Here is a 57,671-nt window from a genome sequence, read left to right as displayed (position 1 = left end):
GCAGGGCCGAGCCGCTTCTCCCGCAACTCCGTTCCAATCAACTAATAACGACCTAGATAGATCCCGCACGAAGCGTAGTGAAGAAGGAGCCTAGCTGGTACGTCCGTGGAAAGGAGGCGCTTTGTCCGGACCTGATTATGATTACTTTACTGTAAAAGAAAAGAGACCGTAGACAAACTCGAAATTATTCGAGTTTGTCTACGGTCTACAATGCCGCACAAGGCGGCATTTTTTATTTTGGTTGTAATTGCTTTAAATAGGCAATTGCATCATCTACGGTTTTAACAGGTACAATTTTCATTTTCGTACCGATATCTTTAGCTGTCTTCACTGCAGTAGCATAATTAGATTCTAATTCAGGATACTTTGCTTTCATCTTTGCTGGAATTTCATCATCTGGCGCAAAGAATATCTCCATACCGTCACGATCCGCTGCAATGACTTTGTAGTCAATACCACCAATTCTTCCAACTGATCCATCTACCAACATTTCCCCAGTTCCAGCAATCGCATAGCCTTTTGTTATATCTTCATCCAAAAGCTGATTTAAAATTTCAAGGGTGAACATTAAGCCTGCAGAAGGGCCGCCGATATCCTCCGTTTTCATCGTTACTTTTGGGCTTGTTTCAATTGATTTACTCTCTGCATACGTAATACCTAAGCCAGCCCGTCTTTCTTCTGCTCTAGGGATTTCCTTTAAGGTAATCGTTTCTTGTTGTTCTTTTTTATCACGAATAAACTGAATCGTGACTTGCTCACCTAGTTGCTTGTCTTTCAAAAGATCAACAAGCATTTGTTGATTACTAATTTTTTGACCATCTACCTGGATAATTTCATCACCAGCTTTTAATAGACCATCTGAAGCTCCACCATCCAGTACGTTTAATACAAACACACCTTTGAAATGGATTTTTGCCTCTAGCCCAGCTCTTTGGAAGGCTACATATTTTGCATTAAATTGTGAATCTGTCATTAATTTAAGTTGCCGAATATTGTATTCCTCATCATCCTCTAATGGATTTCTTACCTGGTTAATATCCATTATCTTTTGGTATTTTTGAGTTTTGGCCCATAAATACGTAAATGGTGTTGCTTGCTGCATAGCCACTGTCATTAAACTCATTGTTCCTACATCATCCGTATCACCATCTGATACAGTTACAAAGTTACTAATATCGTATGCACTACCAGGCTTCATAATATATGCGTCTAGTCGGTATAACATTAAAAAACAAATCACGACTAAAAACACTGCATAAATACTTATCTTTTTCTTCATTCGGACGAACTCCTCCTAAGACGCACGCAAAACCATCTGTTCATGTTTTTGCCTTTCTGACATATATTGATTTTAGCATTTGCCTATGTGAATGACAAAAAGTTGAAACGAGATGATAATATGTTTGCGACAATTCAAATAGCGCTCTGCATACTTCTTATTCTATTACTCTTGTTATTCCCACAAACTGCTCATACTGGCACTGATTTAGGAGTAAACCTTTTTATGGAGGCGCTATTTCCGTATTTACTACCTTATCTTATTTTAACGCAATGGTTACTCCGTTTAACCGCTCCCATGCGTACGAAAACGAAAAGGGCTTCTTTATACGTACAAGCCTATCTTATTAGCGCACTCGGCGGTTATCCTACAGGTGCAACAACCATTGTTTATTTAAAAAATAGCGGACAACTACACCCTAAAGAAGCAAATTTTTTATTGGCTGTTTGTCATGCACCAAGTCCGCTTTTTGTACTTGGCTTTGTGAGTCTTGATTTATTACACAGTAATACGTTCGGATGGCTGTTTTTATGTTTACTACATAGTTTTAATATTTGTTGCTTAGTAGTCGGTTATTTTTTATTTCGAAAAACCGACCCACCTACCATTTCTTTACACAATTCAACTTTGTATGCAGCCCCATTTTCAGAAAGCATTAAAGAAACAGCACCAACTATTCTTTTAGTTGGAACAACCATTATTTTTTTCACCACTATTCAAACCATCGTGCAACAAGGATTAGACAAAATGCTACCTAATCTCCCTCAGTCAGCAGAATTATCGATAGCCGCAATTCTCGAAGTAACAAATGGACTGAAAATGACGGTTACAGCCTTACCAAGCTTTACATATTTACCATTACTAGTTGTAATATTATTGACGATGCAAAGTATTAGTATCCATTTACAAATTTTCGTTATTGCCAAATCTGCCAAACTTTCCGTTCGTCCATATATTAAATTCCGCCTTCTTAGCATAATCATTGTGCCAACTATTTATGCTGTATTCTTCATGAAATAAACAGTCTATCGGTAATTTTTTCTTGGCAATGACTACTGTTAAAATATTGTTCATGTTGGGTGCATATAAAGAAGAGGATGTCTCCTTATTAAGACATCCTCTTCTCATTAGTTGGCAAAGCCGTATTTTTCTTTTAAAGCCTGTTCTACGCAAACAGGAACAAGTTCACGAACATTGCCGCCATACTTCGCTACCTCTTTTACAATGCTAGAACTTAAAAATGAATATTGGTTTTTTGTCATGATGAAAAATGTTTCAATCGTTTCATCAAGAAAACGGTTCATTGAAGTAATTTGCATTTCGTATTCAAAATCTGAAACTGCCCGTAAGCCTCGGACAATAGCTTTTGCATTCTTTTCTTTTGCATAATTGATAAGAAGACCAGAAGAACATTCAATACGAACATTAGGCAATGTTTTAGTAACCTCAGCCATTAAAGCCATGCGTTCTTCTACTGAAAATAATGGCTGTTTCGATGAATTGTTTAAAACAGCAACATAGACCACATCGAATACATCTGCTGCACGTTTAATAATATCTAAGTGCCCAAATGTCACAGGATCAAAACTTCCAGGAACTACAGCAATTTTCTCTGACAACTTACTCTCCCTCTTCCCCTGCACAACGATAAACTGAAATAATCGTTCCGCCATATGTTTCTTGTCTCTGTAATATAAAAGCTCCAAAGCTATGTGGTAATATTACTTCTTTCGCATGTTCACATAAAATAATGCCATCACGTTGTACTTTATCATTGTCTACAAGCACTTGCACTAAATCGTAGTACTCTTTGTGATGATAGGGCGGATCTAGAAATACTAGCTTAAACGAGATTTCACGTTTTAAGAGCGCTTTCACAGCACGTTTAGCATCGATACGAAAAAGCTCAGAGCACTCCTCATAACGACATTTTTTTATGTTTTCTTGTAAAACTTGAAATGCCTTCGCATCCTTTTCAATAAAAACCGCTTCCTGGGCCCCTCGGCTTAACGACTCAATACCAAGTCCTCCACTCCCAGCAAATAAATCGAGTGCAATACCTCCATCAAAAAAAGGACCAATAATATTAAAGATTGATTCCTTTACTTTGTCTGTTGTTGGTCTCGTCGTATTACCTGTAATCGCCTTTAATGGCATCCCTTTGCGTTCTCCTGCTACTACTCTCATAAGATGCGTGTCACCATACTTTCTTTTACTTATAGAAAGCATTTTTGCAGCGAAAGGACACCTCCGCTGCAAAAAATTATTCTTGTTCTTGTGTTAATACTTGGATACGATCATCACTTTTTTGTAATTCTACAAGGAATAAACGTTGTAACCAAGCTTCTTCTACATAATAACGATTCGCAATTTTAATGATTGGTTCTGAAATTGTGGAATATCTACGTTGATTGAATACGTAGAATCCTGGATCTTTCGGGAATCGGAATGTACGATTGTCATTATTTACGTAATACCCATTTTCCCCCTCACCAGCAGTATAGCCAAGGTGTGGTAGCAGTGTATCAGCTGTATATAAAGTTTGACCCTCATAGAAAATAACCTGAACATCTTGTTTGATTGTGTCATCTACATATACACTACGATCATCTTCAAACAATAACGGATACGTACCATTTTCTTGCGCAGCATTTAACTTAAAATAAGAAGTTTTGGCGTCTAACACGTCCGATAAAAGCTCGTCCATTGTCGTAGGAGAAATTGATTCCTCTCCGAGAGTGTCCAAAGCTTTTTGCCATGCCGACTCTTGGTTAGCTGTCATAAACTCTTTTAAGGTTTTAACTATTTCCTTTGTCTTATCCGAGCCAATAGTTTCTTTCACTAGGTAGGATGCCACAACTTCTTGCAACCATGCTGGTGAATCTTCAAACGTAAATTGTGATTTAATTTGTGAAAGTACAACTTCCTGCTCTACTGCTTGTGCAGTTAGCGTTGGTAAAAATAAAAGTCGATCATCGTGCCCCGCTACTGGACTGGTTTCTTGAATAATGGATATATGTTCATTATTTAAAAATTTCAGTGTTTCCAGAGACTTTAAGAAATCTTTCGAAATCGCCTGCTGTGCATAAATTGATAAAACTGGCGTCTGTTCTTGCACCTTAAGATTTCCAGCCTGCCAATAAATATCACGAACTGTGCCATTACCACTAAACATTGTGTAGTTAACGAGTGATAATTGCTGTTGTCCTACTAATGGTAAACCTGTTATCCATTGACCGACCGTTTTGCTATCTGTTGAAATATGCATAACAGTATAAGATGCGTCACCGTTTGTTAATGTTGCCAAAACGTTTTGTAGTAGCATTTTATCTTTTAAGCCGCCCTCGATAGGAATTATGTACGAAACAGACTGTGATTTAGTATCGCCTTTTGCAAAATAGGATACTTCTTGCGATAAACGATTACAGCTTTTCTCGTTTTCGATAAAACAACTTGGATCTATCGCATTTTTGGGCCACTTTATTTTCACTTTTTGATTTGGCAAGTTTTTAAAATGCTGTCTGATATCTAGACTGTTTTCACGATAGACAATTTCAATTTCCTGTGAGTAATGGAATTCTCCATTTCCCGTTTCTAAATCTGATGAATACGCTTGATACTGGAAAAATATTGTTCCTGTAATAATTAGTGCAAGAATGGAAAAAAAACTCATTGCAAATTTCATGTGCTTGACCTCCCGCAGCATGATACTATGTGTATTGGAAAGGATGTGCAAGTTTAAATGCCACAACAATTTATAGAATTAGGTGAAGGCTATGGTGATGTATATGAGCTACTTGAAATGATTAAAACCAATCAAGAGCGCTTCCATCAAGCCTTTATACTAACATCCACAAAAGAAGAAAAAAAGGTTGCCTCTTTAGCTGTCGCTTTAAAACCAGTAGGTGAAAGTAAATTCATGCCGATTTATATTTGTCGTGAAGGCATTCCTTTTAATGAGGAAAAGCCTTCAAAGCGTCAAATCATGTTCGAAGAATGTATTGAACAACTAGGTCGTAAAGCGGTTGTTGTAGAAATAAAGCACTCATCTATATTTTCGGAGCCAAAACTATTTTATCAATACTTAATTGGAATAATGAGACTACATCACTATATCCCAGCATTAAACTAAGCTTAAAGACCCGCTTTATAGTCATATTCCTTCGCTTTATCTGGTTTAGCATTTTCGAACTCAGTTTTAACGAATGGACGGTAAGATTCCACAACGTCTTTCACAAAAGGAAGGCGTTGTAGTTTTGTTGTCATCATTTCAATGTCCTCTCGATCGCAATAAAGCACTACATATTTTTGCTTACGAGAAATATAATGAACATGACCATATTTTCGAAGTGACTTTGCATGTTTTAATTGATGGACGTAAACGATCAGCCCTTGTCGTTCGTTCATATAGTTTTCCCTCATTTCTTACATAAAAGAATACCATAGACCGGAAAATGATAGCAACAGAGTTTAGCTGACAGAACGCTCGTTTTTCCGTTATAATGGAAAAGCATAGCGCGTTTATCGACAGATTCCATTTACTTATGCTAGATAAAAGTGCTTTAAAAGCACTTAAGTTTAGCCATTTAATTACGTCTCATCATCGTTACATCTCGATTTTAAAATGTTTTAAACAAGCGCGTTGAACAGGTCAGTTAAACCTTATTCTTATGAATGGGTTGTGTTTTAAGCTAACAAAATTTTTATCCTTCATAATTTGAGACAACCGCAGGAGCTTATGACAAACTGGATTTTGCTTCACAGGCGTCCGTTATCGCACAGGTAAATTGTCTTAGTGCGAAGTGCTTTTGTCATGGTTTCGCAGATTCAAACGGTGTTTGTACATCAATTAAATCAAGATAAAAAATAGTGAATTCACCAGTACCTTTTTTATTAATTTGATTGTCAAGGAGGACGAATATGGGTAAAAAAACAAACATAGCACTTGCAATCGCTGCAGCTAGTGCAGCAGCTTGGGCAGGTAGTAAAGCTATATCTAAACCTCAGCAACGTGAAGAAAAACAAGCATTACAATATGATCGTCCGATTATTATTGCGCACCGCGGCGGAGCCCATTTAGCACCTGAGCATACAGTGCTTGCTTTTGAAAAATCCGCACAACTTGGTGTAGACGGCTTTGAAATAGACATTCGTTTAACAAAAGACGAGGAAATTATCGTCTTTCATGATGCTACGGTCGAACGTACGACTGATGGTTACGGTCTAGTGGCAGACATGACATTAGCAGAAATCAACGCATTGAATCACGGCTATCATTTCGAAGATTTACAGGGGGGAAACCCTTACCGAGATGTAAAAACAGATGTTGTCACACTGCGCGAACTACTAGAAAGCTATCCAAATATGTTGGTAAATATTGATATTAAAGATGCTCCTGATACGTATGAGGGTAGTTTAATGCCGTCCAAGCTTTGGCGTTTAATTGAAGAGCTGAGCGCAGAAAATCGTGTGATTGTCACAAGCCTTTACGGGGAACAGATAGACCGTTTTAATTTGTATGCACAAAACCAAGTTGCATTAGGTGCTGGTGAATCAGATGTACGAAAAGCATTCACTGCGTTTTCTAGCCAATTCGGCCATTTATATCATCCAAAAGTAGATGTTTTTCAACTCCCTCCGAAATCAGGAGTTGTCACGCTAGATTCACCGAAATTTATTCAGTTTTTAAACAATTTAAACATTCCTGTACACTATTGGACAATCAATGATGAAACAACTATGAATAAATTAATTCACAACGGTGCAAAAGGTATCATTACTGATCGACCTGATATAGCTGTGGAGCTATTAAAAACACAAGAATAATCGTATGAAGAATTCAAATCTGTTACAAGAGGTAAGGGCTCTTTATAAATGCCCTTACCTCTTGTTTTAGTCTTTAACATAAGACTTAAAATCTCTACCAATATAATTTGCAGGAACAGGAGGTAAAGCTATTTCTCTTGCCCAGACAGAAAGCTGTCCAATATGATGAATTTCATGAACAATAACATGATGTAATATGTCGTTTTTTGTATATTCATTTTCATCCCAAGCGACTGTTACAACCTCATCATTAAATTCCTTATTGGTCTTTAAAAATTCAATTATTTCGTTCCGCAATTTTGTTGAGAGCATTTCAATCTTTTCAAGCGTTCTGTAATCTTTAAAACTAAATATTCTGTCTTCTTTGTGTTGAATACCACGAATCCAGCTATACTCAACATCTATAATATGAAATAACGTATATAAAATACTTCCTGCTCCACCAGTACGGCGCTTTAATAATTCATCGATACACAGCTGATGACACCACTGAAACCATTCATCTCTTACTTGCCAGTTATACACAAAAAAATTTAGCATTAAGTCATCCCCACCCTATACTTTTTTAAGCAACGACTTTATTGTAAATAATGTAATACGGCATCTGTCACATCTTGTAATGTCGCTGTGCCGCCCAAATCAGCAGTTTTTATACCTTGTGATAAGGTGTCTTCAATCGCATTTAGCACTCTTTTACCTAGCTCTTGATAGCCTAAAAAATCAAGCATCATTTTACCTGTCCATATTTGGCCCAGTGGATTAGCGATACCTTGTCCTGCAATATCAGGGGCAGAGCCATGTACGGGCTCAAACATTGATGGATATAGCCGTTCAATATTTAAGTTTGCCGCTGGCGCAATGCCGATACTGCCCATAATAGCGCCACCTAAATCGGTTAAAATATCACCGAATAAATTCGATGCGACGATGACATCAAAGTTTTCTGGCTTCATCACTAGAAATGCAGCTAATGCATCAATATGATTTGATACTTGTCCAATATCCTCATAATCTCTACCCACTTCAGCAAAAACTTCATCCCAAAAAGGCATACTGTATGTTAATCCATTTGATTTTGTAGCACTCGTGACATGCTGACGTCGGGATTTTGCCATATCAAAAGCATATCGTATTGCACGTTCTGTACCCTTTCTTGTGAAAATAGCATTTTGAATCGCCACTTCATCCTGTCCACTATGAATACGCCCACCACTCTCAGCATATTCTCCTTCTGAGTTTTCACGAACAACAACAAAATCAAAACCATTAGGATTGCGCAATGGTGAAGGTAATCCTTGTATTAATTTTGCTGGACGTACATTAATCGATTGCTTCATTTCACGGCGAATCTTAATCAGTAGCCCCCATAGTGAAATGTGATCAGGCACCATCTCAGGCATACCAACAGCACCTAAAAAAATCTGGTCGTAGCCTTTTAATATTTCAATTCCATCATCAGGCATCATTTTCCCTGTCTCTAAATAATAATCGCACCCCCATGTGAAAGTAGTCCATTCAAATCGAAAATCCCCATCTAATTGTGCAGCCTTATCAAGTACTTTCATCGCCGCTGGGACAACCTCTTTTCCAATACCATCTCCAGGTATAACGGCAATTCGATATGTCTTCATCTACAGTACCCCCTATTTCTTACCTTCCTTACACAATTACTATACAATTTTTCGCATAAAAAAAATAGAAGAAGCGTCGTTTGGACACTTCCTCTATTTTAGGCGGAGCAGGAGCAAGAGCCCCCAGAGCCACAGCCACTTCCACATGAAGAATTGGATGCAAAGAAAGGGTTACTTACAGGAACTTTTACCGCTTCTGATACTGTTTTCCCAATTAGCAAGCTAATTTCATCAAGTAAATCTTGAAAATCGTTTTCAGCTATCTTTAATGCTGCAACTTTTTCATTTAAATCAAGTTCGCGCTTTTGCTGACGAATCGATTTCATTATTGTATGATAGTCCGGATGATATTTTCCGAAACGTTGTACATCTTCGTATTGCTCCTTCATGCGGCCAAAAGCGTGAATAGCTCCCACTAAATGAGCATCGCTATATACAGCCTTATACGCCTCCTCCAGCGTATTTGCAGGTTCAGAGGACAGAATCATCTCACAAAGCGCATCAGCCTCATCCAAAATGATTGCCCATTCAGAGGTCATCATCATTTTTAATTCCCCCAATCTCTTACCCATCATAACAGATTTTATGGTAATTTTACATTATTGATATTTCAATTATAAAGGAGTTTTTAAACTTGTTACCTTCATCTAAAGAACAAATAGAAGATTTACTAGCAGATATTTTACAAAATAGTACTATGGAGGATGAGGAAGTTTTACTACATTTGCTAAGCGGACTTCGCCAAAAGCAACAAGGAATCCATCGCCGTTACATTAACGCTACCTTGCACATGGTGGGCAAATTCGAGCCTGAGGTCAGTGAGGTCCGTATTCCAATTACACCGGTTATTCATAATACAATTAAAGTACCACATGGAGGAATCATTGCAACCGTTGCTGACGCAGCAATGGGAGGACTAGCTTCACGTTCTGTAGCAGAGGGTTTTAATGTTGTAACGACTAATATCAACATTTCTTATATTGCAACAACTACAAATAAAGAATTAATTGCACGCGGACGTTTTGTACATAAGGGACGACAAACACTCGTGATGGCATGTGATATCGAGGATGAAACAGGCCGCCAACTCGCTACTGCCACAGCTTCTTTCTTCGTCATTCAACGTCGCCAATCATAAGATTGGTAAAATAATCTTGAATACATTGTTGATCAGAAAAAGGGAACTTAAGATTCTTTATTTGTTGCGTCTGTTCATGCCCTTTTCCAGCAACAAGGACAATATCTCCTTTTTGTGCCTTTGCCAAGGCCTGATGAATTGCAACCCTGCGATCTAAAAAAATTTCATAATACTGTTGTTCAGAAAAACCCGCAATAATACTTTCATTAATTAAGATAGGATCCTCATCGCGGGGATTATCAGTCGTTAAAAAAATTATATCAGCATATTTACTGGCCACCGCGCCCATCGCAAAGCGTTTTGCCTTGTCTCGATTGCCGCCGCAGCTAAAAACAAGGAGTAGCGTCTTCTTGCTATCAAAAGTTTGTAAAACAGCCTGTAGTGCCTCTGCTGTATGGGCATAATCTACGTAGACATCAATACCAAGAGGATTGTCAATTTTTTCGAGTCTCCCTTCAGGTAATTTTAATGCCCACATATGCTCAGCTATCTCTTCAATTGAATAACCAAGACGCCAAACAGCCATTAATGCGGCCACTGAATTTTGCACATGGTACTTACCAACAAAAGGGATAGCTACTATATGCTCGCTCTTTGATGTTTGCAAACAAAGTACTGTTTTTCCCCGTGTCTCACTCACAATTTGAATATGTAAATCATTGTGATTATCAAAGCCAAATGAACACGATTTTTTCTTATCGTATATACCGACTGAGCGGCAAAAATTGTCGTCTCCATTCAACACAAGTTTCTTTGACAAGTCTGCCAATCTTTTTTTCGCTCGTTTATATGCCTCTAATCCCCCATGATCCTCTAGGTGATCCTCTGACAAGTTCAAAAATACACCACAATCAATATCACAATGATCAAGTCTATGTTGTTGTAAACCCATCGAAGAGGCTTCTAAAACAACATGTGTCACTCCTTGACGCACACATTGTTTTAATATTGGCTGTAGCTCTTTTGCCTGTAATGTTGTCAACTGCTCATACGATGTTTGTTGCCTTTGCCCATTAATGAAGAAACCAACTGTTCCAATAACGGCTACATCGTTATGTAACGCTTTTAATAATTGACTAACAAAATGGCTCACTGTCGTTTTACCATTTGTTCCTGTAATCGCAACAACGGTTAAAGCCTCTGCAGGAAAGGCCGCAAGTTTTGCACTAGCAAATGATAAAAACAATGCGGTATTTGGTACCCATACGAAAGGAATATTTTGATCAGTGACGGGTAATGAAATACTTTCCTCAGATACAATGGCAGCAGCACCTCTGGCTAATGCTTCTTTTACAAACCGGCTCCCGGATGTTTTCTTGCCTTTGCGCACAACAAAAATATCCCCAGGTTTCACCGCCTGTGCGTAATCCTCAACACCAGTAATAGTTGTTCGAATCGATCCACCTGTCACACTGCACGGCCAGTCTTTTAACAACTCAGCTAATTGCATTGTCTCATTCCTCCTTTCAGTTCTCTATCATATGACGGTGTTTGTAATGTTGTGACGAAAAAAGTCGATGGCTTAACAGTCACTTACTACACACTATTTGCACCAGTCAGAGCAGCAACGCTAAGTGTTTAAATTTTCCCACATAAGAAGACGACATAAAAAAAGAGGTTATCTTATATGCAAGACAACCTCTTTTTAGAATAAATAGTAAGAAACCGTTGATTTCCGTTCCAGGCGCTCCCTTTCCGCAGGCATGGCTCCAACAAATTTTTGCAGCGGGTTGCCACAAAAATGGATTTTCCGCACGTGCTGTTCCTGTAGTGGTTTCGCACCTTCCACTCCAATCAACTTGTATCGCGTACTGATTCTGTTCTTAAACATGATGACGAAAAATCAATGAGCGTGAAAAGCTGAAATCCTGACAATTGAACAGCTTTTTTTCCACACCTTAAAAGAGATTATGAACCGTGGTGTATTATCAGAAGACCATGTATTCGTTGATTCCGCTCATGTGAAAGCGGGTGCCAATAAATGCAAGTATGACAAGAAGGACAGAAACACCTGCTTACGAGGAAAAGCTTCAAGAAGAGCTGAATTTAGCTCGTGAAGAAATCGGAAATAGAGTCGATTCATACATAAAATTCAGGGGAAATTTGAACTCAACTACCTTCAAAAACGACAAAAGGTATTATGAAGTGCTTCTCTCAATACCTATTTGTCATTGACTATATTTCTAATCAGTAAATGTTGGGTGTCAGCCAACTCGAAATTGTTCGAGTTTATCTACAGTCTGAGAGGCAGTCTTATACGTAAAACAACCAATTTTTCATTATTGAATTGTTTGATCTGAAGTTTCGTCTGCATTATCTTCTGGTTCTTCGCTATCCTCTAGCTCACTGTCCATACTGTGCTCAGTCGGTTCGATAAAAATTTGTGTATAGTAATTTAAAAAAACGCCCGATCCGACAAGCGAATATTTATCGCTTAAGATTACTTTACGATGTTCAGGAGAATTGAGCCAACCATGCATCGCCTCAATGGCGTCGAAATAAGCAGTTGCTAGATTTTCATTCGCTTCATTATAGGCAATTTCATATGCCTCTAACCGCTTCTTCAAATCACCATTTGTTGGTGATTCATGTGAGAGAAAATTTTGCACCTTCATATCTTCACTATGCTTTCTCGCTACTTCATCTAATGCATCATCCATTTCTACTGGTGCTAAATCATGATGAACTCTTGTTACATTTATTAAATCATCTAGCTGGGCTGCACTTGCCAAGTTAATATCTTGCTGTAAAAACGAGGATGGTGGAGTTGGTATGACTAGCTCACCTTGGTAAATCATTTCATACGGTTGATGTAGTACGAGCGTCTCGCTATCTGTAAAGCGTACACCTTGTAATTCACCTGTTTCTCCATCTATATAGAGCTGTGCAAAAAGCCCATCAAACTTCACAAGCAATCGTGTCTGCATATCTTCCTCACTCATCGAGAAAACGAAAATATTTTCACCAACATTGGCAGCCACTTCATAATCAATAATTGTCATTCGATAAATTTCATCACGCTTCTGACCAATTTTAAATGGTGCTGCATCTAGTTTATCACCTGCTATGTATACTTGTGTCACAATATTATTTTGCACACCAACCATAAAAAATGAGGAAACGCTTGTCTTATAAACCCACCATTCATAACCATATGATGATGGCTCTTTTCTTGCTGGTTCACCATGTTGTTCCAATACTACTCGTGTTTCCTGTCCGACAAGTGTTGACATACCACTTTTCGGACGGGCCATTGCCCCCATCTCTGGTTGCTTCAGCTCTGTCTTTGGAATAACATTAGACTTAGCATTTGGGCCTTCTAGTGGTTCATTTTCCCGTGCAGTATTAAAGAACATAAAGCCGATAAACGCAATTGCTGCACATACAATTAAAATGCGAAATAAAGCTTTCATACTTGACCCCTTTCCATCACCATTATTGTAATTTATTATATCAATTGTAATCGTGTTGACACAATGTTGTCATTGCAACAATGTCGAATATGCTCTATTATAAAAATGAGCGTATACTTTGTACGAAAAGCTAAAGGAGGATTATTAGATGTATTTTGAAAATACTAACCTTGAAAATTTAACAGCTGACCAAGAACTAATTGAAAGCGTTATGAATAAGAACGGTCTTGAATGTGACGGTGGCTGGGATTATGAACGTATGACTTTTGATCGTCGTTTCGATACTCGTGAAGGTCGTTACTACCTACGCGTATTCGCATATGCTAAATCTGGTGATGTTGGAGCACACGATGCAGTTCTAACTTTAATGAAGCCAGCACTTGGTAAATATTACTATCCACATGGTGTAGAGTATGGGGAAGATGAAATTTTCCCAGCGCACCTTGTTAAAAAATGTGATGAGATCTTAAAAAAAGTAAGATTAGATCTTGAAGCTTATGAAGTTCGCGTCTAATGTAATAATAGAATATACAAAACATTTAGCACGTATGTCGGCAAATAGTAGCAATCAGCAAACTATGTTTTTAATGACAGCATAGTAGATGGTATACTAACTTTAGGTTGGCCTTGCGTGTAATGCCTATAAGCTTTGAAAAGACTGGTGGTCCAGTCTTTTTTATTTTGAGTAAAATAATTTTTTCTCCTCATACTAACGATATCTTTCAAATGATGTAGGTGAAGTTAATGATACAATTTTTCAAAAGGCCCTTTTTTCGCCATCCAATAATCATCATTGCTATCGGAATTATTATACTGTGGTTCATATCCTTATCTTTACCAGTCCTACTTGCCTACGTTACGGCACTACTGTTAGAACCTGTCATTATCCGTATCAGCAAACGTTTTCGAAAAAAGAGAAAAATTGTCGTTTCCATTTTCTTTTTGTTGTTTTTTTTCTTAACACTTATCTTATGTATTCTTGCTGCATTTATTAGTTGGAAACAATTTTCATCTTTTTTACTCCATATACCAGACTACCTCAACCAATTGTCTGCACTTTGGATTCAAATTCAATCAAAGCTAGCCAATTACACATATCATTTGCCTTTAGAACTTGTTACACAAATTCAACTCTTCATCACACGTTCACTAGCATCCATTGAAAAATTTGCTTTTTCTTTAACAAACTTGAATGTTTGGTCATCGTTAATTACACATCTATCTTCACGTTTGTTTGATATATTCGTTTATTGGATAGTTCTCTATATGCTACTGTTAGAATTACCATCTATTAATCAAAAAATATTAGCCCCCATTCCTTTTCATCATCACCAAAAAATACTATTTATTGGCCAGCGGGTCAAGGTTGCTTTATTTGGATTTGTGAAGGCTCAATTCCTTGTCGGTATTTGTATTTTTACAATAGCTTTAGCAGCCTTTTTTTTATTAAAAACGCCTTTTCCTTTAATTTTAGCACTGTTACTTGTGTTATTAGATGTCATTCCATTTCTAGACTCATTTATATTACTAATACCATGGGCCATTTACAAAGCACTAACAGGACAATATGTATTTGCCTTCTCCTTACTTGTTCTTACAATCGTACTTTTTTTAGTGCGTCGAATGATTGAACCAAAAATTATTGGCGATAAGATTGGGCTATCTTCCCTTTCCACGTTTGTCGCAATGTTTATCGGTTTTAAAGTTTTTGGGTTTCTCGGCATTTTAATCGGACCTTTACTCGTTGTCGTTGTCCTTTCTCTTTTTAACCAAAACGATATAAAAAATCTCCCTCCTTCTCAAGAGTAAGGAGGGAGATTTATATGTTAAAACCCTAAAATTGCTTTAATAACTGACGTTGTTTCACCTGGTTCAAACAGGATATACAATAACATGTACACCATTACACCTGTAATGGCTACGAAGAACCAAATAATACTTGTAATAGGTCCGATTCGACGGTGAAGCTTAATCTTTGTTTTCAAACCTGAAATAATACTTACAATACCGAATACTGCTCCCACTGTCGCAAGAGTAATATGGAATATTAAAAAGAATGTGTAATACGGTTTTAAATCCTCACCGCCACCAAACGCAGTATTTCCAATAAAGATTGTACGTGAAGCATAAATGATAAAGAAAATAAGTGCAGCAGCACCAGCAGCTAACATTACTTTTTTATGTGCCTCTACCTTCCCCTTCATGATTAAGCCCCAACCAATTGCTACTAATACAGCACTAATGACGATAAATGACGTACTAATAGTAGGCAACATTTGTATTTCCATGCACAAAACTCCTTATACAATGTAAATTTCTCTTTTATAGCTGATGTTGATGTTCGCTTTCCCATTTCTGTTGGTGCGCCTTTAAGGCATCTGCAGTAATTTTATCGGGATCTTTTTGTTCTGAGCGATACCATTTTGTAAAAATAGAAGCGATTAAAACACCAAAGATAAGCTCTTGCAGTATTTTCATAAGTACGCCGCCAAGTTGTTGATCCGCAACAGGTTTCATATCTGTAAATAGCTCTGGTCCCGATAAAGACAAGCCCGATAATGTAGAAGCCGGTACACAAAGCTCCATTGCTTTTAACCAAGCATCACCATTTGTATACGTTTCATACATCGCATTGGGAGCAAAAATAATTAAAGCACATGCAGGTGTAATTAATACTGCGTTTGCAATAATGTAAGCTAACTTATACAAAGGCTTCATTTGAGAACTTTCTGGCATTTGTTGAATTATTGGCCAGTACATTAAACCCGAAGAAATAAATAATACAAAAGTGTATGTACTATGTAAAGTCTCATTTAATTTAATGTAGTCTAAGACTGAAGGCAAATGATAAAAAGAAAATAGACCGATAAATACAATTGTCGCAACGACCGGTAAAGTTAAAACTCTAAATAAAGGTTTTACAACTGGTGCCTCAATAACTACCTTCCATACCCACCAAGGAATTCCTTTAATAATGAAGATCGGCACAAGTAATAGTAATATAGCCATTTGCACCATATGCATTGTAAACATAATATGTGCCATTAAATCGATTGGAGATCCTTTAATAATATAGATCGTTACCATTGCCAATAAGAAGTATATTGCCTCTCCTTTTTTCAACGGCTCACTTACTTTAAAATCTTTGCGCCATTTCGTTGTTACTAAGAAATAGATAATAGTTATGAAAACGAGAACCCCTATTAAATACGGGCTCCATAAAGCTTGGAAACCAAATATACTAAGTGGCATACAGTACGCACTCCTTTAAACTTCAGTACTCCTATTATAAAACGCATACAGTTGAACTGCAATGAACGAAAGGTGAACAATTTTCTATTGCGTAGTATTCTCTAGTATCCAACGAAAAAAGCACGTCTCTACTAAAAGTAGAGAACGTGCATTTCTGGTTTACCACCAAATGATTGTTAAGAATGCTAAGAAGAACGTAAATGCGATTAACATCCCCACCCACATGAAGAAGCCAATTACTCCACCGTAGTGAGTTTTTTTGTCTTCTAAGTGCATGAAAGCGTAAAGTTGAAGAACAACTTGAACACCAGCAAGCAATAAAACGAACGGGAATATTAAGTATTTAGAAAAATCAGCTGCAACAACTGCGAATGCGATGAATGTTAAGAAAATCATGATCGCAAAGTTGATTACTTGTTTACGCATATGAACGGCATTATGATGACGATCATATTCGTATTGCGCTTGAGACTTAGCAACTACAGGTGTATCGTGTGATGACATATTATCCGATCACTCCCATCAAGTATACTACTGTAAAGATAAATACCCAAACTACGTCGATAAAGTGCCAGTATAAAGCAGCCACGAAGAATTTAGGCGCATTGTACAGGTTAAGACCACGTTTAGCATTACGAATAAGTAATGTTGTAATCCAAACTAATCCTAACGTTACGTGGAAACCGTGTGTACCTACTAGCGAATAGAACGCAGTGGCGAATGCAGATTGGTTAAAAGTGAAACCAAGATGCACATAGTGATAAAACTCATAAATTTCAAGGGCCAAGAAGCCAAGGCCTAGAAGTAAAGTGATAGCTAACCAAGTTTGCATACCTTTATAGTTAAAGTTACGCATATGGTAAATTGCATAAACAGATGTAAGTGATGATGTTAATAGTAACATCGTCATTGCAAAAGCTAACGGTAATTCAAATAAATCTTGTGTTGTGAACTCCATGCCAGCTGGCCCTTTGTTCTTAAGTGCTAAGTAAGTAGCAAATAAACTTGCGAAAAGTACAACTTCACATGCAAGGAAAATCCAGAAACCAACGACTTTGTTTTTACCTTCTAGCGTTGCTTGTTCAGGATGATCTGGCCAAGTATGAGGAGTAAATTTAGTATTGAAATCCATTATTTATTTCCTCCTTTGCCATAAAGTTGTTCTTCAATTTTGATAATATCTTCTTTGTGTAAGTGGAAGCCGTGATCGTCTTTAACAGAACGGACAATCATTGCACCAAATGTAATTGCAAGACCAATGATTAATACATAGATTGACCATGGCTTATCAGCATCTGGATTATAAAGTGCACCGAATGCTGCGATAAACATACCTAAAGAAATAACGAATGGAATTGCAGAGTTGTTTGGCATATGAATATCGCCAAGTGGCTCAGCATATGTCATACCCTCTTTGTTACCTTCTTGTTTTTCAATCCAATAAGGATCTAATCCACGCACAAGTGGCGTTTGACGGAAGTTATAGAATGGAATTGGCTGTGGAATAGCCCACTCTAATGTACGTCCATCGCCCCATGGATCGCGACCTGCTGGTTTACCTTTGATAGACATTAAGCAGTTGATTACCATTAAGATAACCCCTACACCCATCATCAATGCACCGATTGTAGAAATATAGTTGAACTGATCCCAACCTTGACCTTCCATGTAAGTGAATACGCGACGTGGCATACCCATTAAACCTAAGAAATGTTGAAGGAAGAACGTTAAATGGAAACCGATAAAGAATACCCAGAAAGTAATTTTACCAAGCGTTTCGTTTAACATACGGTTGAAGAAAATTGGCCAGTAGAAGTGCGCTGAACCAAATAAAGCTAATACGATACCACCTACGATTACGTAGTGGAAGTGAGCAACGATAAAGTAAGAATCGTGTAATTGGTAGTCAAGAGGAGCAGCTGCTTGCATTACCCCTGTAACACCACCCGCAACGAATGACGGGATGAAACCAAGTGCATAAAGCATTGGTGTCGTAACTTTAATAGATCCGCCCCAAATAGTTAAGATCCAGTTGAATACTTTCATACCTGTTGGAACGGCAATTGCCATTGTAGCAACAGCGAAGATTGCGTTTGCTGTTGGCCCAAGACCAACTGTAAACATGTGATGGGCCCAAACCATGAAGCCTAAGAAACCAATTAAGATTGTTGCGAATACCATTGAAGAGTATCCGAATAAACGTTTACGAGAAAATGCTGGAATAATCTCAGAGAATAAACCAAATGCTGGTAATACTAAGATATAAACCTCTGGGTGTCCGAAGATCCAGAATAAGTGTTCCCAAATAATTGTGTTACCACCCATTGTATGGTCAAAGAAGTTACCACCGAACATACGGTCAAATAACATCATTAATAAACCAATTGTAAGTGGAGGGAAGGCGAATAGGATTAATGCACTTGAAACTAGTGCTGTCCATGTGAATAAAGGCATACGCATGAACGTCATACCTGGAGCACGCATTGTAATAATCGTAACGATGAAGTTAAGACCAGAAATTAATGTACCTGCCCCTGAAATTTGTAAACCAAGTACATAGAAGTCAATACCATGTCCTGGAGAATATAAAGATAATGATGCATAAGATGTCCAGCCCGCATCAGGAGCGCCACCCATGAAGAATGACAGGTGCAGGAAAATAGCACCTAGGAAGAATAACCAGAACCCTAAAGAGTTAAGGAATGGGAATGCAACGTCACGTGCACCAATTTGTAATGGTACAAGCATGTTCATAAATGCGAATAATAATGGAGTCGCAGCTAGGAATAACATTGTCGTTCCGTGCATTGTTAATAATTCATTGAAAAAACCAGCTGAAACGAAATCGTTATTCGGTTTCATTAATTGAATACGCATTAATAACGCTTCAAAGCCAGCGATAGCGAAGAACAATGTACCTGCTAATAAATACATTACTGCTAACTTTTTATGGTCAACAGTTGTAATGTAGTCCCAGATAGCTGCTCCAAAGCCCTTTTTCTGTGTGTATGAGCTCACAACTCTTACCTCCCTCAAAGTTTGTTACAAAAAACTTAAAATTATTTCTCTACTGATAAGCCCATGATATAAGTTGCAAGAGCTTGAATTTCTTCGTCAGATAAGTCGCCATAGATTGGTGCAGTACCATCAGGTTTCATCATTAAGTTACCTGGTTTGTATTGTTCAGGATCCTTAATCCATGCTTGTAAGTTCTCTTCAGTGTGCTCTAAGAAACCAGCAACACGGTTACGGTCACCAAATGTCGTTAAGTTAGGACCTACTCCACCTGTTCCGCCTACTCCCGATACAGCATGACAAGCTAAACAGCTGTTAGCAAATGTTGCTTCACCAAGATCTGTAGATGCTTTGTCAGCAGTTTGTCCTTCTGTAGCTTTCATTGAAGCCACCCAAGCATCAAACGCTTCTGGGCTTAATGATTTTACTTTAAAGTCCATTAATGCATGTGAAGGACCACATAACTCAGCACATTTACCATAAAATACGCCGTCTTTAAGGTCTTTCGATTCTTTATCGAATACGAGGTAGAATTTATTTAAGTTTTCTACGTTTGTATCCATCTTACCGCCTACAGCAGGAATCCAGAATGAGTGCTTAACATCGGCAGCTTTTAAGTTAAAGTAAACTTTTTGGCCTGTTGGTACAACTAATTCTTGTGCAGTTACGATACCTTGGTTAGGGTATTCGAACTCCCACCAATATAATTTTGCAGTTACATTTACTGTAAGAGCAGTTTTATTACCGTTTTCGTCTACCTCATCCATTGCAGCAACATCTGCAAATTTATAAGTAGCCGTAACAACTGGTACAGCAATAATTAATAATAAGATTATTGGAATAACTGTCCAAATCACTTCAAGAGTGTGACTTCCTTCTACTTGTTTAGGAATTACGTTTTCTCCGACTTTAGCACGACGGAACTTAACGAATGCAAGTAAATAGATAACTGATACTACTACTATTACTAGCGTCATAATCCCCGTAGTTAACAGTAATAAATTCAATTGCTCTTTACCTACTTCACCAGATGGTTTCAGTGCAGAAATATATTCTTCACCACATCCCGAAAGGAAGACCATCATCACTGCTAGAAGTGAAAAAAGACGCCATTTTTTAAGCCCTTTCATCATAGCTTAATTAAACCCCTCTTTCTTTGTTGTATTTTCATGTGTACCTAGGACATTGGTTCTGTCTATATGAATTCTTTAGGGAAAAGAAAGAATTCCTAAAATTAGCTAAATACCGCAAATATTATGATGGATACAAATAGAATGGTCATATGATTCAACGAATAAATAAACATTTTATTTGCCCATTTAATATCATCTTTTGTGGTAAAGCCCTTAAGAGCTAGTATTACCCAACCCAAGTTCAATGCAGTCGCAAGTATTAAGAAGCCATTTCCTAGCTCAGGTAAAAGGAACGGTAACGGAAATAATAAAAGAATCCAGAAAATCATTGAGTACTTTGTTCGTTTAAATCCTTTTACAACTGGTAGCATGGGAATATTAGCCGCACGGTATTCTTCTGTACGTTTCATAGCAAGTGCATAAAAATGCGGTGGTTGCCATGCAAACATGATAAGGAATAAAGCAAGTGCTCCTGAACCAAGTGCTGGTTCAACTGCTGCGAAACCGATTATTGGTGGAATCGCACCAGAAATACTGCCTACAACCGTGTTACTAACATGCTTCCTTTTTGACCACATTGAGTACAGAACGACATAAGCAAATATCCCTAATAGTCCCCACATGCCGGCCGCTAATGATGCCGCAAATAACAAAATTTCACCTACAATTAAAAACGAGAGGGCAATGGTCAATACAAAATTAGGTTTGAATCTACCCGTTACTGTCGGTCTTGCCTTCGTTCGTTTCATGATCGGGTCAATATCTTGATCGATGAAATTATTCATCGCACCAGAACCACCGATAATTAATGCCGCACCCAGCATGGTGTAAAATATGACATCAAGCTCTTGCAAGAAGTGTCTACCAGTAAACTGAAATGCCAGCCACATCCCTGTAAACGTTGTAACAAGATTCGAGTTAACGATTCCAATTTTAATCAGTGCTAAGAAATCTTTTACAACAGATGTTGTTTCTGGTTCAGTATTTCTAGTAGCCGTCAGTGTACGACCGTTTGACATGTTACCTCTCCTTTCATTTTTGTAAGCATATTCCGCTAACACTAACTATAGCGAAATTTGCGATTGATTTCTAGACGTTTAGTGAAATTTAGATGAAGTTGTAAAAATTAGTTTAGTCTAGAAATATAATTAAAAACAACATATCTATAGTAAAACATTTTCTAAATTGAATTGTGAAGGTTAAAGCACGAAATTATGAACAATTTGTGAAATGGAATCGACATCTATTACTCCCGTCTCTTTACAAGTTGTTTTTTAAACGTATTTTAGATATTATCTAGTAGCAGAAACATTACGTTCATGTAATGTTGATAGATAAAGTAGGTGACTCATTTTATGCAACACAACAGGTATATGAAGTGGTTTGCTGTTGCTGCTACTGTGGGGATGCTCCTTATTTTACTTGGAGGCGCACTCGTTACAAAAACAGATAGTGGCTTAGGCTGTGGCCGAAACTGGCCCGATTGCAATGGTTCTCTAATTCCAAAAGAAATAACACCAGAAGTATTAATTGAATTCTCGCATCGTCTTGTTACAGGAGTCGTTTCACTTTCAATTCTTGCCTTAACAATCTGGACGTGGCGTAAACTCGGTCATGTTCGAGAAGTAAAATTTTTAGGTATCCTAGCAATGTTCTTCTTAATCGCACAGGCCCTCATCGGTGCAGCTCAAGTACTTTGGGGACAAGGTGATTTCATCCTTGCTCTGCATTTTGGGATTTCACTTATTTCCTTTGCAGCGGTTCTCCTTCTTTCTATGATTGTATTTGAAGTAGATCGAAAATTTGATGCTGATAACGTATTTATTGGCAAAAAGTTACGTTGGCATACGATTGCTGTCACAATTTATTCTTATTTAGTCGTTTATACGGGGGCACTGGTACGCCATACAGATTCGAGTCTGATATGTCCTGATTGGCCATTTTGTTACAACGAAACACCATTTGCACTGCCAAACAACATGTACGAATGGGTGCAAATGGGACACCGCCTTGCAGTACTCATTATTTTCATTTGGGTTACATACATAACATGGCACGCTATAAAAGAATACAAAAATCAACGCGTTATTTACTATGGTTGGATAATTGCCTTCATTATTGTTATTCTACAAGTTTTAGCTGGTATGTTAGTAGTCCTTACTAGATTAAATCTAACAGTTGCTTTATTGCATTCATTGTTCATTTCATTATTATTCGGTCTGCTTTGCTATATGATTATGCTAGTAGCACGTAGTAATTATAATGAGAAAAAGAAATAATTATAAAAAAAGATTCGACACAAAAGGTATTCGGAATAATCATATTCCGAATACCTTTTGAAATTTTATCAGAAATATTTAAAAGTGGCACTTCGATATGAAAGTCGAATCCTAAAAACCAACGATACGCCATGTTCGCTCGCTTGGATTTCTTTAATCGTCTGACGCATAGAACGAATACTAAATACATATTGAATAAACGGCATTTTAAGAACAATAGGTTCAATACTTGATTGCCTATCATTACGTACATGAGTCGATTGGAGCGCAGGCGGCGACTTCTGCGGGAATAGCATGAGCTAAAGGCCCCGCAGGAGCGTAGCGACGAGGAGACTGAAGCCTTGCCCGCGAAAAGCGACCGCCGTAACGGAAATCAACGGCTTCATGTAGACCCTTCTATTTTTTTAAAAAACTCGACACAAAACGTGTCGAATCTTTTTTCATTATTAAGCTTAGATTTGCCTTTTCATTACTTCCGAGCCAAGTACACCTACAATCAAAATGACAAATGATATAAGTGCAAAATCAGTAAACAATGTAGTAAATGGTATGTCAAAAAATCGACAAATTGCTGTAATAATACGCCCCGCTAATAATATTAAGCCAATAATTAGCATCCAGTTAAATAAACCTTTAAGCATACATCGCTCCCTCTACTTTCATTGCTGTTCTAATAATTTCAATTACTTCTTCACTGTACTGCTTTGCATCTATCGCTAGCGTCCCCCCAATTGACATATACTCACCTATTGCACCTTGAATCATCTTCGCCATCACATCAACAGAACTAATTTTAAAATCTCCTTGTATTTTACCAGCCTCTAACACGCTACACAACGCTGCTAGCAATGGCTCATCTCCATCATCTGGTAGCTTATAATACGGCACGCCATTTTCAGTGCGTGGATTAAATACAATTTCTAGCAAGGCCACATTGTGCTTAGGATGCGTAGCTTGATAAGCAATACTCGCTTCGATAAAACGAGCTAGTTGTGTAATCGGCTCATTAGATTCGAAAGTTTTCGTTAAAATATATGTTGCAGATTGTTCAAGTAGCGCTTGCAAAGTTTCGTCAATCAAGTCTTGTCGATCTGCGAAGTGATAGGAGATAAGGGCTGTACTAATAGATGCGCGCTTTGCAATTTGTGCTAAGCTTGCCTTCACATAACCAATATCATCTAATGTCATAATTGTCGCTTCAATAAGTTGCTGTTTTCTTGCCTCTTGAATAAAAGACTTTTTATCATTTAGCATAAATTCACCTTTTTTTGATTGTCTAATTATTTTTTTGATTACTTAATCAATTTTTATAAAATTCATGAAAAAATAGCAAGAAAAAAGGTTATTAGTACGCATAATTGCCGTCTAATAACCTTTTTCTTTATTAATTATTCAATTTCTATTAATAGATCACCTGTTGAAATAGCGTCACCCGCAGTAGCGTATACCTCTTTGACAATCCCATCCTTCGGTGCTTGCACCGTCGTCTCCATTTTCATGGCTTCGGTAATCAGCAGGTGGTCGCCACGTTTTACTGGGCTGCCTTTTGATACAACCACTTTCAGCACCGTCCCTGGCATCGTCGCCCCTATTTGGTTCGGATTGCTTAGGTCTGCTTTTAACGCGATACTGCCGTCTACTTCAACGGTCATATCTTGAATCACTAGCTCACGCGATTGTCCGTTTAGCTCGAAATACATGACCCGCGTCCCATCATGCTGTGGTTCACCAATCGATACGAGTTTCACAATGAGTGTCTTGCCTTTTTCTATTTCTACTTCAATTTCTTCGCCTAGTTTTAAGCCGTATAAGAACGTCGGCGTGTCTAACACCGAAATATTGCCGAAAGACGCAACGGTTTTTGCATACTCCTCAAATACTTTCGGGTAGAGAGCATAAGCGAGAATATCTTGCTTTGTAACTGGTCGATGTAATTTATCCTCCAGTACTGCACCTAATTGTTCAAAGTTTATAGGCTCTAATAGCTCACCAGGGCGCACTGTAATCGCTTCACGGTCCTTTAAGACAACTTGTTGTAGCACTTGTGGGAAACCGCCATGCGGCTGTCCTAAATAGCCTTGGAAGAATTCTATAACGGAATCTGGGAAATCAATGTGCTGGCCCTTTGTCAGGACATTGTGTTCATCCAAATCATTTTGCACCATGAATAATGCCATATCGCCGACTACTTTGGACGACGGTGTGACCTTCACGATGTCGCCAAATAACAGGTTCACACGTGAATACATGCGCTTTACTTCATCCCAGCGGTCGCCGAGTCCTACTGCTTTCGCCTGTTGCTGTAAGTTACTATACTGACCGCCCGGCATCTCATGCACATAAATTTCAGAATGTGGACTAATCATGCCACTTTCGAAATCTTTATAGTATTTACGCACATCTTCCCAGTAGTACGATAGCTTTTCCAGCGACTCGATATCGGCACGAATCTCACGTTTTCCACCCTTCATAGCATAGTACAACGAGTTGGCACTTGGTTGTGATGTCAAACCAGCCATTGACCCAAGGGCTGTATCGATAATATCCACCCCAGCTTCAATCGCTTTTGCGTATAAATAGATACCATTGCCACTTGTATCATGTGTATGCAGATGTATAGGTAGGCTTGTCGCCTCTTTCAGCTCCGAAATTAAGCGATAGGCAGCTTCTGGCTTCAATAAACCGGCCATATCTTTAATCGCTAAAATATGTGCACCGGCTGCCTCCAGCTCCTTCGCCATGTCTTTGTAGTATTGCACCGAGTATTTCGCACGGGCATCGTCGAAAATATCCCCAGTGTAGCAGATTGAGGCTTCGGCAATTTTGCCTGATGCACGCGCTGCATCAATAGCCACTTCCATGCCTTTTATCCAGTTCAAGCTATCGAAAATACGGAACACATCAATGCCTGAAGCGGCCGATTCTGCAATAAACTCACGGATTAAATTGTCTGGATAGTTCGTGTAGCCAACCGCATTGGCCCCACGCAGTAACATTTGGAATAACACATTTGGTACTTGTGCTCGTAGTTTGGCTAAGCGCTCCCACGGATTTTCTTTTAAGAAACGATATGCCACGTCAAACGTAGCCCCACCCCACATTTCAAGGGAGAAGAAATTATGCATCATGCGCGCTGTTTCATCCGCAATTTGGAACATATCCTGGGAACGCACACGTGTCGCCAGCAAGGATTGATGCGCATCACGGAACGTTGTATCGGTTAACAGCACATCGTCCTGCTCGAGAATCCATTTCACGAGCCCCTCTGCACCTTGCGTCTCTAAAATTTGTTTCGTACCAGACAAAGGCTGTCCATGCAAGTCTACTAATGGTTTAATAGGTTGTGTGAAAATAGGTTTGGCCTTCTTTTCCACCCCTGGGAAACCATTTAATGTAACATTTCCAATATAGCTTAATAATTTCGTCCCGCGGTCTTGACGCACAGGGAAGTTAAATAATTCAGGCGTTGTATCAATAAAACTTGTATCAAACGCACCTGAGATAAATTTTTCATGTGTCACCACATTATTTAAAAACGGAATATTCGTTTTCACACCACGAATACGGAATTCCTTTAAATTGCGGTCCATCTTCGCAGCGGCTTCTTTAAACGTCATGCCGGATGTTGAAATTTTCACAAGTAAGGAATCGTAATACGGAGTGACAACAGCCCCTTGGAAGCCATTGCCGGCATCTAATCGTACGCCAAAGCCACCACTTGAACGATATACCATCAGCTTTCCTGTATCCGGCATAAAGTCATTCGCAGGATCTTCTGTCGTAACACGGGCTTGAATCGCATAACCAAACAACGGTATAGCTGCCTGCTCAGGCATATGAATTTCCTCGCTATGTAAGCCATAGCCCGCTGCTACCTTGATTTGCGCATGCACAATGTCAATGCCTGTAATCATTTCTGTAATGGTATGCTCAACTTGAATACGAGGATTGACCTCGATGAAGTAAAAATCTTCTCCCGCGACTAAAAATTCGACTGTCCCTGCATTTATGTACGAGACATTTTTCATCAGTTTCACAGCCGCATCGCAAATTCGGTTTCTTAAATTTTCTGAAATGGAATGCGATGGAGCGATTTCAACTACTTTTTGATGGCGACGCTGGATGGAACAATCTCGTTCATATAAATGCACGATATTGCCTTCCTTGTCTCCGATTATTTGCACTTCAATATGTTTAGGTTGTAAAATACATTTTTCTACATATACTTCGTCAGAACCAAAGGCTGCTTTAGCTTCTGATTTGGCACGTTCATACGCTGACGTTGCCTCGTCCTTCGTATGGACAACACGCATGCCACGTCCACCGCCACCTAAGGACGCTTTAATCATTAGTGGATACCCATATTGCTCACCAAATGCGAGAACTTCATCGACAGAAGCCACTGGACCATCTGTCCCAGGAATCACAGGAATATCTGCACGCACAGCCTGTTCACGCGCCTTCACTTTATCGCCAAACATATCGAGGTGCTGGGAAGTTGGCCCGATAAAGAGAATACCTTCTTCTTCACAGCGACGTGCAAAGTCTACGTTTTCAGATAAAAAGCCATAACCTGGATGAATCGCATCAACGCCTGCATCTTTGGCAATCGTAATGATGCCTTCGATATCTAAATAAGCATCGATTGGTTTCTTGCCAGCACCGACTAAATATGCCTCGTCCGCTTTATAGCGATGGAATGCCCCGCTATCTTCACGCGAATAAATAGCCACAGTGCTAATATTCAGCTCCGTACAAGCACGGAAAATACGAATTGCAATTTCTCCCCTGTTTGCTACAAGAATTTTCTTGATTGATTCCATTGGTATCCCCCTTATGATTGTGCATTTTTTCTTTCTACCTTTTCAAACATGGAAACATTCACCAATATCCCCATAGCTAAAGATAGCAAAATTATAGATGTCCCGCCATAACTAATAAAAGGTAGCGTTACACCGGTTAACGGGATTATCCCTGTTACACCCCCAAGATTAATAAACGTCTGCCATGCAATCCAGCTCGCTATCCCCGCCGCAATCATGCGTGCTAGCGGATCTTTCGTACGCAATGCAATGGAAAATCCTTTATATACAATAAACCCTAAACCACCTAAAACGATAAGTACCCCCCAAATACCGAGTTCTTCCATAATAATCGCCATAATAAAATCGGTCTGTGGTTCAGGTAAATAACCTAATTTTTGAATCGATTGACCGAGACCTCTACCTTCTAAACCGCCTCCACCAATAGCATAGTAGCTATTCACAACCTGATGTCCTACACCATCTTCATAATCGAACGGATTTATATAGGATTGAATACGTCCTTTACGATTTCCTGTTAACAGCTCCCCTTTAAATAGCCAGAGCATCCCCAAAATGGCTGTACCAAATGCCCCTAACACACCGAAAAATTTCCAGAACGTTTTAAAAGGAATACCACTCGCCGCCACAACAGAAATAGCAATACCACAAAGAATAATGACTGCCCCTAAATCGGTTTCAAAGGCTACGCCTGCTACAACAAGTATCCAAAGAAATATTGGATAAAAAATTTCCGTAGGTTGTAATTTTTCTAACGTATACTTTTGCCCCTTTCGATAGAAAGCAGCGGCAAAATATAAAATTATAAATAGTTTTGCATATTCAGAAGGCTGAAAATTCCCTAGTCCTGGCACGGAAATCCAACTCTTAGAACCTACTTCCTCTGCACCATTACCAGCTACTTTTACCCAAGTAAATAGCACAACTAACACAATCGTAAGTAGCAGCATTATATTTTTATTGGCGTAATGCTTATAGGGGAAAAATGCTGCCACCAAAAACCCAAGAAATGCTACAGTTAAATTTATCACTTGTTTTTGATAAAAATAATCAGGTGCTTCTCCTCTTTGTACAATTGCCACCATTAGACTTGAACTATAAATCATCACTAAGCCAAATAAACTTAACAATAAGAACGTAAAAAATAATGGATAATCAAAATTTTGTGCATACCGTTTTAAATATTGTTTCATTGTGAAAACCTCGTTCTAGAAAAAAAACTCAAATCGCAAGGAGCGTTTGAGTTTTTTCTTTTTATTTGTCTGTATACGCGTCATGTAGTACAGAAAGTTCTTTCTCGAGTGAATCGAGAATTTCTTTGCCTTTTTCGCGTTCAATGAGTCCAAGCTTCACAGCAAAGTCAATTTCACGTGAAAGGCCGAACATTTGTGTATCTAATACTTCTTCATATAAAGGACATTGTGGCATTGTTAAATGATCCATTTGTACTCGAATGAGGCGAGCAATTTTATCAGCATCAGCAACTAAAAGCTCCAAAGCCTTCTCTTGAAAAGAAGTTTGTGATTTCGTATCCATGAGGACGCCCCCATTATCTGATATTTCTTCGATTCTATCTTAATAAAGTTTATCTTTTAGTCGTTAAAAATGCAAGTGTCTTCGTAGTAAAAAGACAAATCGAATTATATTTCTTTATTATCTCCTGTCTTTAGCGTTATACTATTTCATGGATATACAAGATTTGAGGAGGATTTCTAATATGGAAACAATTATTCCTATCAAGGGTGCAGTTTCATATCAACTAACATTAGATCCAACTGTTTGGATTTTCGATGACCGTAAACTAGACTTAAACACATACTTCCACACAAAAGAAGAAGAGGAAGATGCAGATACAAAATATATGCGTGAAGTTGGTGCTCACTGGTCTCGTGAGATTATGGAAGGTGCTACTTTCCCACCAACGTTAAAATCAGAGCGAAAATTCGACCGTAAAGGAATGGAAACTGGTACTTTCGGAATCGAATTAAGCCACTTCTTAAAAAATGCTGAAGTACAGCCAGAAGCGACAAAAATCATCATTGAATGTCAAGATGGCAAAGAGCATCCTTTTACGCTCGAACAGGCAAATACGCTTATTTTTAAATATAGCCAAGATGGTAAGCCATTAAGCGAAGATGGACCTGTTCATGTGTTGTTCGGAGACGGTTCAAATGTAGACAATCCTATTAAAAAAGTGTTAGCCATTCGTGCAGAATAGGGAGGGTATGCTATGCGCGTAAAATGTGTCATTTGCGATACTATTAACCAATTAGATGATGATTTACCGTTAGCAAAAAAATTACGCAATCGGCCGATTCACACGTATATGTGCGACACCTGCCATGATCGTATTAAGCAAAATACAGTGACACGAATCGAAACGGGCAACTTCCGTTTCTATCGTACGTCTCCACATATGGATAAAGAATTTTAATGTCTATTAGCAATACCGAAGGAGATGTCTCAAAAATTATTTGAGACATCTCCTTTGTTGATTAACCATTATTTTTTATAATCGTCCTTTCAATCAATTCGACAACTTGATACATAATTGTCGCAAAAAAAGCGATAATGAGCAGCGACATTAGCACAAGATTAAAGTTAAATACTTGGAAGCCATAAATGATTAAATAGCCAAGTCCTTTCGACGCCACTAGAAACTCACCTACAATCACTCCGACCCATGATAATCCAACATTGACCTTCAATGTTGAAATAATAGTTGGAAATGATGCTGGCAAAATAACCTCTTTAAATGTTTGCCATCTAGTTGCTCCGAATGTTTGCAAAACTTTGCTATAATTCGGGTCAACTCCCTTAAAGGCAGTATATACGACAATCGTTGTAATAATAATCGATATCAGTGCACCCATGGCAATAATTGAAATATATCCTGGACCGAGCGCGACAATCAGAATTGGCCCGAGTGCCACTTTTGGCATCGCGTTTAAAATTACTAAATAAGGATCAAGTACCTTGGATAGCATTGGTGACCACCAGAGTAACGTTGCAATTAAAGTACCCAGTAAAGTACCCGCAATAAATCCAATAATCGTCTCCATAAGGGTCACACTGACATGTAATGTTAACGAACCATCACTCACTTTTTCTATAAATGTGTGCCATACACGTGTTGGTGAACTAAAAATTAAGCGATCAATCCACTCAAGTCTCGAAAATAACTCCCATCCGCCGAAAAAGAGTAATAAGATGATGAGCTGATATAAGCGAACGAAACGTTTTTCCTTCTTAAGCAATTGCTGATATTGTTTAAATAACGTGTTATCCAAGGCTCTCCAGCTCCTTCCAAATCGTTTGGAATACTTCTGAATATGCCGGATGTTGTCTTACATCAAAAGGTGATAATGCCTGTAACTCCTCCGGTATTTCAAACTCTTTATGCAAAGTACCTGGGTTTGCTGACAAGAGAAATACACGTTCACTCATTGCAATAGCTTCTCCAATATCATGCGTTACAAGGATTGCCGTTTTATGATAGGCCTTTAATGTTTCCACGACTAAATCCTCAAGCTTTAATTTTGATTGATAATCAAGCGCAGAAAATGGTTCATCCAACAATAAGATTTTAGGATTAACTGCTAGTGTTCTTGCCAAGGCTACTCGTTGACGCATTCCTCCCGATAATTCTCTCGGATAATAACCTCCAACATGCGGCAATCCAATCTCTTGCAACAGTGCATTCGCTGTTACCTTATGCGATTTTTTATCACGTTCCATTATTTTCAAACCAATTGTGACATTCTCTTCTATAGTTTTCCACGGAAATAAATAATCTTGTTGGAGCATATAGCCAATGAGTGACTGATTATGGGGTGAAATTTCTTCTTTGTCAATGAATACCTTCCCTTCCGTGGAGGGAAATAATCCAGCTATTATTGACAATAGGGTCGTTTTTCCACAGCCACTTGGCCCGATAAAAGAGACAAACTCTCCTTCTCGTATGGTTAAGCTAATATCACGTAAAACTTCCTTTGCTTGTGTATTTGAAAAATAGCTATGGTGAATATGTTCGAGCTCTAAAAATCCCATTACTCCGCAGCCTTTTTAGCAAACGTCGTATTAACAAGCTCTTCATAATCGACACGTTGAGGAAGTTCACCTGCTTCCTCCATGATCGTTTGTAGGTTAGCCCATTCTTCTTCATCTAAAATTGGATCAGTTGCATATGAGCCTTGCGATTTATAGCGCTCAACAACCGTCTCAATTAAAGCTACATCAACATTTTCAAAATAGGGCTGAATAATTTTCGCTACTTCTGCCGCACTTTTCTCTTGCACAAAATCTTGCGCCCGTTTTAACGCGTTTGTAAAGCTTTGGACTGTTTTGGCATCATTGTCTAAATAACTGTTTTTCGCCATAAAAGAGGTATATGGTAAATGGCCTGATTCAGTGCCAAATGAAGCGACAATATAGCCTTTCCCTTCTTTTTCAAATACGCTAGCAGTTGGTTCAAATAACTGAACAAAATCTCCAGTTCCAGAGGCAAATGCTGTAGAAATATTAGCAAAATCAATGTTTTGAATAAGTGTTAAATCTTTTGTTGGGTCAATACCATGTTTTCTCAATACAAACTCGCCAGCCATTTGTGGCATTCCACCTTTACGCTGTCCTAGGAATGTAGATCCTTTTAAATCCTCCCATGAAAAATTCTCCATCTTTTCACGCGCAACTAAAAATGTGCCATCTGTTTGTGTTAATTGTGCAAAGTTTTGAATCGGATCATTTGAGCCTTGCGCTGTAACATATATAGATGTTTCCGAGCCAACTAAGGCAATATCAATGCCATCAGACAGTAACGCTGTCATGGTCTTATCGCCACCTGCTATAGTTTGAAGTTCAACCGAAAGCCCTTCATCTTCGAAAAAACCTTTTTCAAGTGCTACGTATTGCGGTGCATAGAAAATCGAGCGTGTTACTTCTCCAACTTTGACTTTTTCGAGCTCAGCTTTATTACACGCCGCCAATGACAGGAGCAACAAAGCAATACCACTAACTAAAAAACCTTTTTTAAGCCACCGCATTCCATTTCCTCCTTGATTGATGAATTAACCTATCGACATTAACTTATTCACACTAGAAGATTTCGGTGCCAACCATTTTAGGTTAGAAATATACAACTCTAGCAAAAAAGGGTCTAGTTGATGTTCTCTCTAGTTATTAATATTTTCTTCTATACAAAAAAACAGCCTTAGCAAATAAATGCTAAGACTGTTTCATTCCACAAAAACTAAATTAAAGTTTCACGGTATAGGAGCCAAGCTACCATCATTGATTGGCAGCCTGTTGCTCTTCTCTTTTTTCACGCCACATACGTGTTTTGTACACAATCAAAATTAACGCCGCTACGATGAGACCTTCAATCATAGGTAGGAATAACGCGAAAAATGTCAACATAATACATCCTACAAATAAGAACGCATAAATGACAATATTTTGAGATAGCTTTAACTTCTTTGCAAAGCCTAATTTATAGACAATTGCGGAAAGTACAAATACCAGAAGAAATACAACATAGCCTGCAATTTCATAGCTCGGTAAATTTTCATATAAAAATCTTGTTATACCGGCCATTCTCTCATAAACCCTTGTTGTTTCCTCTGCATTTGTTGATGCAGCAACTTGAATAACATTGAGTTCACCCAATAAAGCGGACTTTATATCCAAGACTCCTCTTCCTTTCATGACAGCGGAAAATTATTGATCTGCGTTACGTAATTTTTTCGCTGCTTTCTCACGTTCGTTTTTATCTAGAATTTGTTTACGAAGGCGAATAGATTCTGGTGTGATTTCTAAGTACTCGTCATCACCCAAGTATTCAAGTGCTTCTTCTAGAGATAAGATACGTGGTTTTTTAATAACATTCGTTTGGTCTTTGTTGGCCGAACGGATGTTTGTTTTTTGTTTCATTTTTGTGATGTTTACAGTGATATCAGCATCACGAGTATTTTCACCAACAATCATACCTTCGTAAATATCTGTACCTGGCTCTAAGAATAGTGTACCACGGTCTTCAATTTGCATCATACCATAAGTTGTTGATTTACCAGTTTCCATTGAAACTAATACACCTTGGTGACGGCCACCGATTTTACCTGGTAATAACGGTTGGTAGCAATCGAATGTATGGTTGATAATACCAAAACCTTTTGTCATCGACATGAATTCAGTTGTATAACCGATTAATCCACGAGCTGGTACTAAGAACGTTAAACGAACTTGGCCACTGCCGTTGTTCACCATATCAAGCATTTCACCTTTACGTGTACCAATTGATTCTATAATTGAACCAACATTTTCTTCCGGAACATCGATTTGAACGCGTTCAAATGGTTCACATTTTACGCCGTCGATTTCACGCACGATTACTTGTGGTTTAGACACTTGTAATTCGAAGCCTTCACGACGCATATTTTCGATTAGGATAGATAAGTGAAGTTCCCCACGGCCTGAAACTGTCCAAGCATCTGGAGAATCAGTGTCTTCAACACGTAAAGAAACGTCCGTTTGCAATTGAGCACGTAAACGCTCTTCAACTTTACGAGAAGTAACCCATTTCCCTTCACGGCCTGCGAATGGAGAATTGTTTACTAAGAAAGTCATTTGTAACGTTGGCTCATCAATACGTAAAGGCGTAAGCGCTTCTTGATGTTCAACAGGACAAACTGTTTCACCTACGTTGATGTCTTCCATACCTGAAACGGCGATTAAATCACCAGCTTTTGCTGTCTCTACTTCTTCACGTTTTAAGCCGAAGAAACCAAAGATTTTCGTTACACGGAAGTTTTTCACTGTACCGTCTAATTTCATCAGTGCAACTTGTTGACCTACAGAAATTGTTCCACGGAATACGCGACCAATACCGATACGTCCAACGAAGTCATTATAGTCAAGTAAAGCTACTTGGAATTGTAATGGGTCTTCCGAGTTATCAACTGGTGCTGGAATAGATTCGATAACTTTTTCGAATAGACATTTCATATTTTCTTCTTGTTTAGATGGATCAGCGTCTAATGAAGCTGTACCATTTACACCTGAAGCATAAACGACTGGGAAGTCTAATTGGTCTTCATCTGCACCTAACTCGATGAATAATTCAAGCACTTCATCTACTACCTCTAGTGGGCGAGCTGAATCTTTGTCTACTTTGTTAACAACAACGATTGGTGTTAAACGTTGTTCTAATGCTTTTTTCAGTACGAAACGTGTTTGAGGCATACAACCTTCATACGCATCGACAACTAGTAAAACGCCGTCTACCATTTTTAAAATGCGTTCTACCTCACCACCGAAGTCAGCGTGTCCAGGCGTATCAAGGATGTTGATACGAGTTCCTTCATAATTTACTGCTGTATTTTTAGCTAAAATCGTAATACCGCGTTCGCGTTCAATATCATTAGAGTCCATTGCACGTTCTTCAACACGTTCGTTTGAACGGAATGTACCTGATTGTTTTAATAATTGGTCGACTAAAGTAGTTTTACCATGGTCAACGTGGGCGATAATTGCGATATTGCGAAGATCTTGACGTAAGTTTGTCATTATTCCACTCCATATTCTTTTTTCATATGTTTAACTGTGATATTATAGCACAAGAAGGACGTGAATGTCCTTATTAGAATTTCTATCATTCTAAAAAAATATTTTTGACTCAAAAAATTTATAATAAAATAGGAGGCTTGGCTATGAATCGTGCAAAATTCGTAATGGCTATTTACGCATTAGCGGCTATACTCGCAATGTGTGCTATCGGGTATTCTGTGGCAGCTGGTAGTGGATTTGGCATTTTAGCAGGCATTGTGGCTACTTGTGTCATTTTCATGACAGCCTTTAAAATGAAACGTAAACTACGTGAACAAGGTTTACTTTAATGTAAAAACAAATGTGCCAATGAAAACTTACATTTGTTATCTAAAATATGTTAGTTATGCTATCTGGAAAAGGTATTCGGAATGTTATTATTCCGAATACCTTTTGACATTTTATCAGAAATATTCGTTACAAATAGCCCCTATTAACGAGAGTAGTACGCTACGAGCAACTATTCTCTGCCATTATTGGACTTTGCCATGTCCAATAAGCTAGCTTCTTAATAAAGTAAGCATCGCCTATATGAACATTTTTTAATCCCTCGTAAGGTTGTCCAACGCATACCATGCTTTTCTCGCAAATACTTGTTCAATCATTTCTTTTCGACGTGCATAGATTTGTTTCATGTCATTTTGATGACGTAAATGATTGGCTTCTTCCACTTGAAGCGCCCCAATAAGACTTTCAATAATTTACTGATGTCAGCATTTCTAATTAATCTCGTTCATTATTACTATTGTTCGTCATCCTATCCATCGCCTCCATCATTTATAGACGTACACGAGTTGATGGGAGCACAGGCGGCAACTTCTGCGGGAATAGCATGAGCAAAAGGCCCCGCAGGAGCGTAGCGACGAGGAGACTGACGCCATTGACTGACGCCATGCCCGCGAAAAGCGTCCGCCGAAGCGGAAATCAACGGGTTCATATAGTACTTCTATTTTAAAAGAAAAAAGACTGTAGATTTTTTGAGTTTTCCACAGTCTGAAAGGAGCTGTTCACTATGTGGACAGCTCCTTTCTTAGCGATAAGGCACGATATATTTTTCTAATAACTCTTTGTGGATAGACGGATTAGCTATAATAAAAGTATCTTGATGTAGGAAATCAAAACCTTCGCCATGTAAATTCGTTGCAATGGCCCCAACTTCGTTAGCAATAATTGTACCAGCACCGATATCCCAAGGAGACAAACGCATGGATACATAGGCATCTAGCTTACCACTAACAACAAAAGCGATTTCCATTGCTGCCGAGCCATAGGAACGTGTACCACGAACTTTTCTTATCAAGTCAATAACTTTTTCATGATGGATATGTCGATTTGGCGCAACCCAACTTGCATTAATACCAATCACGGACTCTTCAATTGTAACTGACTGCAATTTACGTAGTGGAGAATCATTGTACCAAGCTCCCTCGCCAGCAACTGCATAGAATAGGTCTTCACGCATAACATCGAATATGTAACCAAGCTTACCAATACCATCAATAAATATCCCTATTGATATCATAAAGTGACGGTGTTGCTTGACAAAATTCATAGTGCCATCAATTGGATCAATAATCCAAACAATACCATCTAACGATTCGACTTTTTCACCCATTCCCTCTTCTCCTAAGATTTTATGGGTCGGGTCGAACGCTTTAATTTTTTCTATGAAAAACAATTCTGTTTCACGGTCAATATTTGTAACAAGATCATTTGCATTAGATTTTGTTTCGATAACTAAATTGTACGAAAATGCATTTCTAATGCGTTTACCCGCTTCAAAAATAATACTTTTCGCAAATTCATCGATTCGTTGTAAACTCATAATAACCCACCCTTCGAATATAAGAAAAGCGCATTCACGCTCATCCGCATAACCGTTATATCGTTACATCATCATTGCTACTGTCTTGTCTTACACGCGAAAAATTGAGCCATGCCTTCATTGATAGGTCTCAAATACCGATCATACAGAACTACATTGTCTCTTACGTTTACGATACAACTTGTACGACTTACAGCCAAAGTGTAGGTAAGCACATCAAGTTTTAACCAAGGGAATAGACAACGTTTAATGTAAACATGTGACATCAATTAGCGCTAAACAGTAACTTCTCTAAAATAGAAGTCTTACGTAATACATTTTCTATTATGATATATTGTCTATTTTACTCTTTATAAAGACAAAAATCACCTGCTGTCGGAATATTCAGCAAGTGATTTTTAAATGGGTATAATTTTTTTTTTACGCATAGGCGTGCAAACTTTCAAGCTCCATCTGGATTTCAATCAGGCGTTTTTTACTTTTTTCAATTTCTAGCTCATTTTTTTCATTCATTGCAGAGAATAAAGAGGCTAGTTCATAATCTAATTCTAATTGTAAAATGCGTTCATATTGCTTTTCAATATCAACTTTTCGTATAATTTTTACGATCTGTTTCATAAAAATCACGTCCTTTTTTTATTTTGTTACAAAACCTTATCAGATTTCGTTAAAGTACTTGTTATAAGATTTTTTCCCATTTTCTTAATAAAATAAACCTTATAAACGACAGGAGTTATCAAAAATGCCGAAACTAAAATGGACTAATAAAGATTTCAATGTTTTTCAAATAAATGGTTTAGAACAAAGGATGGATGCTTTAAATACTTGTGTACGACCAAAATTCAATGAACTTGGTGAAGATTTTTCCACTTTCTTTTCTGGCCAGCTCGGAGAAGAATTTTTCCCTCATGTTGCTAAACATGCTCGACGAACAGTCAATCCGCCAAATGATAGTTGGGTTGCCTTCGCTCCATACAAAAGAGGTTATAAAGCATTGCCTCACTTTCAGATTGGTCTTTGGAGCTCACATTTATTCATCGTATTAGCCATTATTTATGAAGCACCGCAAAAAAATGTGATGGCACAACGACTGCTAGCAAAAAAATCATTGTTACAACAGCTTCCGAACGATTTTATTATTTCTGGTGACCATATGTCCCCATTAGCTTTTTCCATGCAAGATGCAAAAGAAGAAAAACTGGAGGAATTACTTATTCGACTACGTGATGTTAAAAAAGGCGAGTTTTTAGTCGGCCGACATATTCCACGTGAAGAAGCCGTTAAATTGTCTTTCAGCGAATTCCATAAATTAACAGAAGAAACTTTCAATAGCTTACTGCCGGTCTACAACATCATTGTAGGAAAATAATTTTTTTGACGCATACTATAAAAAACAGAAACAATTATCTATATTTTTCTTTGTTTAATGTCACAATTAATATATGGATACAAAAAACACCATCATCTCGAATGATGGTAGAACCTTAGCGAGGTTGAATTACCCCCTCCTACATACGGTATTGTATGTGGTTAGAAGCTCAAAGTTAAAAGGTGCTTTTAGCAAGCTACATGGCTTAAAAACCTACAAATCAATCAGCGTATTAGAGGATTGAACATAACCATTACAGATGGTAAGACATGAGAACTTATGTGACATTATTAGTTCTTCATTTTCTAATTGCGACTGCGATGCGTTCATCTGAGGCAAGCTTTCACCATGTCAATATTGATGTATTTTATGCAACAGGTTGATATTTAACACTGATTATTACTTGTTAATGCATACCAAATAAGTCACTTCCAAAGCCAACTTCCATAAGAAGAATAGCTGCATGGGTGGCAAGAAAAAAGTGTGGACGTGAGTATTTCTCACATCCACACTTTTTTAACGTCGTTGCTTCGGTAAAACCTTTATGATTGTACCATCTGCTGTCTCTTTTGTTTGCTTTATGACTGGATAACTCACATAGCCACTAGCATCTTCAAATTCACGAAAAATTGTTTTTTCCTCTGCCTGCGAAGGTACAATCTCTTTAAAGCGACGATATTTCGCCATCATCACTTCGCGTTTAATGCCCTTTTCGTAGGCCTGCTCGATGCCTTCAAAAAATTTAATAACATCAACAATTTCTTCAGTCGACCAATCAATTGAAAACGGATAAGAATATTCCATTTGGACATTACCACCTTTACATTACTGTCCCCATTTTACCCGGATACTTTCCGCTTCTGCAACCATTCGTGTTATAAGCGCATCTACTGTTGGAATATCGTGAATCATACCAGTAACTTGCCCTGCCCAACCAATGCCAGCATCCTTGTCACCTTCATAGATAAAGCGTTTATTCGCCTTACCGCTGATATAATCTTTCAATGCTTCATAAGTAGGTGTTGTACGTTCAATTTCTAAAATTTTCTCTGTAAATTCACTACGTAACGCTCGAGCTGGTGCACCAATGGAGCGTTTAATAACAGTTGTATCTGCTTCAGAACTTGCTAGTAGTGCCTCTTTATAAGCTGCTGATGCATCAATACATTCTTTTGTTGCGATAAACCGTGTACCCATTTCTATTCCCTCAGCACCAAGTGAATGTGCAGCCATCCAGCCACGCCCATCACCAATACCACCAGAGGCAATGACAGGAATTTTTACGCTATCCGCAACTTGTGGTACGAGCACCATCGTACCGATATCATCTCGTCCAAGATGACCACCGCCTTCTTGTCCTACAACCATAACTGCATCAGCGCCAAGCTCTTCAGCCTTTTGAGCTTGTCTACGTGCTGCAACGAGTACTAGTTTCTTGATATCTGTTCCTGCAAGTAAATCAAATATTGGTGCAGGATTGCCTCCCGTCATGGTCACAACAGGTACCTTTTCCTCGACTGCAACACGTACCATATCCTCATAGCCAGTACCATGCATACCAATCGCAAAATTCACACCGAATGGCTTATCAGTTAATGTTCGTACCTTATGAATTTCTGCACGTAATAAGTCAGCGTCATGCAAACTCATGGCAGTTATTTGTCCAAGTCCTCCAGCATTCGACACTGCCGCTGCTAAATCAGCATAGGCTAAATAAGCTAATCCCCCCTGAATAATTGGGTATTTAACTTTCAAAAGTTTTGTGACACGTGTATCCCAATTCATCAAATCTCCCCTTTCATACGCTACTATCTTCTCGAAATCATCAAAAAATCCCTTTATTTTTTTATTAAAGTCTATTTTTTCATGTCGTTAGGTGCTATAATTCATTTGTTTTCTTAGATATTATAAAAGTGAGGTGGTACCTGCGTTGTCACAATTAGAGACTCCATTGTTCGACGTATTATTAAAACATCGGAACAGACATCCAATTCAGTTCCATATTCCAGGCCATAAGAAAGGGCACGGAATGGATCCAGCTTTCCGAGAATTCGTCGGCGACAACGTTTTATCAATCGATTTAATTAATATTGCTCCACTAGACGATTTACATTCACCAAAGGGTGCGATCAAAGAAGCACAAGTACTTGCTGCAGAAGCCTTTGGTGCTGATCATACATTCTTTTCCGTTCAAGGTACTAGTGGCGCCATTATGACGATGATTTTGACCGTCGTCGGTCCAGGTGATAAGATTCTAGTACCACGGAATGTTCATAAATCCATAATGTCAGCGATTGTTTTCGCTGGTGCTATTCCAATTTTTATTCATCCTGAGGTGGATAGCGAGTATGGTATTTCTCACGGTATTTCGGCAGAGGCTGTAGAAAAAGCATTAAATGCTTACCCAGATGCAAAGGCTGTTCTTGTCATTAACCCAACATACTATGGCTTCTCAGCAGATTTAAAACGTATTGTTGAAATTGTCCATAGTCGTAATATTCCAGTTGTTGTTGATGAGGCACATGGTGTTCACATTAAATTCCATGATGAACTACCTTATTCCGCTATGGAAGCAGGTGCTGATATGGCTGCGACAAGCGTACATAAGCTTGGTGGCTCCATGACTCAAACATCGATTTTAAATGTGCGTGAAGGTCTTGTCTCTGCAAAACGTGTACAAGCTGTATTTTCGATGCTAACAACAACTTCGACATCTTATCCATTACTTGCATCACTGGATACAGCACGTCGTCAGCTAGCCATTCACGGCTATGATCTAATTGGCGATGCAATTCGTTTAGCAAAAGATGCTCGTAAACGCATTAACCAAATTCCACATTTAAAATGTGCAGGGAAAGAAAAATTACATTCATCTGCAACATTTGATATGGACCCATTAAAACTGTTAATTAGTGTAAAAGATTTAGGTATATCAGGTCACCAAGCTGAAGAATGGCTTCGTCATAACGCGAATATTGAAGTAGAATTATCCGATTTATACAATATTTTATGTCTTGTGACACTGGCTGATACGAAAAAGGAAATTAACCTCCTGATGAATGCATTAAGTCGTATGTCTAAAGCTTTTGATTCAGAAGCGGCTATTACTGAAGCAGTCGTAAATGTGCCAGAAATTCCAGCGCTTGCAATGTCACCTCGTGATGCTTTTTATGCAGATACAGAAGTTGTGCCACTCGCCGAAGCAGATAATTGTATTTGTGCTGAATTCATAATGGTATATCCTCCTGGTATTCCAATTTTTATTCCCGGGGAAATAATAACTGAGGAAAATATTCGTTACATTCAAATGAATGTCGAAGCTGGTTTACCAGTTCAAGGTCCAGAAGATTCAACTTTAAAAACGATTCGCGTTATTAAAGAACGCAGAGCTATCATTTAAACACGAATAAGCTGTCTCAACTAATTTGAGACAGCTTATTTTTAATTTCAACTACTATACAAAAGACTATTCCCTTCTAGCAATTTTACTTTTCAATAAAAGGGAGAAGAAAAATATCAAAAGAATAGCCATAATAACTCTAATCAGAAATCAGTTGGGGATTTTTTATGGAATTATTGGTGGCTTATTTTCCCTGTATTAGGTATGATATTTTTCCGTTCTTAGCTATAAGCTTATCTAATGAAATTTCATACAAATCGCTAAGTATTATAAGGTTCTCGATGTCTGGATAACCTTTACCTAATTCCCATTCGGAAATTGATTGTCTCGATATATTTAAAAATTCTGCGACATCATCTTGTGTATAGTGATGTTTGCTCTCTCAATTGTTTTAAACAATCCTCTAAATTCATTGTACGTACCCGCCATATTTATTATATTAAATAAATCATAAAATTACTTCGCATTTTTCACTAGAAGTTATTGCTTGCCCCTAAAATTTGAGTAGCGTACAAAAAATAACATACTGCAATTTTTCTCAATATAGTGCTGAGCAAATCATTAGAATCTATTGAACACTTTACCTACAATAAAGATGAAGGAGTGATTGCATGAATGCCTGGGATAAACGATTTCAAACATTAGAATATGTATACGGTGAACAACCAAATAACTTCATAAAAAATTATGTAGATTACCTGAAAAACTATCCAAACGTAGCTGCTTATGCAGAGGGGGAAGGACGTAATGCCGTCTTTTTAGCGAACGAAGGACATACTGTTACTGCTTTTGATTATGCACAAAGTGGTTTACAGAAAACTGAACAACTTGCGAAGAGACATGACGTTATCGTGGAAACTAAGCTTACTGACTTACTACAAGATGAATTACCAGTGGAATTCTTCGATGCAGCCATCATGGTCTTTGGTCATTTTCGGGTAGAACATCAGCATGAAGTTATTAAACGCATCATAGATTCTGTGAAACCTGGCGGACTAATAATGATGGAATTATATTCCATACACCAACTACCCTACGCATCAGGTGGCCCACAACAGCTTGAATTTTTGTATGATCCAATTGATGTACTTACTTGGTGTCAATCACATAAAATTTTACACTTTTTCACAGGTGAACAAGTAAGAAATGAAGGTATTTTGCATACAGGGCTTGCGCATACCATTCAATTTATTATTGAAAAAAGTTAAAAAAAGGCTATATACAGATTTTCTTCTGTATATAGCCTTTTTATATAAATAAATAGACAAAGAACGGGCACAGAAATGCCCCTATGATCGCCGTTAAGCCCATCGACAAGGATCCGACCGATAATTCCTGCTCTCCATAATCTTTCAATTTGACAAGTCCTACGCCGTGTGAGGCACTTCCTACCGAAACACCTCGACTGACAGCTGATTCAATTTTGCCATATTTAATAACAAATGGTCCGATAATGGCTCCTACAAACCCTGCTATCATTACAAACACAGCTGTTAGTGGAGGAATACCCCCTATCGTCTCACTAACTTGCATGCCAACAGGTGTTGTCAATGATTTAGGTAAGGCCGTTAACAACCAATTTTCACTAACCCCAATCCATTTTAACAACACAAAAACTGTTACTAAACCTGTTACCATTGCAATGACAATTCCCGACAAAATCGAAATTTTGTACTTCATGATAATGGCACGCTGATTGTATAGCGGGTAAGCAAGGGCTACAACAGCAGGTCCTAACATTTTTTGAAGCCACTCTCCACCCTCCATATAAGTAGGATATGGAATTTCAAAAACAAGTAAAATGACTATACTAAGTAATGTTGTAGTTACTAATGGAATCATTAAAGGATACGGGAAACGTTGATAAAGTTTTGTCAATAAATAGAATAAAGTAATTGTGCCCGCTACGACAATTATTTCAGTCAACGGTTAATTCCCCCTCTCCTTCTTCTACAATTGCTTCTTTTTTTGCCGCCTCTTTTCTCTCAATAAGTTGGCTAAGTAACCCAGTAATATAAATAGAAACTAATGTACTAGCAATAACAGCTAAAATAATTAGTAGACCAGTCTTTGACCAAAGTTCAGGATAGTCAATCACCCCTACTGTTGCAGGGATAAAAAATAATGTTAATATACCAATTAAAAAACCTGCACCATCTTGAATGTATTCAACTTTAATGATTTTAAAATGGAGTGAAAGTGCTAATAGTAGTAACCCAATTACACTCCCTGGAAGAGGTAAATGCAATAAAGTCACAATGCCAACACCCATGTAATAAAAAATATTTAGTATCCCAATCTGGACAATAATTCGAACAACCCTCATTAAAACCGCAACAAAATTCTCGTTCAACATTTACTACTTTTCACCCCCTCACGTTCATTCTACATGTGCAGAAATTTTCTGTCTATTATAATTTTAGAAAAATAATAGAAAAAAACCTACATTAGAAACAATATTTAAACAAGCTATCATCTACAAACATACGTCTCTTTTTAGTGATTTCTCTATACAAAAATAATGAAATGCTCTACAACTCTATTAATTAAGTATCCCTTCACATCCTTTTTTATAGTTTTTTTGAACAACCATAGATTATATAACATAATAGCTGTTAATATAGATTTATTATTTTTAATTTTCTTAATATTGAAGGAAGTGGGATGATCGCTTATTATAAAACCATTAAAATTACAAACACGATTTGCCTACTATAGTAGTTTTTTTATTCTAATCATTGTAGTCTTTGCTGGCTTACTATTTTATTTAACAATTTCAGATGCACTGCAAACACAATTGGGAAAACGGGCCCTCTATTTGGCAGAAACAACTGCTAATCGTGGGGATGTTTTAGCTGCTTTTAAAACAGACAATCCAACGGAGGTACTTCAAAAAATCAGCACCGATATTATGAATACAACAGATGCTGCATACGTAGTTATTGGCAACGAAAATGGCATTCGATACTCTCATCCCATTACTGAACGAATTGGCAAACCTATGGTTGGTGACGACAATGCACGTGCATTATTAGATGGGGAATCCTATATCTCCATTGCTAATGGCTCTATGGGTGAGTCAATTCGAGGTAAAGCCCCTGTGTTCGGCACGGATGGGACAATTCTCGGTGTCGTTTCAATTGGCTACTTAACAAGTGAGCTGGACAACTTATATTTGCAATATCTCGACAACATTTTTTATATTATGATGCTTGCCTTAATCATTGGTATTGTCGGTTCCATTTTTTTATCTCGCAGTATCAAAAAACAAATGTTCAACCTCGAACCTAATGAAATTGCCAATCTTTTCACAGAAAAAAATGCACTGATTGAATCTGTACGAGAAGCAATTATTACTGTTAATCACAAAGGTGAAATTACAACGCTAAACAATGCTGCAGCTAAAATCTTACATTTATCCGACAAAGATTCTGTAATCGGAGAAAATATTGAATATCATGTTCCTAATACTCACCTACTTGAAGTTCTTACTTATGGTAAAAAACAACACGATAAACCAATGATTATTAATGGTAATGAAATAATTGTGAACCGCGTGCCCATAAAGATGAACGGGAAAATTGTTGGTGCTGTTGCTAGTTTTCGATTGCAGTCAGAAATTGACCAGCTAGCGATTGAATTATCTCAAGTTAAGCAATATACCGAAGCATTACGTGCACAAACGCATGAATTCAACAATATTCTTTATACGATTTCAGGGCTAATTCAATTGAATGCCTCAGATGAAGCATTATCTATTATTCATAAAGAAGTACAAGGGCATTCTTCATTAACTCAGTTCATCACTAATCGTGTCAAAGACCCATTTTTAAATGGACTTATCATAGGGTTCTTTAATCGGGCACGCGAATTAAAAGTCAAACTTATTTTCGATGAAGACAGTTATTTAGAAACGTTGCCGGATAACATCGAAAAAAGTCTCATTATCTCCATAATGGGTAATTTGTTGACAAATGCTTTTGAAGAAGTTGAGAAAAATAAGGATCGCCCACCAATTGTTAGACTTTTTGTTTTTGACAATGGTCAAGAAATAATAATAGAGGTTGAAGATTCAGGTAACGGCTTAGCACAAGAAAAGCTAGAAGTACTCTTTTCAGAAAATATTTCCACAAAAGATACGAAATTTAGAGGATATGGTTTACGTAAAGTTATTTCAAGTGTTCATGAATTAAACGGCACACTGGCTCTTGAAGAAGGAGATTTAAGTGGTGCATTATTCATTGCATCTATTAGCAAAGGGGGAAATGTAGGAGATGCAAAATATTGAAGTATTGATTATTGAGGATGATGTACGTGTTGCTGACGTGCATCGTCGTTTTTTAGAAAAAATTGAAGGATTTCATGTAATTGCCTGTGCACATACCGGTGAAGAGGCACTAGACTGGCTCATGTCTTTTTCACCGCAACTTATTTTATTGGATGTTTACTTACCTGATATTCTTGGCATTGATTTGATTGATAAAATTCAAGCAATTCGGCCATTTACCAACATTATTTTGATTACAGCGGCAACAGAAGCACATATTGTGCAAGAAGCTTATCGAAAAAATGTCACGGACTATATTTTAAAACCTTTTACTTTCGAGCAATTAAAAGAAAGTGTCGAAAAATACCGCATGAAACACTTTATTCTACAAAATGATGAAAAATTCACGCAGGAAAAAATTCAACAGCTCTGGCCAAAAGCACCATCCAATGAAAAAATAGAATTATCATTATTACCAAAAGGGATCGATCCAACAACAATGAATCATGTCATCAATCATTTAACTACCATTGAGGATGGTACTACTGCTGAGGGATTAGGAAAAAATATCGGGGTCAGCCGTTCTACAGCTCGGCGTTATTTAGAGTTTCTCGTTACACAAAAACAAGCACATACTGAGCTTATTTATGGTACTGTTGGACGACCTGAGCGTAGATACTTCATTACTCATAAACATTATGAACAGAATGAAACAAATTAACATTATTATCATAATATTGTCATTGGATAAATTTACGGTAAATTTATGGTAGCGCTTGCAATTGCAGCGCTACCATTTTTCTTTACAAGGGGGATATCTTATGTGGAAAACATTGACGAAATTTGCGGCAGCAACACTTTTATTAGCTGGCTTGGCAGGCTGCACTTCAACAGATTCTTCTAGCGCTGGGGAAGCGGGAGAAACGAAAGCAAGCAATTATCCGGAAAATAATATCACAATTGTTGCTCCTTCTGGCGCTGGCGGTGGCTGGGATTTAACAGCGCGAGTAATTTCTAAAACGATGAATGATACAAAACTTATTGAAAAACCAATACAGGTGGAAAACAAACCTGGTGGTGGTGGCGCCGTATTTATGGCTACTTTTGCGACTAAAGAAGCTAAAAATGATTACATGCTAATGGTAAAATCACCACCTATTTTGATTAATAATGAAAAAGCTGAAGGAAACAGTAAATTTGGTTATAAGGATACAACACCTTTAGCACAATTAACGCGTGATTATGGTGCCATTGTGGTTAAAAATGATTCGGCTTATCAAACGCTCGATGACGTGATAAATGCCTTAAAAACGACTCCTCAAGATGTAACACTAGCTGGTGGTTCTGCACCAGGATCTATGGATCATCTGGTAGGTATTATTCCAGCATTTAAATCCGGAATCGATTTAAAAACAGTTAAATACGTTTCTTATGATGGGGGTGGTGAAGCTGTTGCTGCACTATTAGGTGGTAATGCCGATGTGATTGCAACAGATGCCTCGACCATAGCATCCTATGTAAAATCAGGTGATGTTCGCGTACTAGCTGTCAGTTCTTCAGAGCGATTAGAAGGTGAATTAGCTGAGGTGCCAACTTTTAAAGAAGCAGGTATTGATGAAGAATTTACAATTTGGCGCGGTATTTTTGGACCAAAAAATATGTCTGAAGATGCTTTAACATATTGGTCTGAAAAATTGCAAGCAATGGTTGAAACAGATGAATGGAAATCTGAAGTAGAACGCAATGGCTGGCAAAGTGAGTACCGCAACGCAGAGGAATTCACTAAATATTTAGATGAGCAAAACGAGACAATTGTTGAGCTATTAACAGCTCTAGGTATGCAAAAATGAAGAAAGAAAAGCGACTCTTTTCGTCGCTTTTCTTGATAGGAGGTGCAAAACGGTTGAGCCAAACTTTCGATAAAATCTCGAGTATTGTATTTTTCATCATTGGTATTTTATTTGTCGTACAAGCAACTCAAATTTCAGATAGCGCATACGGTTCTACAGTGGGACCGAAAACATTTCCATTAGGCTTGGGAATAATTCTAGTGTTACTTAGCTTACGGCTCTTTTATGAAACATGGAGACAAGCTGTGAAGGCAAGATTAGCTAAAGGTCCAAAATCGCCTTCGAACCCACTTCCCATTGAAATAAAAAAGTTCTTCATCCTATTTGTTAGCGCGATAGCCTATGTATTTTTCCTTGAAATAGTAGGTTACGTGATTACGACTTTTATCTTTTTATTAATCGGCTTCCAAACAATGGAACGAGGGAAAATAGTAGTTTCTGTTATTATTTCAGCCACTTTCTCCGTTGGCATCTATTATTTATTTTCAGTTATTCTAGGTGGCTCTTTGCCTAGCTTGCCTACTTTTTAGTGTGAAGGAGTGAACACATGTCAACAGTGCAATTTTTAGCTGACGGCTTCGCAGTTGCTTTTCAATGGCAAAATCTATTATTTGCTTTTGTCGGCGTTATTATCGGCACTGCAGTTGGGGTGCTTCCTGGAATTGGTCCAATGAGTGGGGTTGCTTTGCTCATACCAGTTACTGCAACACTTACATCAGGATTACCAACTGAAGCTGCTGCTGCAAGTTCTATCATTTTACTTGCAGGCGTATATTACGGGGCTATGTACGGTGGCTCAACAACTTCTATTCTGTTAAATACGCCTGGTGAATCATCATCTGTTGTTACAACACTCGATGGTTATCAAATGGCGAAACAAGGTCGTGCTGGTAGTGCTCTTGCTATTGCTGCAATTGGATCGTTTTGTGCAGGCATCATAGCATTACTTGGTCTTGTACTATTAGCCAAACCATTATCCAGTGTGGCATTAAAATTCGGTCCTGCTGAATATTTTTCATTAATGCTACTAGGTCTTGCCGCAGTGAGTGGACTTGCTGGGCGTTCGATTACGAAAGCGTTAATCATGACGGTGCTTGGTTTAATGCTTGGTACAGTCGGAATTGATGCAGTATCAGGTATCGAACGTTTTACTTTTGGTCAACCAATGCTGTTTTCTGGAATTGAATTTTTGACAATTGCCGTCGGTTTATTTGCCCTAGGTGAAGTATTCAAAACGATACTTGAAAAAGACGGTGATGATGGTCAAATTGCAAAGATTACGCGCATTTTACCAACAAAACAAGATTTAAAAGATAGTGCAGTGCCGATTGCACGCGGCTCATTTTTAGGGTTTTTCATCGGTGTCTTACCTGGTGCAGGGGCAACACTTGCTTCCTTCTTTTCTTATATTACCGAGAAAAAATTCAGTAAGACACCAGAGAAATTCGGCAAAGGGCATATTGCTGGTGTAGCTGGACCTGAATCAGCTAACAATGCAGCATCGGGTGGTGCAATGATTCCACTTCTAACTTTAGGTATTCCAGGTTCTGGTACTACCGCTATTTTAATGGGTGCACTCATTATGTACAATATTCAGCCAGGTCCGTTATTATTTGATGAGCATCCTGAGGTTGCTTGGGGGTTAATTGCAAGTATGTTTATTGGTAACTTAATGTTATTAGTTTTAAATATGCCGCTTGTACGTATTTTTGCAAAAATAATTGAAACGCCTAAAAAATATTTATTACCAATCATTATCGCTATATCGTTTTTCGGTGTTTATGCCGTGCAATATACAACATTCGATTTATATTTATTACTTGCTTGTGGACTACTTGGCTATCTATTTGCTAAAAACGACTACCCTGTAGCGCCTCTAGTACTTGCTCTTGTCTTGGGACCTATGATCGAAAATAATATGCGTCGAGCTTTAACTATCTCTAATGGAGATTTTTCAATTTTCATGACAAAACCTTTATCATTACTATTTTTAGTTGTTGCAGTGTCTTGGTTGCTCATACCGCTACTTATGAAAATGCGTGGTAAAAATGTCATTATTAATGAAGAAGAATAAAAAGAGTGGAGAAAACTTATTTCTCTTCACTCTTTATGTATTTATAGTGCGTGACCTGAACCACCATCGATATTAACAGACGTTCCCGTCACATAGCTTGCGGCATCTGATACTAAGAAAGTAATAACATTTGCTGCTTCCTGCGTGTCACCAACACGCCCTAGAGGAATAGATTGGCCAACCTTTTGAGAATATTCTCCCCATGATAACTCCGATGCTTCTTTTTTCCATTGATTTTCAATTTGATCACTGCGAATTAACCCAATACAAACCGAGTTTACACGGATATTATCTTTTCCTAAATCTTTGCTCATCGCCTTCGTTAGAGCAAGCCCTGCTGCACGACTGACAGTAGTCGGAAGCGAACTTGCTGGTGGCGTTTTTGCCATGACAGCTGTTACATTAACAATGGCTCCCCCACCAACCTTACGCATATGAGGCACAGCAAATTTCGAACAATTAATAGCTCCAAACACTTTTAAATCTAAATCTGCCTGCCATACTTCACTACTAACCGATTCAAAAGGATTGGCTGATGCTGTGCCGGCGTTATTAATGACAATATCAATACGCCCATAATGCGCTACTGTTCGCTCGATAAGCTTCTTACAATCTTTTTCTTTCGTAATATCAGTCGGTACGAATAAAACGTCCTTGCCCGTTTCGTTTTTAATGCAACCAGCTGCTACTTGTAGCTGTTTTTCACCACGTGCACACAACACAACTTGAGCGCCTTCTTTGACAAGCTGCATGGCAGTATAATATCCGATGCCTTTACTTGAACCTGTAATAATTGCCACCTTGCCCTTTAAGCCTAATTCCATCTCATCATCACCTCTGTATTATTAGAATATTCTTTCTATATTAACTGTATCAAAATTACAAGGAATATACAAAAAAACGACTATAAAGCAAACATGCTTTATAGTCGTTTCAAATGTTTCAACTTATTTTTTAGCTAAAATATGGATTGGGTTGCCTAGTAAAACTTCAGCAGTTTCCATTGTGATTTCACCTAGTGTTGGGTGAGCATGAATAGTTAGAGAAATATCTTCAGCAGTCATGCCGCCTTCAATAGCTAAGCCCATTTCAGCGATCATATCTGATGCACCAGCACCAACAATTTGAGCACCAATTAATAAGCCGTCTTCTTTACGAGCTACTAGCTTCACGAAACCTTCTGCTTGGTTCAATGCAAGAGCACGACCATTTGCTGCGAATGGGAATTTCGCTGCAGTATACTCGATACCTTCTGCTTTAGCTTGATCTTCATTGTAACCAACAGTCGCCATTTCTGGATCTGTGAAGCATACAGCAGGAACAGCTAAATAATCCACGATTGATTTTTCGCCAGCGATTGCTTCAGCAGCAATTTTACCTTCATAAGAAGCTTTATGCGCAAGCTGAGGACCCGCTACGATATCACCGATTGCATAGATGTTCGGAATATTTGTACGACATTGTTTGTCGACATTAATAAGACCGCGTTCACCGAATTCAATACCGATTTCAGCAAGACCCATTTCATCTGTATTTGGACGACGACCAACAGTAACTAATACGTAATCAGCTTCAACTTTTTTCTCTTCTCCGCCAACTTCATATGTTACTACTACGCCGTTTTCTGTTTCTTCAACGCCTTTTGCAGATGCGTTTACTTCCATTTCAACGCCTTTCTTTTTAAGGCCTTTTTTCACGATTTGTGTCATTTGTTTTTCGAAGCCAGCTAAAATATCTTTGCCGCCTTCAATAATTGTTACTTGTGAACCAAGGTTAGCATAAGCTGAGCCTAGCTCTGTACCAATATATCCTCCACCGATAACGACTAATTTACCAGGTACTTCTTGTAAAGAAAGTGCGCCTGAAGAGTTTAGTACACGATCAGTAAATTTAAATGTTGGAATTTCAACTGGACGAGAACCTGTTGCTAAAATCACATTGTTAAATGTGTAAGTTTGAGCAGATTCACCATTGATGATACGCACTGAATGAGCGTCTACAAAATAAGCTTCACCTTGTACAATTTCAACTTTATTGCCTTTAAGTAAGCCTTCAACACCGCCAGTTAATTTTTTAACAACGCTGTCTTTAAATGCTTGTGCTTTTGAGAAGTCTAATTTCACGTCAGAAGCGACGATACCCATGTCATCTGAATGCTTAGCTTGTTCAAAACGGTGACCTACTGAAATTAATGCTTTTGATGGGATACAACCTACGTTTAAGCACACACCACCAATTACATCCTTTTCAACGATTGTTACTTTTTGGCCAGTTTGTGCTGCACGAATTGCTGCTACATATCCTCCAGGACCTGAACCAATGACAAGAGTATCTGTTTCGATTGGGAAATCTCCTACTACCATTTTTGTTACGCCTCCATTAATAATAATTCTGGCTCACTTAACAAACGCTTTAAGTGATTTAAAGCATTTTGCGCAGTGGCTCCATCGATCATACGATGATCAAAGCTCAATGATAATGCTAACACAGGTGCAGCTACAATTTCACCATTTTTTATTACAGGTTTCTCTGAAATTCGACCAATTCCTAAAATTGCAACTTCAGGATGATTAATAACTGGTGTGAACCATTGTCCTCCTGCCGAACCGATATTCGTGATAGACATTGATGCACCTTTCATTTCATGTGGAGCAAGCTTGCTATCACGGGCTTTTGTTGCTAGTTCATTTATTTCATTTGATAACGCAAATACCGATTTGCGATCTGCATGTTTAATGACCGGAACAAGTAAGCCTTTTTCTGTATCTGCCGCAATACCAATATTGTAGTAATGCTTTTGAATAATTTCTTGTGTTGCATCATCTAATGAGCGGTTAAATTCTGGGAACTCGCGCAAAGTAGAAATAAGCGCTTTTACAACGTATGGTAAGTACGTTAATTTCACACCTTTTTCAGCAGCGATATCTTTGAATTTTTTACGATGTGCTACAAGTGCCGTCACATCGACTTCATCCATAAGTGTAACATGAGGAGCTGTTTGTTTCGAGTGTACCATTGCTTTTGCAATCGCTTTTCGAATACCAGACATTTTTTCACGTGTCTCAGGGAAATCACCTTCAAGAACCACTGGTGCCGCTGAAGTTGGCTCTTGTTGAGCAATTACTTCTTCCGCTGCAATTGGTGCTTCTTCAGCCTGTGCTACGCCACCACCATTTAAGAAATTCTCGATATCTCCTTTTAGAATACGGCCATTTTTGCCTGTACCTGCAACTTCACGAATATTTACATCATTATCACGTGCAAATTTTCGTACTGAAGGCATCGCAATAATACGCTTAGTACTATCAGTAGCTTCTTCTTTTACAGAAGCCGCTTCTTTTACTGGCGTTTCTTCTTTAGCAGGTGCTTTCGCTACATCCTGACCAGCTTCAGCAGTTGCCTGTACTTGAGCCTCAGTTTTCGCTTCTGCATGGTCGTCACCTTTTAATTTTAAATCTTCGTAACCAGGAGCATCAAAACGAATTAATACATCGCCCACAACAGCTACTGTACCTTCTCCTACTAATACTTCCTCTACTTTACCTTCAACTGGTGATGGAATCTCTACGACTGCTTTATCATTTTGTACTTCACAAAGAATATCGTCTTCTTTCACTGTATCCCCAGCTTTAACGAACCATTTAACGATTTCTCCTTCGTGAATACCCTCGCCAATATCTGGTAATCTGAATTCAAATGCCATGTGTACCCATCCTTTCTCTTTGCTCTTCATCAAATTTGCAGGTTACATTAGAATGTTAAAACTTTTTTCGCTGTTTCCATTACATCTTTATAGTTCGGTAACCAAACACCTTCAGCTTGTGGGAATGGGTACACAGTATCTGGTGCTGCTACACGAAGTACAGGTGCTTCTAAGCTTAAAATTGCACGCTCTGTAATTTCAGCTACAACATTCGCAGCAATACCTGCTTGTTTTTGCGCTTCTTGAACAACAATTGCACGACCTGTTTTTTCAACTGAAGCAATGATTGTTTCAATATCAATTGGCTGAATTGTACGTAAGTCAATAACTTCGACAGAGTGACCTTCTTTTTCTAATTCTTCTGCTGCCTTCAAGCTTTCATGTACCATGAGGCCATATGCAACGATTGTTAAATCTTTACCTTCACGTTTTACATCCGCTTTTCCTAGTGGAATTGTGTATGCTTCCTCCGGTACCTCTTCACGGAACGAACGATATAATTTTAAATGCTCTAAGAAAATAACTGGATTATCATTACGAATAGATGAAATCAGTAAGCCTTTTGCATCGTATGGTGTTGATGGTACAACAACAGTTAATCCTGGTTGCGCTGTCATTAAGCTCTCTAAGCTATCTGAGTGCATTTCTGGCGTATGTACGCCACCACCAAATGGTGAACGGATTGTTACAGGTGCGTTGTATACACCACCACTACGGTAGCTCATACGTGCTAATTGACCACTAATTGAATCCATTACTTCATAAACGAATCCAAAAAATTGAATTTCAGGAACTGGTCGGAAACCTTCTAGAGAAAGACCAATCGCTAGGCCACCAATACCAGACTCTGCTAATGGTGTATCGAACACTCGGTCAACACCGAATTCTTTTTGTAGGCCTTCAGTTGCGCGGAATACCCCACCGTTGACACCCACATCTTCTCCGAATACAAGAACGTTTTCATCGTTCTTTAATTCTGTGCGAAGTGCATCTGTAATTGCTTGAATCATCGTCATTTGTGCCATAGGTTATTTCGACTCCTTCTCTTTGTAGATTTCATACTGTTCTTTTAAATTCGATGGCATTTCGCCTTTATACATGTTTTCCATTAACTCTGTTACTTTTTGTTTTGGAGCAGCATCAGCTTTTTTAATAGCTTCTTTAATCTCTTCTTTTGCACGCTCTATGACAGCCTCTTCTTTTTTCTCATCCCACAGACCTTTAGCTTCTAGATATTTACGGAAACGTACAAGCGGGTCCTTTTGTGCCCATTCGCTATCTGTATCTGATGTACGGTAACGTGTTGGATCATCCCCTGCCATTGTATGTGGACCATAGCGGTAACACATTGTTTCAATAAATGTTGGGCCTTCACCATTGACTGCGCGCTCACGTGCATCACGTGTAGCTACATATACTGCAAGAGCATCCATGCCATCTACTAAAATACTTGGCACACCAGCCGCTACACCTTTCTGCGCAATCGTTTTTGCTGCAGTTTGTAATTCACGAGGTGTAGAAATTGCGTATTGGTTGTTTTGTACAATGAAAATTGCTGGAGATTTAAATGCGCCAGCGAAGTTAATGCCTTCATAGAAATCACCTTGTGATGATCCACCATCACCTGTATATGTTACAGCAACGGCTTTTTTACCGCGTTTTTTAAGACCAAGCGCTACCCCAGCAGCTTGAATATATTGTGCACCAATAATGATTTGTGGTGCTAAAACGTTTACACCTTCAGGAACCTGATTCCCTGCAAAGTGTCCACGTGAGAATAAAAATGCTTTTTCTAAAGGTAAACCATGCCAAACAATTTGTGGTACATCACGGTAACCTGGTAAAATCCAGTCTTCTTTTTCTAAGGCAAAATGAGAAGCAAGTTGTGACGCTTCTTGACCAGCAGTCGGTGCGTAGAAGCCTAATCGCCCTTGACGGTTAAGTGAGATAGAGCGTTGGTCTAAAATACGTGTATATACCATACGCGTCATTAACTCTACTAGCTCCTCGTCTGCTAATTTTGGATCCGCCTCTTCATTAACAATTTCGCCTTCTTCATTCAGAATTTGGAACATTTCAAACTTGTCTTCGATTTCAGTTAGCGTTTGTTTTGGATCAAAAATATTATTGTTTTTGTTACCCATTTGTCACATCTCCCTTTCAACTGTATTAAAATAAATCACTTTTTAACTAGTACAACTTATCCTTAGGACTCAGTATACTGAATAAAATATCGTCGGTCAATCATATATTCCAGCTATAAACGAAGATTTCCCTTAAAATAAAGAGTTGTCCGCTCTGTCCTATACTGTATCATTCGCAATCAATCGCTGTATTACAACAACTTTTTATAAGCGCACTAATATAACGTTTCCCTAGATAATTATCACTAGTAGAATACCCTAGTTCATGACAATCTAATAGCAACAAAAATAATTTTAAGTTTAATTAGATGAATGAATTTCATAAATAGTTATTCTATAAAGAAACACGTATATTTAGGAGTGTAAGGCGGCGACTCTAGCGGGAAAAGCAAGCGAACCGAGATACTGGACTGAGCTTTTATGGGAACGAAGGCTAAAAGCGTCACGTCCTGTGACAACGCCTTCGTGACCAACATCCTGTTGCTGACGCTTCGCTTTCGCACATAAAAACACCTGTTGCTGACGCTTCGCTTTCGCACATAAAACATTTGTTGCCCCGAAGTGGCTCGGTGCTTGCTCGCAGAAAGCGTCCGCCTGTAGCGAAATATAATTATGTGATAGGAACAATTACTTTATTTTCTTTCATAATATTCGCCTTTATTAATATGAAAGTGAATGATGAAATTGATTCAAATGCTTGCTTTTTTCATGTGAATGTACTGAAACGTGATGTATACTTGTATATAGAGCTATACAAAGTGATTGAAAGGAAGATTCACACATGATTTTAATGGATGATATTATTCGCGAAGGCCATCCCACTTTACGCGCAAAAGCTGAGGAAGTTAAATTCCCTTTATCTGAAGAAACAAAAAAACTTGCTGAAGACATGCTTCAATATTTAAAAAACAGCCAAGATCCTGAAATTGCGGAAAAATATAATTTACGTGGTGGCATTGGACTTGCTGCCAATCAAGTAAATAGCTTACATCGCATGTTTGCCCTTCACGTGAAAGATGATAATGGCGAACAACTGAGCTTCACTGCGATTAACCCGAAAATTGTTAGCCACTCCGTAGAAAATACTTACATGGCTGCTGGTGAAGGATGCCTATCGGTTGATCGTAATGTACCTGGTTATGTGCCACGTCATGCACGTATTACGGTGAAATTCAAAACAATTGACGGCGACGAAAAAAAATTACGCCTTAAAGGTCTGGCTGCTATTGCATTCCAGCATGAATTAGATCATTTAAATGGCGTCATGTTTTACGATCGTATTAACGAAAAAAATCCATTTGCTGATATTCCAAATTCCGTACCTTACGAGCGCGACTAAACGCGCCAAGCAGTCTACTGTTGTAGGCTGTTTTTTAATTTTTATCTGGCGCTTTGCAGTTTTTATCCATCACTTTTTAGATTTTATCCGTCACTTTACAGTTTCTATCCGTCACTTTTTAGATTTTATCCGTCACTTTACAGTTTCTATCCATCACTTTTTAGATTTTATCCGTCACTTTGCAGTTTTTATCCATCACTTTTTAGATTTTATCCGTCACTTTACAGTTTCTATCCGTCTAATATTTATATACCCCAAATTACAAGAAGTATTGCCAACAATAAAAAAAGCCTTCATAGATAGACACTACGC

General features: G+C 38.2%; 58 protein-coding genes and 3 pseudogenes. 20 read left to right on the top strand and 41 right to left on the bottom strand.

The features are described from left to right. Positions 1-232: 232 nt before the first annotated feature. The gene (locus ACOMCU_RS04155; RefSeq protein ID WP_421049517.1) at positions 233-1,279 is read right to left on the bottom strand and encodes a SepM family pheromone-processing serine protease; all 1,047 of its coding nucleotides are present in this window, start codon (positions 1,277-1,279) and stop codon (positions 233-235) included. A 225-nt stretch (positions 1,280-1,504) separates the two neighbouring features. Here ACOMCU_RS04155 and ACOMCU_RS04150 point away from each other — a divergent pair, with 225 nt between their 5' ends. After that, the gene (locus ACOMCU_RS04150) at positions 1,505-2,299 is read left to right on the top strand and encodes a hypothetical protein (protein ID WP_010858316.1); all 795 of its coding nucleotides are present in this window, start codon (positions 1,505-1,507) and stop codon (positions 2,297-2,299) included. A 107-nt stretch (positions 2,300-2,406) separates the two neighbouring features. Here ACOMCU_RS04150 and coaD read toward each other — a convergent pair whose 3' ends face one another. The 3 genes from coaD to ACOMCU_RS04135 all read right to left on the bottom strand — a co-directional run bounded on the left by coaD (position 2,407) and on the right by ACOMCU_RS04135 (position 4,964). Continuing rightward, positions 2,407-2,898 carry a pantetheine-phosphate adenylyltransferase gene (gene coaD, locus ACOMCU_RS04145; protein ID WP_010858315.1) on the bottom strand — a complete coding sequence of 164 codons (492 nt, stop codon included), beginning with the start codon at positions 2,896-2,898 and terminating at the stop codon, positions 2,407-2,409. Position 2,899: 1 nt separating this feature from the next. After that, a complete protein-coding gene (gene rsmD, locus ACOMCU_RS04140) occupies positions 2,900-3,466 on the bottom strand; it encodes a 16S rRNA (guanine(966)-N(2))-methyltransferase RsmD (protein WP_036129912.1) in 567 nt (188 codons plus the stop codon). 76 nt (positions 3,467-3,542) lie between these two features. Further along, positions 3,543-4,964: an RNA polymerase II gene (locus ACOMCU_RS04135; RefSeq protein ID WP_421049516.1), complete on the bottom strand. Its 1,422-nt coding sequence runs from the start codon at positions 4,962-4,964 to the stop codon at positions 3,543-3,545. Between the two features lie 57 nt (positions 4,965-5,021). Between ACOMCU_RS04135 and ACOMCU_RS04130 the strand changes: the two genes are divergently transcribed. Further along, positions 5,022-5,411 (top strand): DUF7147 family protein, encoded by a 390-nt coding sequence (locus tag ACOMCU_RS04130; protein WP_010858312.1) that lies wholly within the window; start codon positions 5,022-5,024, stop codon positions 5,409-5,411. A gap of 2 nt (positions 5,412-5,413) precedes the next feature. On the opposite strand, the gene ACOMCU_RS04125 is transcribed toward ACOMCU_RS04130, so the two are convergent. Next, the gene (locus tag ACOMCU_RS04125) at positions 5,414-5,686 is read right to left on the bottom strand and encodes a YlbG family protein (protein WP_010858311.1); all 273 of its coding nucleotides are present in this window, start codon (positions 5,684-5,686) and stop codon (positions 5,414-5,416) included. Positions 5,687-6,199: 513 nt separating this feature from the next. Between ACOMCU_RS04125 and ACOMCU_RS04120 the strand changes: the two genes are divergently transcribed. Next, entirely contained in the window at positions 6,200-7,105 is a 906-nt protein-coding gene (locus tag ACOMCU_RS04120) for a glycerophosphodiester phosphodiesterase (RefSeq protein ID WP_421049515.1), read from the top strand. A 66-nt stretch (positions 7,106-7,171) separates the two neighbouring features. Here ACOMCU_RS04120 and ACOMCU_RS04115 read toward each other — a convergent pair whose 3' ends face one another. From ACOMCU_RS04115 to ACOMCU_RS04105, 3 genes are all read right to left on the bottom strand, one after another. Continuing rightward, a complete protein-coding gene (locus ACOMCU_RS04115) occupies positions 7,172-7,645 on the bottom strand; it encodes a DinB family protein (RefSeq protein ID WP_421049514.1) in 474 nt (157 codons plus the stop codon). A gap of 38 nt (positions 7,646-7,683) precedes the next feature. Then, a complete protein-coding gene (locus ACOMCU_RS04110) occupies positions 7,684-8,736 on the bottom strand; it encodes a tartrate dehydrogenase (protein WP_010858308.1) in 1,053 nt (350 codons plus the stop codon). Between the two features lie 98 nt (positions 8,737-8,834). After that, on the bottom strand, positions 8,835-9,281 hold the full coding sequence (locus tag ACOMCU_RS04105; RefSeq protein WP_010858307.1) for a YlbF family regulator: 447 nt from the start codon (positions 9,279-9,281) through the stop codon (positions 8,835-8,837). 89 nt (positions 9,282-9,370) lie between these two features. Here ACOMCU_RS04105 and ACOMCU_RS04100 point away from each other — a divergent pair, with 89 nt between their 5' ends. Then, positions 9,371-9,874, top strand: coding sequence for a PaaI family thioesterase (locus ACOMCU_RS04100; RefSeq protein ID WP_421049513.1), 504 nt, complete (start codon positions 9,371-9,373; stop codon positions 9,872-9,874). Here the strand turns inward: ACOMCU_RS04100 and ACOMCU_RS04095 are convergent. After that, the gene (locus ACOMCU_RS04095) at positions 9,852-11,324 is read right to left on the bottom strand and encodes a UDP-N-acetylmuramoyl-L-alanyl-D-glutamate--2,6-diaminopimelate ligase (RefSeq protein ID WP_421049512.1); all 1,473 of its coding nucleotides are present in this window, start codon (positions 11,322-11,324) and stop codon (positions 9,852-9,854) included. The two genes, ACOMCU_RS04100 and ACOMCU_RS04095, sit on opposite strands and share 23 nt — an antisense overlap. A gap of 829 nt (positions 11,325-12,153) precedes the next feature. Beyond that, positions 12,154-13,287 carry a CAP domain-containing protein gene (locus ACOMCU_RS04090; RefSeq protein ID WP_421049511.1) on the bottom strand — a complete coding sequence of 378 codons (1,134 nt, stop codon included), beginning with the start codon at positions 13,285-13,287 and terminating at the stop codon, positions 12,154-12,156. Between the two features lie 148 nt (positions 13,288-13,435). On the opposite strand from ACOMCU_RS04090, the gene ACOMCU_RS04085 reads away from it, so the two are divergent. Further along, a complete protein-coding gene (locus tag ACOMCU_RS04085) occupies positions 13,436-13,801 on the top strand; it encodes a YugN family protein (RefSeq protein WP_010858303.1) in 366 nt (121 codons plus the stop codon). A 230-nt stretch (positions 13,802-14,031) separates the two neighbouring features. Next, positions 14,032-15,096: a sporulation integral membrane protein YtvI gene (gene ytvI, locus ACOMCU_RS04080; RefSeq protein WP_421049510.1), complete on the top strand. Its 1,065-nt coding sequence runs from the start codon at positions 14,032-14,034 to the stop codon at positions 15,094-15,096. Positions 15,097-15,113: 17 nt separating this feature from the next. On the opposite strand, the gene ACOMCU_RS04075 is transcribed toward ytvI, so the two are convergent. From ACOMCU_RS04075 to cyoE, 7 genes are all read right to left on the bottom strand, one after another. Beyond that, positions 15,114-15,575 carry a DUF420 domain-containing protein gene (locus tag ACOMCU_RS04075; RefSeq protein ID WP_010858301.1) on the bottom strand — a complete coding sequence of 154 codons (462 nt, stop codon included), beginning with the start codon at positions 15,573-15,575 and terminating at the stop codon, positions 15,114-15,116. Positions 15,576-15,609: 34 nt separating this feature from the next. Next, positions 15,610-16,539, bottom strand: coding sequence for a cytochrome c oxidase assembly factor CtaG (ctaG, locus tag ACOMCU_RS04070; protein WP_010858300.1), 930 nt, complete (start codon positions 16,537-16,539; stop codon positions 15,610-15,612). Positions 16,540-16,698: 159 nt separating this feature from the next. Continuing rightward, positions 16,699-17,043: a cytochrome C oxidase subunit IV family protein gene (locus ACOMCU_RS04065; RefSeq protein WP_010858299.1), complete on the bottom strand. Its 345-nt coding sequence runs from the start codon at positions 17,041-17,043 to the stop codon at positions 16,699-16,701. 1 nt (position 17,044) lies between these two features. Continuing rightward, positions 17,045-17,671, bottom strand: a complete 627-nt coding sequence (locus tag ACOMCU_RS04060; RefSeq protein ID WP_010858298.1) for a cytochrome c oxidase subunit 3 — start codon at positions 17,669-17,671, stop codon at positions 17,045-17,047. Further along, a complete protein-coding gene (gene ctaD, locus ACOMCU_RS04055) occupies positions 17,671-19,557 on the bottom strand; it encodes a cytochrome c oxidase subunit I (RefSeq protein WP_010858297.1) in 1,887 nt (628 codons plus the stop codon). The genes ACOMCU_RS04060 and ctaD overlap by 1 nt, the downstream gene beginning before the upstream one ends. A gap of 41 nt (positions 19,558-19,598) precedes the next feature. Beyond that, positions 19,599-20,687, bottom strand: a complete 1,089-nt coding sequence (gene coxB, locus ACOMCU_RS04050) for a cytochrome c oxidase subunit II (RefSeq protein ID WP_010858296.1) — start codon at positions 20,685-20,687, stop codon at positions 19,599-19,601. 101 nt (positions 20,688-20,788) lie between these two features. Then, positions 20,789-21,706, bottom strand: a complete 918-nt coding sequence (cyoE, locus tag ACOMCU_RS04045; RefSeq protein ID WP_421049509.1) for a heme o synthase — start codon at positions 21,704-21,706, stop codon at positions 20,789-20,791. 336 nt (positions 21,707-22,042) lie between these two features. Between cyoE and ACOMCU_RS04040 the strand changes: the two genes are divergently transcribed. Continuing rightward, a complete protein-coding gene (locus ACOMCU_RS04040) occupies positions 22,043-22,966 on the top strand; it encodes a COX15/CtaA family protein (protein WP_010858294.1) in 924 nt (307 codons plus the stop codon). 85 nt (positions 22,967-23,051) lie between these two features. On the opposite strand, the pseudogene ACOMCU_RS04035 reads toward ACOMCU_RS04040, so the two are convergent. The 6 genes and pseudogenes from ACOMCU_RS04035 to ACOMCU_RS04010 form a co-directional block, all read right to left on the bottom strand. Continuing rightward, positions 23,052-23,199, bottom strand: a pseudogene (locus ACOMCU_RS04035) (transposase); the annotation flags it as partial. A 219-nt stretch (positions 23,200-23,418) separates the two neighbouring features. Further along, positions 23,419-23,607, bottom strand: coding sequence for a hypothetical protein (locus ACOMCU_RS04030; protein ID WP_421049508.1), 189 nt, complete (start codon positions 23,605-23,607; stop codon positions 23,419-23,421). Further along, entirely contained in the window at positions 23,600-24,220 is a 621-nt protein-coding gene (locus ACOMCU_RS04025) for a TetR family transcriptional regulator (RefSeq protein WP_421049507.1), read from the bottom strand. Before ACOMCU_RS04025 ends, ACOMCU_RS04030 begins: the two co-directional genes overlap by 8 nt. A gap of 134 nt (positions 24,221-24,354) precedes the next feature. After that, positions 24,355-27,789: a pyruvate carboxylase gene (gene pyc, locus ACOMCU_RS04020; RefSeq protein ID WP_421049506.1), complete on the bottom strand. Its 3,435-nt coding sequence runs from the start codon at positions 27,787-27,789 to the stop codon at positions 24,355-24,357. Between the two features lie 11 nt (positions 27,790-27,800). Beyond that, the gene (locus ACOMCU_RS04015; protein WP_010858288.1) at positions 27,801-28,982 is read right to left on the bottom strand and encodes an FtsW/RodA/SpoVE family cell cycle protein; all 1,182 of its coding nucleotides are present in this window, start codon (positions 28,980-28,982) and stop codon (positions 27,801-27,803) included. A gap of 61 nt (positions 28,983-29,043) precedes the next feature. Then, positions 29,044-29,325, bottom strand: a complete 282-nt coding sequence (locus tag ACOMCU_RS04010) for a YlaN family protein (protein WP_004224778.1) — start codon at positions 29,323-29,325, stop codon at positions 29,044-29,046. A 181-nt stretch (positions 29,326-29,506) separates the two neighbouring features. On the opposite strand from ACOMCU_RS04010, the gene ACOMCU_RS04005 reads away from it, so the two are divergent. Both ACOMCU_RS04005 and ACOMCU_RS04000 read left to right on the top strand, forming a co-directional pair. Next, positions 29,507-30,007 carry a peptidyl-prolyl cis-trans isomerase gene (locus ACOMCU_RS04005; RefSeq protein ID WP_421049505.1) on the top strand — a complete coding sequence of 167 codons (501 nt, stop codon included), beginning with the start codon at positions 29,507-29,509 and terminating at the stop codon, positions 30,005-30,007. Between the two features lie 12 nt (positions 30,008-30,019). Beyond that, positions 30,020-30,223 carry a YlaI family protein gene (locus tag ACOMCU_RS04000; RefSeq protein WP_010858286.1) on the top strand — a complete coding sequence of 68 codons (204 nt, stop codon included), beginning with the start codon at positions 30,020-30,022 and terminating at the stop codon, positions 30,221-30,223. A 61-nt stretch (positions 30,224-30,284) separates the two neighbouring features. Here the strand turns inward: ACOMCU_RS04000 and ACOMCU_RS03995 are convergent, their stop codons facing one another. The 5 genes from ACOMCU_RS03995 to typA form a co-directional block, all read right to left on the bottom strand. Further along, positions 30,285-31,079, bottom strand: coding sequence for an ABC transporter permease (locus ACOMCU_RS03995; RefSeq protein WP_010858285.1), 795 nt, complete (start codon positions 31,077-31,079; stop codon positions 30,285-30,287). Then, positions 31,072-31,839, bottom strand: a complete 768-nt coding sequence (locus tag ACOMCU_RS03990) for an ABC transporter ATP-binding protein (RefSeq protein ID WP_010858284.1) — start codon at positions 31,837-31,839, stop codon at positions 31,072-31,074. Before ACOMCU_RS03990 ends, ACOMCU_RS03995 begins: the two co-directional genes overlap by 8 nt. Beyond that, positions 31,839-32,831 (bottom strand): ABC transporter substrate-binding protein, encoded by a 993-nt coding sequence (locus ACOMCU_RS03985; protein ID WP_010858283.1) that lies wholly within the window; start codon positions 32,829-32,831, stop codon positions 31,839-31,841. The genes ACOMCU_RS03990 and ACOMCU_RS03985 overlap by 1 nt, the downstream gene beginning before the upstream one ends. Before the next feature lie 244 nt (positions 32,832-33,075). Further along, a complete protein-coding gene (locus tag ACOMCU_RS03980; RefSeq protein ID WP_010858282.1) occupies positions 33,076-33,474 on the bottom strand; it encodes a YlaH-like family protein in 399 nt (132 codons plus the stop codon). 30 nt (positions 33,475-33,504) lie between these two features. Continuing rightward, a complete protein-coding gene (gene typA, locus ACOMCU_RS03975) occupies positions 33,505-35,349 on the bottom strand; it encodes a translational GTPase TypA (protein ID WP_421049504.1) in 1,845 nt (614 codons plus the stop codon). Positions 35,350-35,492: 143 nt separating this feature from the next. Here typA and ACOMCU_RS03970 point away from each other — a divergent pair, with 143 nt between their 5' ends. Continuing rightward, positions 35,493-35,678 carry a DUF5325 family protein gene (locus tag ACOMCU_RS03970; RefSeq protein ID WP_010858280.1) on the top strand — a complete coding sequence of 62 codons (186 nt, stop codon included), beginning with the start codon at positions 35,493-35,495 and terminating at the stop codon, positions 35,676-35,678. 160 nt (positions 35,679-35,838) lie between these two features. Here the strand turns inward: ACOMCU_RS03970 and ACOMCU_RS03965 are convergent. The 3 genes and pseudogenes from ACOMCU_RS03965 to ACOMCU_RS03955 form a co-directional block, all read right to left on the bottom strand. Continuing rightward, positions 35,839-36,089: pseudogene (locus ACOMCU_RS03965) on the bottom strand (transposase); the annotation flags it as partial. Between the two features lie 329 nt (positions 36,090-36,418). Further along, positions 36,419-37,213 (bottom strand): inositol monophosphatase family protein, encoded by a 795-nt coding sequence (locus ACOMCU_RS03960; RefSeq protein ID WP_421049503.1) that lies wholly within the window; start codon positions 37,211-37,213, stop codon positions 36,419-36,421. Positions 37,214-37,633: 420 nt separating this feature from the next. Further along, a complete protein-coding gene (locus ACOMCU_RS03955; protein ID WP_010858277.1) occupies positions 37,634-37,831 on the bottom strand; it encodes a hypothetical protein in 198 nt (65 codons plus the stop codon). Positions 37,832-37,955: 124 nt separating this feature from the next. Between ACOMCU_RS03955 and ACOMCU_RS03950 the strand changes: the two genes are divergently transcribed. After that, the gene (locus ACOMCU_RS03950) at positions 37,956-38,582 is read left to right on the top strand and encodes a YktB family protein (RefSeq protein ID WP_421049502.1); all 627 of its coding nucleotides are present in this window, start codon (positions 37,956-37,958) and stop codon (positions 38,580-38,582) included. 516 nt (positions 38,583-39,098) lie between these two features. Here the strand turns inward: ACOMCU_RS03950 and ACOMCU_RS03945 are convergent. Together ACOMCU_RS03945 and ACOMCU_RS03940 are read right to left on the bottom strand one after the other, a co-directional pair. Next, positions 39,099-39,386, bottom strand: coding sequence for a UPF0223 family protein (locus ACOMCU_RS03945; protein WP_219364907.1), 288 nt, complete (start codon positions 39,384-39,386; stop codon positions 39,099-39,101). A gap of 21 nt (positions 39,387-39,407) precedes the next feature. Next, positions 39,408-40,367 (bottom strand): NAD(P)H-dependent flavin oxidoreductase, encoded by a 960-nt coding sequence (locus ACOMCU_RS03940; protein WP_421049501.1) that lies wholly within the window; start codon positions 40,365-40,367, stop codon positions 39,408-39,410. A gap of 145 nt (positions 40,368-40,512) precedes the next feature. Here ACOMCU_RS03940 and ACOMCU_RS03935 point away from each other — a divergent pair, with 145 nt between their 5' ends. After that, the gene (locus tag ACOMCU_RS03935; protein ID WP_010858273.1) at positions 40,513-41,982 is read left to right on the top strand and encodes an aminotransferase class I/II-fold pyridoxal phosphate-dependent enzyme; all 1,470 of its coding nucleotides are present in this window, start codon (positions 40,513-40,515) and stop codon (positions 41,980-41,982) included. A gap of 184 nt (positions 41,983-42,166) precedes the next feature. Here ACOMCU_RS03935 and ACOMCU_RS03930 read toward each other — a convergent pair. Beyond that, positions 42,167-42,346: pseudogene (locus ACOMCU_RS03930) on the bottom strand (helix-turn-helix transcriptional regulator); the annotation flags it as partial. Positions 42,347-42,593: 247 nt separating this feature from the next. On the opposite strand from ACOMCU_RS03930, the gene ACOMCU_RS03925 reads away from it, so the two are divergent. Continuing rightward, complete coding sequence (locus ACOMCU_RS03925; RefSeq protein ID WP_421049500.1) at positions 42,594-43,190, top strand: class I SAM-dependent methyltransferase; 597 nt, start codon at positions 42,594-42,596, stop codon at positions 43,188-43,190. A gap of 40 nt (positions 43,191-43,230) precedes the next feature. Here the strand turns inward: ACOMCU_RS03925 and ACOMCU_RS03920 are convergent, their stop codons facing one another. After that, positions 43,231-43,908 (bottom strand): LrgB family protein, encoded by a 678-nt coding sequence (locus ACOMCU_RS03920; RefSeq protein WP_421049499.1) that lies wholly within the window; start codon positions 43,906-43,908, stop codon positions 43,231-43,233. Continuing rightward, complete coding sequence (locus tag ACOMCU_RS03915; protein ID WP_010858270.1) at positions 43,901-44,338, bottom strand: CidA/LrgA family protein; 438 nt, start codon at positions 44,336-44,338, stop codon at positions 43,901-43,903. Before ACOMCU_RS03915 ends, ACOMCU_RS03920 begins: the two co-directional genes overlap by 8 nt. Positions 44,339-44,656: 318 nt before the next feature. Between ACOMCU_RS03915 and ACOMCU_RS03910 the strand changes: the two genes are divergently transcribed. The 5 genes from ACOMCU_RS03910 (at position 44,657) to ACOMCU_RS03890 (ending at position 50,173) form a co-directional block, all read left to right on the top strand. Continuing rightward, on the top strand, positions 44,657-46,270 hold the full coding sequence (locus tag ACOMCU_RS03910; protein WP_421049591.1) for an ATP-binding protein: 1,614 nt from the start codon (positions 44,657-44,659) through the stop codon (positions 46,268-46,270). After that, entirely contained in the window at positions 46,257-46,970 is a 714-nt protein-coding gene (locus ACOMCU_RS03905; protein WP_421049498.1) for a response regulator, read from the top strand. Before ACOMCU_RS03910 ends, ACOMCU_RS03905 begins: the two co-directional genes overlap by 14 nt. Before the next feature lie 100 nt (positions 46,971-47,070). Further along, entirely contained in the window at positions 47,071-48,099 is a 1,029-nt protein-coding gene (locus ACOMCU_RS03900) for a tripartite tricarboxylate transporter substrate binding protein (protein ID WP_421049497.1), read from the top strand. A 53-nt stretch (positions 48,100-48,152) separates the two neighbouring features. Continuing rightward, the gene (locus ACOMCU_RS03895; protein WP_421049496.1) at positions 48,153-48,629 is read left to right on the top strand and encodes a tripartite tricarboxylate transporter TctB family protein; all 477 of its coding nucleotides are present in this window, start codon (positions 48,153-48,155) and stop codon (positions 48,627-48,629) included. A 17-nt stretch (positions 48,630-48,646) separates the two neighbouring features. Continuing rightward, positions 48,647-50,173: a tripartite tricarboxylate transporter permease gene (locus ACOMCU_RS03890; protein WP_010858265.1), complete on the top strand. Its 1,527-nt coding sequence runs from the start codon at positions 48,647-48,649 to the stop codon at positions 50,171-50,173. Positions 50,174-50,214: 41 nt separating this feature from the next. On the opposite strand, the gene ACOMCU_RS03885 is transcribed toward ACOMCU_RS03890, so the two are convergent. From ACOMCU_RS03885 to pdhA, 5 genes are all read right to left on the bottom strand, one after another. After that, the gene (locus ACOMCU_RS03885; protein ID WP_010858264.1) at positions 50,215-50,997 is read right to left on the bottom strand and encodes an SDR family NAD(P)-dependent oxidoreductase; all 783 of its coding nucleotides are present in this window, start codon (positions 50,995-50,997) and stop codon (positions 50,215-50,217) included. 123 nt (positions 50,998-51,120) lie between these two features. Beyond that, complete coding sequence (gene lpdA, locus ACOMCU_RS03880) at positions 51,121-52,536, bottom strand: dihydrolipoyl dehydrogenase (protein ID WP_010858263.1); 1,416 nt, start codon at positions 52,534-52,536, stop codon at positions 51,121-51,123. 5 nt (positions 52,537-52,541) lie between these two features. Beyond that, positions 52,542-53,876: a dihydrolipoamide acetyltransferase family protein gene (locus tag ACOMCU_RS03875; RefSeq protein WP_421049495.1), complete on the bottom strand. Its 1,335-nt coding sequence runs from the start codon at positions 53,874-53,876 to the stop codon at positions 52,542-52,544. 47 nt (positions 53,877-53,923) lie between these two features. Beyond that, positions 53,924-54,901, bottom strand: coding sequence for an alpha-ketoacid dehydrogenase subunit beta (locus ACOMCU_RS03870; protein ID WP_010858261.1), 978 nt, complete (start codon positions 54,899-54,901; stop codon positions 53,924-53,926). Between the two features lie 3 nt (positions 54,902-54,904). Beyond that, on the bottom strand, positions 54,905-56,020 hold the full coding sequence (gene pdhA / locus ACOMCU_RS03865) for a pyruvate dehydrogenase (acetyl-transferring) E1 component subunit alpha (protein WP_010858260.1): 1,116 nt from the start codon (positions 56,018-56,020) through the stop codon (positions 54,905-54,907). Positions 56,021-56,801: 781 nt separating this feature from the next. Between pdhA and def the strand changes: the two genes are divergently transcribed. Both def and ACOMCU_RS03855 read left to right on the top strand, forming a co-directional pair. Beyond that, complete coding sequence (gene def, locus ACOMCU_RS03860) at positions 56,802-57,359, top strand: peptide deformylase (RefSeq protein WP_010860746.1); 558 nt, start codon at positions 56,802-56,804, stop codon at positions 57,357-57,359. Next, positions 57,319-57,671, top strand: a 353-nt coding sequence (locus ACOMCU_RS03855; protein ID WP_421049597.1) for a hypothetical protein, incomplete at its 3' end; no start/stop codon positions are given. The genes def and ACOMCU_RS03855, both read left to right, overlap by 41 nt.

Source organism: Lysinibacillus sp. UGB7 (genome assembly GCF_049058285.1).
Lineage (GTDB): Bacteria > Bacillota > Bacilli > Bacillales_A > Planococcaceae > Lysinibacillus > Lysinibacillus sphaericus_B.
Note: the sequence above shows the minus strand (reverse complement) of the source record. Positions and strands in the feature narration are given on the sequence as shown.

Coding starts and splice junctions, on each gene's coding strand:
- ACOMCU_RS04110 (WP_010858308.1), bottom strand. CDS start 8,736: ATGAAGACATATCGAATTGCCGTTATACCTGGAGATGGTATTGGAAAA.
- ACOMCU_RS04150 (WP_010858316.1), top strand. CDS start 1,505: ATGGAGGCGCTATTTCCGTATTTACTACCTTATCTTATTTTAACGCAA.
- ACOMCU_RS04130 (WP_010858312.1), top strand. CDS start 5,022: ATGCCACAACAATTTATAGAATTAGGTGAAGGCTATGGTGATGTATAT.
- ACOMCU_RS03960 (WP_421049503.1), bottom strand. CDS start 37,213: ATGAGTTTACAACGAATCGATGAATTTGCGAAAAGTATTATTTTTGAA.
- ACOMCU_RS04105 (WP_010858307.1), bottom strand. CDS start 9,281: ATGATGATGACCTCTGAATGGGCAATCATTTTGGATGAGGCTGATGCG.
- ACOMCU_RS03970 (WP_010858280.1), top strand. CDS start 35,493: ATGAATCGTGCAAAATTCGTAATGGCTATTTACGCATTAGCGGCTATA.
- ACOMCU_RS04040 (WP_010858294.1), top strand. CDS start 22,043: ATGCAACACAACAGGTATATGAAGTGGTTTGCTGTTGCTGCTACTGTG.
- ACOMCU_RS04120 (WP_421049515.1), top strand. CDS start 6,200: ATGGGTAAAAAAACAAACATAGCACTTGCAATCGCTGCAGCTAGTGCA.
- ACOMCU_RS04015 (WP_010858288.1), bottom strand. CDS start 28,982: ATGAAACAATATTTAAAACGGTATGCACAAAATTTTGATTATCCATTA.
- ACOMCU_RS03905 (WP_421049498.1), top strand. CDS start 46,257: ATGCAAAATATTGAAGTATTGATTATTGAGGATGATGTACGTGTTGCT.
- coxB (WP_010858296.1), bottom strand. CDS start 20,687: ATGATGAAAGGGCTTAAAAAATGGCGTCTTTTTTCACTTCTAGCAGTG.
- ACOMCU_RS04075 (WP_010858301.1), bottom strand. CDS start 15,575: ATGGAAATACAAATGTTGCCTACTATTAGTACGTCATTTATCGTCATT.
- ACOMCU_RS03870 (WP_010858261.1), bottom strand. CDS start 54,901: ATGGCACAAATGACGATGATTCAAGCAATTACAGATGCACTTCGCACA.
- ACOMCU_RS04095 (WP_421049512.1), bottom strand. CDS start 11,324: ATGCAATTAGCTGAGTTGTTAAAAGACTGGCCGTGCAGTGTGACAGGT.
- ACOMCU_RS03945 (WP_219364907.1), bottom strand. CDS start 39,386: ATGGAATATTCTTATCCGTTTTCAATTGATTGGTCGACTGAAGAAATT.
- ACOMCU_RS03990 (WP_010858284.1), bottom strand. CDS start 31,839: ATGGGATTTTTAGAGCTCGAACATATTCACCATAGCTATTTTTCAAAT.
- typA (WP_421049504.1), bottom strand. CDS start 35,349: ATGACAAACTTACGTCAAGATCTTCGCAATATCGCAATTATCGCCCAC.
- ACOMCU_RS03940 (WP_421049501.1), bottom strand. CDS start 40,367: ATGAATTGGGATACACGTGTCACAAAACTTTTGAAAGTTAAATACCCA.
- ACOMCU_RS04115 (WP_421049514.1), bottom strand. CDS start 7,645: ATGCTAAATTTTTTTGTGTATAACTGGCAAGTAAGAGATGAATGGTTT.
- cyoE (WP_421049509.1), bottom strand. CDS start 21,706: ATGTCAAACGGTCGTACACTGACGGCTACTAGAAATACTGAACCAGAA.
- ACOMCU_RS04030 (WP_421049508.1), bottom strand. CDS start 23,607: ATGCTTAAAGGTTTATTTAACTGGATGCTAATTATTGGCTTAATATTA.
- ACOMCU_RS04060 (WP_010858298.1), bottom strand. CDS start 17,671: ATGGATTTCAATACTAAATTTACTCCTCATACTTGGCCAGATCATCCT.
- ACOMCU_RS04065 (WP_010858299.1), bottom strand. CDS start 17,043: ATGTCATCACACGATACACCTGTAGTTGCTAAGTCTCAAGCGCAATAC.
- ACOMCU_RS04135 (WP_421049516.1), bottom strand. CDS start 4,964: ATGAAATTTGCAATGAGTTTTTTTTCCATTCTTGCACTAATTATTACA.
- ACOMCU_RS03950 (WP_421049502.1), top strand. CDS start 37,956: ATGCCGAAACTAAAATGGACTAATAAAGATTTCAATGTTTTTCAAATA.
- def (WP_010860746.1), top strand. CDS start 56,802: ATGATTTTAATGGATGATATTATTCGCGAAGGCCATCCCACTTTACGC.
- ACOMCU_RS04155 (WP_421049517.1), bottom strand. CDS start 1,279: ATGAAGAAAAAGATAAGTATTTATGCAGTGTTTTTAGTCGTGATTTGT.
- ACOMCU_RS03925 (WP_421049500.1), top strand. CDS start 42,594: ATGAATGCCTGGGATAAACGATTTCAAACATTAGAATATGTATACGGT.
- rsmD (WP_036129912.1), bottom strand. CDS start 3,466: ATGAGAGTAGTAGCAGGAGAACGCAAAGGGATGCCATTAAAGGCGATT.
- lpdA (WP_010858263.1), bottom strand. CDS start 52,536: ATGGTAGTAGGAGATTTCCCAATCGAAACAGATACTCTTGTCATTGGT.
- ytvI (WP_421049510.1), top strand. CDS start 14,032: ATGATACAATTTTTCAAAAGGCCCTTTTTTCGCCATCCAATAATCATC.
- ACOMCU_RS03900 (WP_421049497.1), top strand. CDS start 47,071: ATGTGGAAAACATTGACGAAATTTGCGGCAGCAACACTTTTATTAGCT.
- ACOMCU_RS03875 (WP_421049495.1), bottom strand. CDS start 53,876: ATGGCATTTGAATTCAGATTACCAGATATTGGCGAGGGTATTCACGAA.
- ACOMCU_RS04090 (WP_421049511.1), bottom strand. CDS start 13,287: ATGAAAGCTTTATTTCGCATTTTAATTGTATGTGCAGCAATTGCGTTT.
- ACOMCU_RS03890 (WP_010858265.1), top strand. CDS start 48,647: ATGTCAACAGTGCAATTTTTAGCTGACGGCTTCGCAGTTGCTTTTCAA.
- ACOMCU_RS04005 (WP_421049505.1), top strand. CDS start 29,507: ATGGAAACAATTATTCCTATCAAGGGTGCAGTTTCATATCAACTAACA.
- ACOMCU_RS04125 (WP_010858311.1), bottom strand. CDS start 5,686: ATGAACGAACGACAAGGGCTGATCGTTTACGTCCATCAATTAAAACAT.
- ACOMCU_RS04010 (WP_004224778.1), bottom strand. CDS start 29,325: ATGGATACGAAATCACAAACTTCTTTTCAAGAGAAGGCTTTGGAGCTT.
- ACOMCU_RS04000 (WP_010858286.1), top strand. CDS start 30,020: ATGCGCGTAAAATGTGTCATTTGCGATACTATTAACCAATTAGATGAT.
- ACOMCU_RS04085 (WP_010858303.1), top strand. CDS start 13,436: ATGTATTTTGAAAATACTAACCTTGAAAATTTAACAGCTGACCAAGAA.
- pyc (WP_421049506.1), bottom strand. CDS start 27,789: ATGGAATCAATCAAGAAAATTCTTGTAGCAAACAGGGGAGAAATTGCA.
- ACOMCU_RS03915 (WP_010858270.1), bottom strand. CDS start 44,338: ATGTTGAACGAGAATTTTGTTGCGGTTTTAATGAGGGTTGTTCGAATT.
- ACOMCU_RS03885 (WP_010858264.1), bottom strand. CDS start 50,997: ATGGAATTAGGCTTAAAGGGCAAGGTGGCAATTATTACAGGTTCAAGT.
- ACOMCU_RS04025 (WP_421049507.1), bottom strand. CDS start 24,220: ATGCTAAATGATAAAAAGTCTTTTATTCAAGAGGCAAGAAAACAGCAA.
- pdhA (WP_010858260.1), bottom strand. CDS start 56,020: ATGGGTAACAAAAACAATAATATTTTTGATCCAAAACAAACGCTAACT.
- ACOMCU_RS03955 (WP_010858277.1), bottom strand. CDS start 37,831: ATGAAACAGATCGTAAAAATTATACGAAAAGTTGATATTGAAAAGCAA.
- ACOMCU_RS03985 (WP_010858283.1), bottom strand. CDS start 32,831: ATGCGGTGGCTTAAAAAAGGTTTTTTAGTTAGTGGTATTGCTTTGTTG.
- ctaG (WP_010858300.1), bottom strand. CDS start 16,539: ATGCCACTTAGTATATTTGGTTTCCAAGCTTTATGGAGCCCGTATTTA.